Origin of the sequence: Jiangella aurantiaca (genome assembly GCF_004349105.1) — a bacterium.
Taxonomy (GTDB): Bacteria; Actinomycetota; Actinomycetes; order Jiangellales; family Jiangellaceae; genus Jiangella; species Jiangella aurantiaca.
Genome location: NZ_SMLB01000004.1, coordinates 169,301 through 225,539, shown reverse-complemented (window position 1 = coordinate 225,539; position 56,239 = coordinate 169,301). Strand labels below are relative to the sequence as shown.

The following is a 56,239-nucleotide window of genomic DNA, read 5'->3' as shown; positions in this document are numbered from 1 at the left end:
ATCGACCTCGAGGCGTGCAACGCCGGCGACGACCGCACTTGTCCGTTCACGCCGGGCGTGGGCCTGTCCGGGGTGCAGTTCTCCACCGATGCCGGGCGGACCTGGGTCCAGCCGACGTACACCGGCTACTCCGCGCGAGTGACGCCGAGCTGCCTGGGTCAGCCCGACCTCGCTCCCGGCCAGCCGCCGCCCACCGACACCGGGTGCGTACCGGACCCGGACGGCCCGATCGGCACGCTGCCGAACTACTTCGAGAACGGCATGGTCTCCAACGGTGACCCGGAGCTGGCGTTCGGGCCGGTGCCCGACGCCGACGGCGACTTCTCCTGGGCGAACGGCCAGCGGCTGTACTACACGAACATCGCTACCCCGTTCCCCGGCAACCCGGGCTTCCGTGGCGCCGCCGCGATCGCCATCTCGCGCACCGACGACATCGCCGGCGCGATCGCCGGTGACAACGACGCCTGGATGGACCCGGTCGTCGTCACCCGGCAGAGCTCGGCGCTGTTCAGCGACAAGGAGCAGGTCTGGGCGGACAACGCGGAATCGAGCCCGCACTTCGGCAACGCCTACGTCTGCAATGTCGGCTTCCGCGGGGCCGGCGGCGCCGAACCGGTACTGTTTGCCCGGTCCACTGACGGCGGCGACACCTGGCGCACCCGCCAGCTGACCCCGGCCACGAACAACCCGCAGACCGGTGGCCGCCAGGGCTGCGCGATCCGCACCGACAGCACCGGCGTGGTCTACGTCGTCTGGATCGGCACCGACGTCCGCACTCGCGAGGGCGTGTTCTTCCAGGCCCGCTCGTTCGACGGCGGCGCGAACTTCGAGCGGCCGCGGGTGATCGTGCGACCGATCGCCGGCATCGGCCAGTTCGACCCCGCCCAGGGCCGGTTCACCATCGACGGCATCGCCGGCGCGCGGACCAACTCCTTCCCGAGCATCGACATCGCCAACGGCGCTCCGTCCGGTGCCGACGCCACCGACCAGATCCTCATCACCTGGTCCGACGACCGCGCCGGCGTCAATCAGGAACGCGCCTTCGTCGTCAGCAGCACGAACGGCGGCGACACCTACTCGGCGCCGATGAACGCGAACGACGGCGCAGACCGGGCGAACTTCCCCGCCGTCGCGATCTCGCCGGACGGCACGGACGCCTGGCTGGTCTACAACGCCTGGCTCGACCCGTGGCGCACCGACACGACGTCGCCGCGGCGGATGCTCGGTGTCGTGCGGCACGCCGACGTCAACCCTGTCACCGGCGCGATCGGGGCGTGGACGACGGAGTTGCGCGGCGCCATCGGTGACGGGCGAGCCTCGTCGGCCAACGGGCTGACGTCGGAGTTCCTCGGCGACTACAACTACGCCGTGGCGACCCGCGACTACGGCTCGCTGGTCTGGAACGACATGCGCAACGGCACGGTCTGCCCAGCCATCAACGCCTACCGGCAGGCATTCGTGGAGGACGTCCTGGCCGGTACGGCCGAGCCCATCGTCGGCGACCGGCCGGCGGACCGGGCGTCGGCCGCGGAGCTGCCCAACGCCCATTCCGGCGCGTTGCGGCCGGGCCCGAACACCCAGTGCCCGCCGACGTTCGGCAACTCCGACATCTTCGGAGGCACGTTCAGCGACGAGTCCTGACCGCCGCCTGGGCTCCTTCCGCCGCCGGTACCGGCGGGCGGCGGGAGGAGTCAGCGCGTTTCCAGGACGGCGAGGTCGCGCTCGGCGTAGAGGCGGTGCTGGTACTCCTCGTTGAGCAGGATCAGCAGGCACTCGCGGACGGGGAAGCTGCGCGGCGGCGGCCAGCCGGGGCCGTCGGGCGCCGCGGTGTCGGCCGCCAGCGACTCCTCCGTCAGGCCGCCGAGCACCGTCCGGACGGTGGCCCGCCGGTCCCGCACCAGGTCGAGCACGGCGTCGAGGGACGGTCGGGCGTCGCGATCCCAGGGGACGCCGGGATACTCGGGCATCGTGTCCCAGGGCAGCGCCAGTGGGTGCCACGGCGCCGGCTCGCCGAGGATCGCCCGCCGCACCCACGAGTCGGTCACGAACACCAGGTGCCGCAGCGTCTCGACGAACGACCACTCGTCGTCCACCGACTCGTGCAGCAGCGCAGGGTCCAGCCGGCGGGCCCGCGCGACGGTCTCGTCCCAGCGCCGTTCCAGCAGGTCGTAGGCGGCGCGGAAGCCGGTGGCGTCGGCCGGGCGCATCTGGGCGCGGTCCGGGTCGCGGCGGTCCAGCTCGGCATCGACCAGCGGCGCGACGTCGACGCCGTTGAGCGTGAGACCGGTGATGTCGCCGCTGATGTCGGCGTCGCCCAGCTCCACGCCCCGCATCACCACCCGGTACAGGTTGACGTCGCGGAAGTGCGCCCCGGACAGGTCGACCCGGTGGAACCGGGAGCCGCTCAGGTTCTCGTCCTCGAACTCAGGCATCCCGGAAACCGTAGCGCCGGTTCCGGACGATGCGCGTCCGGAAAAGGTGCATGCTGGCAGGAGCACCACCTCGTGGGAGGAGTTCCCCATGCCCCGCACCGATCCTGCCGCCAGCTGGCCGCCCGGCCCGCCCGAGGTGCCGCCGCCGTTCCGCCCCGGCACGCCGTGGCAGCCCACGGGGCCGGCACCGTCGCCGCCCATCCTCCCCGGCTGGGAGGAGCGGCATCTGACCCCGTCCGACCGCGACATCGCGGACCGGCTGCTCGACGAGCGCATCGTGCACGCCGGTGGACGGCTGGACACGACGCTCGCCAACCGGACGACCGCGCAGCTGTTGCTGCTCGGACGGCACGACCCCCGGCCGGTCGAGCTGCACCTGTCCTGCCGCGACAGCGAGCTCGACGCGTCGCTCGCGCTGGCCGGCACCGTGAGCGTGCTCGCCGCGCCGGTGCACGTGGTCGTCCACGGGACGCTGCGCGGGCCCGCCATCGCGGTCCTCTGCGCCGCCCAGGACCGCGCCGCACACCGCGGCGCCACGCTGGTGCTGTCGCTGCCGCGCACCGAGGCGGCGGGCACGGCCGCACAGCTCGCCGTCGAGGCCGACCAGCACGAACGCCAGGTCGACCGGGTGTGCGAGCTGGTCGCCGGCACGACCGGGCGCGACGCCGACGCCGTCCGCGCGGACCTGCGCGCCGGGCGGGTGCTGTCGGCCGAAGACGCCTTCGCCCACGGCCTGCTGACCCGGCTGCTCTGACCGAGGATCAGAACACGCGCCGCCAGTGCCACGGCCGGTCGCCGGACCCTCCGCGCAGGCAGGCCAGCCGCCAGTGAGCCTCGGCCCGCGCCGCGTCGCTGCGGCCGGCGTGCTGCAGCATGTACGAGCAGGCGCGCAGCTCGCGGATGTCGCGCAGCGTCTCGTAGCCGGCCCAGCCGGTGACGTCGTGGCCGTAGGCGGCGCAGAAGTCGGCGTACTCGGCGGCGTCGAGCGTCCCGAACGATGTCATGCGCACCGCCGTGGACACCAGGTCCCACTCCGGCGGGCCGAAGGAGAACCGCTCGAGGTCCAGCAGCCAGACGGTGCCGCCGCCGTCGGCCACCACGTTGCCCGCCCACGCGTCGCCGTGCACGACGCCGGCGGCCAGGCCGCCCGGCAGCTCGGCGTGCCGGGCCTCGAGCTCGGCGAGGTACCCGAGCAGCCACGCGCGATCCGCCGCGGACACCGTCGGCGCCGCCGCGATCCGGTCGCGCACGCGCACGAACGGCGCCAGCTCCGGCAACGCGAACTCGCCCGGCGGGTCCAACACGTGCAGCCGCCGCAGCACGTCAGCCACCTGCCGGTCGGCGGCCTCCTGGTGCGGCGGCAGCGCCCGCCAGAACGTGACCGGGACGCCGTCGACGTCGACCGGCTGCTCGACTCCAGGAAGCGCGCGGACGGCGGGCAGCCCGGCCCGCTCCAGCCAGTGGGCGACGCGCACCTCGTTGCCGGCCGCGGCCGTCTGACCGGACCGGCCGACCCGGGCGATCACCTCGCCCGGGAGGCGGTAGACGGAGTTCTCGGCGCGGCGGATCAGCTCGGCCGGTGCCGGATCGAGTCCGGCGCGGCGGCAGGCGTGGTGCAGAACGCGGTGGGCGTGGTCGACCGTCACGACGCCAGTGCGGTGGTGAGCCGATGCCGCAGCTCGGCCACCTCGGGGACACCGGCGTGCCGGCCGGCGTAGGTGCGCAGTTCGGCGAGGTCCATCGCGGCCCGCCGCGAGTGCAGCCGCCCGGCGTCGGTGACGGCGGCCAGGCCGAGGCGGGCGGCCTCGTGGGGGTCGCCGACGGCCATGGTCAGCGACGCGAGCTTGGTCTGCGACATGGCGCGGGAGCGGACGTAGTCGGCGGTGTGGCCGTCGACGGCGGCCTGCAGGCGGTCCGCGGCCTCGGTGCGGTGACCCTGCACCGTCAGGTCGAACAGCGCGTGCCCGGTGTCGCCGGCGTGCTGGGCGGCGTCGTAGTACGCCATCCACGGCGGGTCGCCGGCCGGGGCGGTGTGCGCGAACGCCTCGTCGGCCTGGCCAACGGCGCGCAGGGTGTCCTGGTAGCGGCCGAGCTTGGCCAGCGCGCGGGCCCGGGCGGTGTGCAGCATGGCCTGCTCGGTGGCCGTCAGCCGGTCGGACCGGACCAGCGCCAGCTCCGTGTACGTCAGGCCGAGGTCGGGCTCGCCACGCCAGATCTCCTGCCGGGCCAGCGACGACAGCACCTTGGCGCGCAGGTGCCAGCTGCCGACCTCCTCGGAGCAGGCCAGCGCGAACTTGAAGATCTGCCGCGCGTCGTCGTACGCGCACGCGTCGAAGGCCATGTGCGCCGTGGCGTGGCCGAGCAGCCCGACCGCCTCGTGCAGCTCGACCCGCACTTCGGGCGTCGCCTGGGCGTTGAGCAACTGGCCGAACCAGCGCAGCTGGGCGTTCGCCGCCTCGCGCACCCCTGCGCCACCGTGGCTGTGCCCCCAGCTGACCAGCAGGTCGGCGGCGCCACGGACCTGCTCGATCTCGCTGCGGCCGACCCGCTTCGGCGCGTCGGTGGGCCGCAGCGGCGCCAGCAGGTCGAGCAGCGTGGACGGCGACGCCAGCAGGCCTCCGACTCCTACGAAGGCCGCGCGGAGGAACTCGTGCCGCTTCACGTCCGGCTCACCGCCCATCGGCTCGAGGGCGGTCGTGGGATGCGGTGGGTGCGCGTCGGCGAGACCCGGCTGGGGCGCGGCGAGCCGCACGACCGGTGCGGACTGCAGCCGGCGGGTGTTGACGAAGCCGAGGTCGCGGTCGGTCGCCGCTCCGAGGACGGAGCGCAGGGCCTCGCGGTAAGCGGCCTGGGGCCAGCGGATGATGCCGCGCTCGAGCTTGCCGATGTAGTTGTCGTCCAGCTCGTGCAGCCGGCCGGTGTGGTCGAAGAGGTAGGCGTTGACGCGGTCCGCCAGCTCCTGGCGGGACATCGCCGCATCCGGCACGTCGGCCGACGGCGTGCTCTCGCGGGCCAGTCGCAGGTGCTCGTTCGGTTCGCGCACGATGTCTCCACGTACGTGGGGAGGAACATAATCGCATTCTCGGCGTATTGCTGTCAGGTGCTCCGGAGAATCCCGAACCATCCCCACTCGCCTCCCCCGATGATCCCACCTCGATACCCTACTGATCACCCAATTCCGGCGAAATGATCGAAACACGAGTCATGGCCGGTGCCTTTCTCCCGATTCGACACCGATCATGGATGCCGTGACTTGAGGCGGGTTGCCGGGCAGACCACCCCGAACCCGGCAACCCGCCGCGACTTCCGGGGGACGCAGGGGATTCGGAAGGTTGAGGCCGATGCTGCACCGCGACACGGAGTACGTCCTGACCTGGAACGCCGCCGACCACGCCTGGGAAGCGCGCCCGATCCGGCGCGAGGGCCGGCGCATCGTGCCGCTCGCTCCCGACGGCTCGGCCGGACGGCTCCCGACGGTCTTCCCCGACGCGACTGCGGACTGAATGACGGCTCCGGCGATATCCGGGCGCGGGATGATTCGTCCGAATTGTTCCTCCAGTTCGAGCGCGGGCCGGCGAGGCCCGGAACAATCACATGGGTGAAATTCTTCGGGAAGCTGGGAATGGCCCGATGGTCCAGTCGGCCGTTCGGCTGATGCAGCAATAGGGCGTTCGGGTGTGCTGCCGGAGTTCGGCGGAATGATCCCGACCCGCACGACGGGGGATCACGGGGAATGGCCGGGGGATCCGGGCGAAGGCAGCGCCCGGGTCCCCCGGTCTCTGCGTTCGTGAGCGGACCCGGCGCTCCGCCCTCGGCGTGTTCACACACCCCTACGTGAACTGATCAACTCCAGCGCCGGGCCGCACTCCCCCGGGAGATCCCGTGCACCCCGTACGTCGCCGATCGTAGGCGCAAGATACGCCCGCAAGCCGACGCCCGGGCACGCCAGGCCTTCGTAGCGTGAAGCCACTCCGAACCGGAGTCGGTGAAGGACCGCCGGAGCGGCAACTCCGGCGGTCCGCCGAGAAGGACAGTCCAAGCCGCGGACCCCTCTCAACGAAGGATGGTAGATCATGTCCACCACAGCCCCCGCCCGTCCGAGCACCGGCGCATCCGCCCGCCGCGACCCGGTCGCCGTCGCCGCTGGGTGGCTCGCGGCGCACGGGATCCAGGCGCTTCAGGTCAGCCTCGGCATCGTGGTCCTGGCGTTCGGCGCACTGAAGTTCTTCCCCGGCGCGAGCCCGGCGGAGCCGCTGGTCATGCGGACCGTCGACACGCTGACGATGGGCCTCGTGAGCGGGCAGGCAGCGGTGACGCTGACCGCCGTCATCGAGACGTTCATCGGGCTCACGCTGGTCACCGGCGTGTTCCTGCGCACCGGCCTGGTGGTGCTGGCCGGCGCGCTGGTCGGGATGATGTCGCCGCTGGTCCTCTTCTTCGGCGACATGTTCCCGGACGGCACGCCGACGCTCGAGGCACAGTACGTGTTCAAGGACATCATCCTGGCCGCGGCCGTCCTGGTGATCGGCGCCAAGGCGCTCGGTGCACGGCTGGAGCCGAGCGCACGCTGACCACCGTCACCCCCCACGACCGGCGAGAGCGCCGGGCTCGACCCCCGCGAGCCCGGCGCTCTCGCTGCCCCGTTCACCCCCGCCGGTGGGTCACTTCCCCGCGACGGCGTCCGGCTCGCGCTCGCCGTCGGCCGCTCCCGGCGACGACGGCGACTCCGCCGGCTCGGCGCCGGGGTCGGGGCCGGCCGGCGCCGACGTGCCGACGAGGAACGCGCCCGTCGCCAGCATCCTGAACACCATGGCTCTACGGTCCCAGCCGGGGGACGCCCGCACATCGGTCCTGGAGCCGAGCCGTCGCCTACGTCCCAGGACGTAGGGGCTCTCCCGTAAGGGGGACCCGGAGCGGACTCAGAGTCGCATCGCCCTTGTGGGACTTGCCGCGGCCTGGGACCTCGCGGTCGGCTTCGAGCTAGATCGCCCCGTGGACGACCTCGCCGCCGAGAACCGTCGCCACGACCGGGATGGCCGCGATGGCCGACGGCTCGACGGAGCGCGGGTCGGCGCCGAGCACCACCAGGTCGGCGAGCTTCCCCGCGGCGAGGCTGCCGGCGACGTCCTCGACGCGGCAGGCGTAGGAGCTGCCGGTGGTGTAGGCGGCCAGCGCCTCGTCGACGGCGACCGCCTCGTCCGGTCCGACGGGGGCGCCGCCGGAGCTGGTCCGCTCGACCATGAACTGGATGGCCCGCAGCGGCGCACCGTCGGCCACCGGGCGGTCGGAGCTGCCGGCGAGCGGGATGCCGTGGTCGAGGAACGACCGGCCCCGGTACATCCAGCCGCTGCGCTCCGGCCCCACGATCGACGAGTAGTCGTCGCCGAAGGCGTGCAGGAAGGTCGGCTGCACGACGGCGGTCAACCCGGCCGCCGCCAGCCGCGGCAGCTGCTCGGGCCGGACCAGCCCGCAGTGCTCGACCCGGTGCCGGGCGCCGGGCCGAGGGTGCGCCGCCTGGGCCGCGGCGACGACCGCGATGGCCTGGTCGACCGCGGCGTCGCCGATGGCGTGGATGGCCAGCTGCCAGCCGGCCCGGTGCGCGTCCAGGATCAGCGCCGCCAGCTCGTCGTCGCCGAAGGCGAGCTGGCCGTTGCCGCCGTCGGAGCCGTCCGGCGTCACATACGGCGAGGTGAGCGCCGCCGTGCGCGCCATCATGCCGCCGTCGAGCCACAGCTTCAGCGCACCGATCGACAGCATGTCGTCACCGAGGCCGGTGCGCAGGCCGAGGTCGATGGCGCGCGCGATGCCGTCGCCGGCCGCCGCGCCAGAGGGCCGCAGCATCGCCGCCGGCACCATCGCCTGGACCCGGATCGGCAGCCGGTCCTGCTCGCGGGCGACCTGGTACGCGGCCAGCTCGACCGGCGACGACCCGGCGAGGTCGGTGACGATGCCGGCCTCGGCGACGGTCGTGATGCCCTGCGCCAGGCACTCGCGACCGGCGATCTCGACGGCGGTGACGATCTCGTCCAGCGAGTGCGGCAGCCGGCGGGCGCGGGCGATCGCCATCGCGCCCTCCTCCAGCAGCCCGGTCGGCCGGCCGGTCGCGTCGCGGACGACGCCCGGCCCGGCCGCGGCCAGCTCGTCGTCGGTGACAGTGGCCAGCACGGCGTCGGAGACCAGGCAGGCGTGCCCGGAGGTGTGCCGGATGTAGAGCCGGCGGCCGGGCACAGCCGACTCGAGATCGTCGCGGGTCAAGTGGCCGCCGAGCGGGCGCTGGTCGTAGCCGGCGAGGTCGACCCAGCCGTCACCGGGGACGACCGCGGCGGCTCGGCGGACGGCGTCGAGAACGGCGTCGCGGGTGCGGCACTCCGACAGGTCGACCAGGCCGGCGGCCATGCCCGTCCATGCCAGATGGCCATGCGCGTCGACGAATCCCGGTAGCACGGTGGCGCCGCCGAGGTCGGCCGTGCGCCGCGCCCGCAGCCCGTCGACCTCCTCGTCCAGCCCGACGACGCGGCCGCGCCAGACGCCGAGCCGCGAGGCCGTCGGCCGGGTGGGGTCCATGGTCAGGATCCGGGCGCCGGTCACCAGCAGGTCGAGCTCCACCGCACCTCCACGTCGTCCGTCGTCGCGGGCACAGTCTGGCAGTTCGCCGACTGTTGCGTTACGGTCACAGCATCCGTACCAGTACAGTTTCGCCGACTGACGTCAGACCCTGCGGTCGGCTGACACCGCTTTGGAGCCGCGATGCACACCCCCCGGCACTTCCGCGCCGACTCGCCGGACCGCGAGGGACGGCTGGTCCGCGAGAACCCGTTCGGCCTGATCATCTGCGGCGACGCCGGCGCTGCCCCCATCGCCACGCATGTGCCGATGCTGCGCCGCCCCGGCCCGGACGGCCGTGCGCCGGCCGACGGCGAGCCGCTGCCCGGCACCGCGATCGTCGGGCACCTGGCGAAGGTCAACCCGCAGAGCGCCGCGCTGCGGACGGCGGGATCGGCGCTGGCGGTGTTCCTCGGCCCGGACGGCTACGTCTCGCCCACCTGGTACGACGGCGACCGGCCGAACGTCCCGACGTGGAACTACGCCGCGGTGCACGTGAGCGGGCCGGTCCGCGTCGTCGACGACCCCGATGAGGCGCTGGCGATCATCCTGGCCAGCGTCGACGCGACCGAGGCGTACGCCGGCACCGGCTGGGACCCCACGCCGTCGCTCGGCTACGTCGACCGGCTGCTGGCCGGCATCGTCGCGTTCGAGCTCACCGCCGCGGACGTCCGGAGCACGTTCAAGCTCAGCCAGAACAAGCCGGTCGACACGCAGAGCCGGGTGCAGGCGACGCTCGCCGCCAGCACGCACGGCCGGGACCGCGAGGTGGCCGCTCTCATGGCCGACGTCCTCGACCTCGGCGCCGCCGGCTGAGCCGCCCGCTGGCGGTGCGGCGAGCGCTCACGCCAGCCGCGTCCGCCGCGACCGGCCCAGCACGGCGGCGAGATCGGCGGCCAGCCGGTCCGCCTCGTCGGCCGTGAGCGTCGCGGTCGTGATGCGGACGAACGGCTCACCGTGCGTGCGGTGCGGCTCGCCGGCCCGTACCGCCCAGCCGCGACTCTGCAGCGCCTGCACGACGGCGACCTCGTGCGGCACCGGCACGCAGACGTTCAGCCCGGACCGGCCGCGGGCCGCGATCCTCCGCTCGGCGAGGCGGCTCAGCAACGCCTCGCGGCGGGCGCGGTAGACGTCGCCCGCGAGGCGCATCCCGGTGCGGACGTCGTCGTCGGACCAGAGCTGGACGACCAGGCGCTGCAGCAGGTGGCTGACCCAGCCGGCCCCGACCAGCTGCCGTTCGGCGACGCGGCGGGCGGTGCGCGGGTCGGCGAGTAGGAAGCCGGTGCGCAGGTCCGGCCCGAGCACCTTGCTGGTCGTCCGCACGATCGCCCACGACCGGCGGCCGATGCAGACGGAGACGTACCGGGCGCCGGCGATGAGCGACGCGTGGTCGTCCTCGACCACGAGGACGTCCGGGTAGTCGTCGAGAACGGCGCGCAGCTCGCGCGCACGGGCGGCGTCGACGGCGGCACCGGTGGGGTTCTGCGCCCGCGGGGTGACGACGAACGCGACCGGCCCGGTCGCCAGCGCGGCGGCGAGCGACGACGGCACCGGCCCGCCGTCGTCGACGGCGACGCCGACCGGCACCATGCCCATCGACCTGACGAGCTCGAGCACGCCAGGGTAGCCGGGGTCCTCGACGGCGACGCGGTCGTTGGGCCGGGCCCGGCTGGCCAGCACCCGCTCGACGCCGTCCATCGCCCCGCCGACGACGGCGACCGGCCCGGAGTTGGTGCGCAGCCAGCCCGGGAGGTCGCCGAACTGCTCCGTCGCGATCTCCGCCAGCTCCGGCAGCACCGCGGGCGCGCCGTACAGGAACGGCGGCAGCTCCAGCCGGCGCAGCGCCGCGCGGATGTCGGGCAGCAGCTCGGGGTCCGGGTTGCCGTCGCTGAGGTCGCGGACGCCGGGCCCGACCGGGCCGTACTGCTGCGCACGGCTGACCGGCCGGACGCCGACCCGCGTCACCCGGCCCGCCTCACTCGTGACGACGCCGCGTAGCCGCAGGTCGCGGTAGGCGGCGGACACCGTCGTCGGGCTGACGCCGAGGCGCGCCGCGAGGCCGCGGACCGACGGGAGCGGCTCGGACTCGGCCAGCCGGCCGGCCTCGATGGCCGCCTCGACGCTGTCCGCGATGGCCCGCGACGTGCGGCCGGCGATCACCTGCTCGGCTGCCATGTCGCAACTGTACTGGTACGGCTGCGGCCCTTCTTGCGGCGAACCGTCACTCCTCGCGGTGCGCCAGATCGGGCGCGAACGCCGGCAGGCAGACGGCGACGTACTCCGCACCGTCCGGTCCGGCGGTGTACCGGACCCGCTCGCCGGCCGCCGTGAACAGCGCCTGCCCCGCGGCCACCGTGGTGCTGCCGCCGTCGTGCTCGACAACGACGCTGCAGCTCAGCACAAGGGTGATCTCGTCGAACTCCGGTTCCTGGGCCGGCTCGTCCCAGCCGGGCGGCGCCTGCATCCGCGCCACCGAGACCGCGCCGTTCTGCGTCGCGACGCGGCCGACGTACTCGTCGATGACCTTGCCGCCGGGAACCGGGATCCGGGCCGGCGCGTCGATCAGTCTCACCATGACAGTCCTTTCGTTCCAGGCCACGCACGGCGGCCACGTGCCCCAGCCGTTCGCATCGCTCGGACCGAGGTAGACGCGTCAGCCGATGCGGTCGATGACCAGCGGCGGCAGGTCCGGCCGGCTGCCCGCCGGCGCGACGACGTAGCCGCCGTCGAGGGCCTCGAGCGCGCGGTCGAACCGGGCCGGCTCGTCCGTGTGCAGCGTCAGCAGCGGCTGACCGGCTCGCACGACGGCGCCAGGCTTGGCGTGCAGCTCGACCCCGGCGGCGGCCTGGACGTCCTCGTCCTTGCGGGCCCGGCCGGCGCCGAGCCGCCAGGCCGCGACGCCGACCTGGTAGGCGTCGAGCCACGCCAGCAGGCCGTCGGCCGGGGCGAGGACGGTGTGCGTCTCGCGTGCGGCCGGCAACGGCGCGGACGGGTCGCCGCCCTGCGCCGCGATCATCCGCCGCCACACGTCCATCGCCGACCCGTCCTTCAGCGCGTCGGCCGGGTCCTTCCCGGCGCTGATGCCCGCCGCGGCCAGCATCTCCCGCGCCAGCGTGACGGTGAGCTCGACGACGTCGTCCGGCCCGCCGCCGTCGAGCACCTCGACCGACTCGCGCACCTCCAGCGCGTTGCCGGCAGTGAGCCCGAGCGGCGTCTCCATGTTCGTGAGCAGCGCGACGGTGCGCACGCCGGCGTCGGTGCCGAGCGCGACCATCGTCTCGGCCAGCTCGCGCGCGGAGCCGACGTCCTTCATGAACGCGCCCGACCCGACCTTGACGTCGAGGACCAGCGCGCCGGTGCCTTCGGCGATCTTCTTGCTCATGATCGACGACGCGATGAGCGGGATCGCCTCGACGGTGCCCGTGACGTCGCGCAGCGCGTACAGCTTCTTGTCCGCCGGGGCGAGGTCGTCGCCGGCCGCGCAGACGACGGCGCCGGTGTCGCGCAGCACGCCGAGCATCTCGTCGGCCGACAGCGACGCCCGCCAGCCCGGGATCGACTCGAGCTTGTCCAGCGTGCCGCCGGTGTGGCCGAGGCCACGCCCGGACAGCTGCGGCACGGCGGCACCGCAGGCGGCGACCGTCGGCGCGAGCGGCAGCGTGATCTTGTCGCCGACGCCGCCCGTGGAGTGCTTGTCGGTGGTGGGACGGTCGACGGCGGACCAGTCCATGCGCCGGCCGGTGCGGATCATCGCATCGGTCCAGCGGGCGATCTCGCGCCGCGTCATGCCGTTGAGCAGGATCGCCATCGCCAGCGCCGACATCTGCTCGTCGGCGACGACGCCACGCGTGTACGCGTCGACGACCCAGTCGATCTGCCCGTCGGACAGCTCGCCGTGGTCGCGCTTGGTCCGGATGACGTCGACGGCGTCGAAGGGTTCGGGTGCTGCCATGTTGGGATCATCGCACCTCCGGTGCGACCGTAGGCTGGTGGGCATGATGGTGCGGCAGGCCTATCTCGACGCGGCCGCGACGGCGCTCGCGCTCCTCGGTGACCCCGCGGTCGCGGCGCGCTGGGACGAGCCCAGCGCGCTCGAGGCGTTCACCGTCAGCGGGCTGGCCGGGCACCTCGCCGGTCAGGTGCTCGCGGTGCCCGACGTGCTCGCCACGCCGCTGCCCGACGAGCCGCCGGCCGCGCTGCTCGATCACTACACCCGGTCCACGTGGATCGATGCGGGCCTCGACGCGGAGACCAACGTCGCGATCCGTGAGCGCGGCGACGCCGCGGCCGCCGCCGGCCCGGCCGCCCTGGTGGCGCGGACGGCGGACACACTGGCCGATCTCCGCGCCACGCTGTCCGCGGAGCCCGCCGGCCGGCTCGTGCACCTGACCGGCCGCTGGTCACTGACCCTCGACGACTACCTGACGACCCGGCTGCTGGAGATCGCCGTCCACGACGACGACCTCGCCGTCAGCGTCGGCGTCGACACCCCGCCATTGCCCGACGCCGTCCTGAACCCGGTGTTCGCCCTGCTGACGACGCTGTCGGTGCGCAAGCACGGCGCACAGGCTGTGCTGCGGGCCCTGTCCCGGGCCGAACGCGCGCCGTCGGACATCACCGCGATCTGACGTGCCGCGCCGACCGCGCCCCGGCCGGAAATGATCACGTTCACCACGAGAACTCGTGTCGCACTACGCCTGCAATCGTGGTGACGCTCGAGAAATCCTCGTGAAGCGGACGTGAGGCGCGGGTTCGCGGCCAAGAGAATGGGGAGGAGGGGACGGCCAGCGGTCGACCCCCACGGCGAACTGCCGCCGTCCGATCTCACGCGAGCCGGACGCCCAGCCGCTCCAAGACCGTGCCGATCGGGTTGCAGTAGGTGAGCCCTTGCCCGTTGGGACCACCTGTGTCGCTGCCGGCGAACAGCAGGCCGACCGCCTCGCGGGTGTCCGGCCGGTAGACCAGCGAGCCGCTGTCGCCGCCGGAGGAGAAGCCGGCCGAGCCGCCGCCGGTGACCTCGATCTGGTCGTCGAAGTCGAGGACGCCGGACGGGTACTGGACGCTGATGCCGTCGACCTCGATGGCGCTGACCCGGCCCCGCGTCACTCCAGTGGTGCGGCCGGCCTTCTCGACCTCGATGTCGTCGGTGACGGCGGCCCAGCCGGCCAGCGCCCCGGCGGGATACTCGGCCGACACCTCGACGCCGTCGTCGAGCCGGGCCGTCGCGGCGTCGACGAGGTTGGGCGCCACCGGGTCGAGCGCGACGACGCCGTTGAGGACGCCGATGCGGTCGCCGGCCGCCGTGCCGCCGTCGGCCACCCCGGGCTGGACGACGACATCGCCCAGCGCGCCGCGATCGGAGTCGGCAAGCACGTGGTTGTTCGACAGCACGAGCCTGGCGCCGGAGCCGTCCACGACGAACGCGCCGATGGTCCCCGCCGTCACGTCGAGGTGCGAGACCGACAGCCCCGGCCGCAGCGGCCGCTGCCGTTGCTGCAGCTCCGCGGCGTCCCACTGGTAAGCGCGGACGACGCCGACGTCGCGGACGTCGCACTCGTCGCCGGCCAGTTCGCGGCCGGCCTGGACGACGGCGTCGGCCAGCTCGGAGGAGCCGAAAGTGCGGACGGCGACCCCGTAGGTGGCGGGGCCGACGACGCAGACGCCGACGGCCACGCCGCCGGTGGGGGTGTGCGGACGGGGCGGGGCGGCGAGCGCCGCCGTCCGGCGGCGGAGTTGGGCCTTGATTTCACGCGCGGTCTGCAGCTCCATGGGCGACTCCCGGGGACGGTCGCGGGCGGACCCCGCCCGGCTGGGCGGGGATCCCACCCTACGGGCGGGGACCGACACACCGCCGCCCTAAGGACGCGACGGCAGCTCCTCCGGCCCGAACGCCTGCGGCAGCACCTGGTCCATCGTCTGGAGCCCGAGCGGCGTCTCGACCAACAGCGCCGCGCCGCCGTGCTCCCACAACAGCTGGCGGCAGCGGCCGCAAGGCATGGTCAGCCGCTGGTCCGTCCCGCCGACGCAGGTGAACGCGACCAGCCGGCCGCCACCGCCGGCGACCAGCGACGACACCAGCCCGCACTCCGCGCACAGCGTGACGCCGTACGCGGCGTTCTCGACGTTGCAGCCGGTGACGACGCGGCCGTCGTCGACCAACGCCGCCGCGCCGACCGGGAACCCGGAGTACGGCGCATAGGCGCGCGCGGCCACCTCGACGGCGGCCGCGCGCAACGCGGCCCAGTCGACGTCCGGGCCGCCGCCCGCGCCGCCGTCCGGCCCGCCGCCCGACCCGGTCACGACTTCACGTACGGCTCGCCGTCGGCGGCCGGCGCCCGGACCCGGCCGACCAGCCCGGCGACCGCGAAGATCGTCAGGATGTACGGCAGCATCAGCATGAACTCGCTGGGGATCGGCGTGCCGATGATGCCGAGCACGCTCTGCAGGTTGTTCGCGAACCCGAACAGCAGCGCCGCCCCGAGCGCGCCCAGCGGACTCCACCGGCCGAAGATCATCGCGGCCAGCGCGATGAAGCCCTGGCCGGCCGACATCTCCCGGCTGAACGCGCCGACGTTGCCGAGCGTGAAGAACGCGCCGCCGAGCCCAGCCACCGCCCCGCCCAGCAGGACGTTGCGGAACCGCACCGTGTTGACGCGGATGCCCAGCGTGTCGGCGGCCTTCGGGTGCTCGCCGACGGCGCGGACGCGCAGCCCCCAGCGGGTGCGGAACAGCGCGATGTGCACCAGGATCACCGTGACGTACATGGCGTAGACGATGATCGTCTGCTCGAACACCACCGGCCCGATCACCGGGATCTCGTTGAGCAGCGGGATCTCCACCCGCGGCAGCGTGCCCGGGCTGTTCCAGGTGCCCGCCTCGGGCGCCAGCAGCTGGCCGTACAGGAAGTTCGTCACGCCCAGCACCAACACGTTCAGCACGACGCCGACGATGATCTGGTTGACGATGTACTTGATCGCGAACACCGCCAGCACGAACGCCACCAGCAGTCCGGCCACGACGGCAGCGATCAGCCCGACGTAGAGGTTGCCGGTCAGCGTCGCGACGACGGCGGACAGGAATGCGCCGGCCAGCAGCTGGCCCTCGATGGCGATGTTGATGACGCCGGCCCGCTCGCACAGCACACCCGACAGCGCGCCGAACACCAGCGGCACCGACAGCGCCAGCGCGCCCTGCAGCAGCGACGTGAACGAGATCTGCTCGCCGGCCACCGCCCAGACGAGGAACGCCAGCACGAACGCGACAGCGAACAACACCGTCAGCCAGACCGGCACCGCCTGACCGGCGCGCACCAGCCAGGCCGCGTACGCCGCGATGACGACGCACACCAGCGACAGGCCGAGCGCGACCGGCCGCGACGACAGCGCCAGCGGGTCGATCTGCCAGGCGTCCGAGCCGGTCGAGATGCCGAACGTGCTGGTCTGGCCGGACTCGCCGAGGATGCCGAAGGTGATCAGCGCGACCAGCGCCAGGACGGCGAACGCGATGGGCGCCTTCCAGCTCGGCCGGACGGCGAGTTCGGCGCCGGCCGTCGGCGGCGCGGTCATCGTCTGCGCGCTCACGCGCCCCACCCCCTCTGCAGCCCGGCGACCGGCTGCCCGGCCGCGCGCACCTTCACCCGGAAGATCGCCCGGACCAGCGGCGGCGCCGCGATGAACAGCACGATCAGCGACTGGATGACCAGGATGATGTCGATCGGGGTCCCGGTGCCCGCCTGCATCGGCACACCTCCGGCGCGCAGCGCGCCGAACAGCAGGCCGGCGGCCACCGTCCCCCACGGGCTGGCCCGGCCGAGCAGCGCGACGGTGATCGCGTCGAAGCCGAGGCCGCCGGAGATGCCGGTCGTGAGGTACCGCTCGGTGCCGAGCACCTGCATGACGCCCGCGAGCCCGGCCAGCCCGCCGGCCAGCAGCATGACCCAGATGTACGTGCGGCTGACGGACATGCCGGCGGTGCGCGCGGCGGTCGGGTTGGCGCCGACGGCGCGGAACTCGAAGCCCATCGTGCTGCGCTCGAGCAGCCACCACACGCCGAAGGCGGCCAGGATGACCAACACGAACCCCAGGTGCAGCCGGGAGTCGTCGAAGAACCGCGGCAGCTGCGCGGACTCGTCGACGATCGGGCTGACGGGGTTGGCCGCGCCGGGCCGCTGGAACGCCGCCGTCGTCAGCAGGTAGGCGATGAGGAACCGCGCCACGTAGTTGAGCATGATCGTGACGATGACCTCGTGGGCGCCGGTGCGCGCCTTCAGCAGGCCGACGACCCCGCCCCAGACGGCGCCGCCCACGATGCCGGCCAGCACGCCGACGATCAGGTGCAGGCCGGTCGGCAGCTGCCAGCCGAAGCCGACATAGCCGGCCAGGATGGCGCCCAGGATGATCTGGCCCTCGGCGCCGATGTTGAACAGGCCGGCCCGGAAGGCCAGCGCCACGCCCAGGCCGGCGGCGATGAGCGGCGCGGCGTTGGTCGCGGTCTCCGCCAGCGGGCGCAGTGCCCGGCCGACGGTGTACTCGTTGATGTCGATGATCGACCCGGTGAACAGCGCGCTGTAGGCGTTGCTCACCGAGTTCCAGGCGGCCTCGAACGTGTCGCCGGGACGGGAGAAGAAGTAACCCGCGCGGTCCTGCACGTCGGGGTCGGACGCCGCGATCAGCACGGCGCCGATGAGCAGCGCCAGCACCACCGACAGGATCGTCACCAGGATGCTGCCGCTGGTCAGCTCCCGCATGAACCGCTGGAAGAACGTCTCCTCGGCGGGCGGCTTCGGCTGCTCCTCGGGCGCGGCCGCCGGGGGCTTGGTGTCGGTCACGGCTGTCCGTCCTTCGGGTCGCCGGCGATGTCCTCGCCGGCGTGCTCGACCTCCGTCGGGTGCGCCTCGGCCTCGGCCTGCGCCTCGTCCGGCGCGATACCGGCCATCATCAGGCCGAGCACGTCGCGGTCGGTGTCGCCGGGAACGATGCCGACGACGCGGCCGCGGTACATGACGGCGATGCGGTCGGCCAGCGCGCTGATCTCGTCGAGCTCGGTGGAGACGATGATGACCGGCGTGCCCTGGTCGCGCTCGCCCACGATGCGCTTGTGCACGAACTCGATGGAGCCGACGTCGAGGCCGCGGGTCGGCTGGGCGGCGATGAACAGCTTCAGCGGCCGGGAGAGCTCGCGCGCGACGACGACCTTCTGCTGGTTGCCGCCGGACAGCGTCCCTGCCGGGGCGTCGATGCTGCTGGTGCGGATGTCGAACTCCTCGACCCGCCGCTGGGCGTTGCGGGCCAGCTCCGGGCCGCGCAGCGACAGCCCGCGGGCGAACGGCGCCCGCTTGTAGAGGTCGAGGACGAGGTTCTCGGCGACGGAGAAACTGGAGACGATGCCGTCGACGGTGCGGTCCTCGGGCACGAACCCGACCCCGGCCTCCAGCACGTCGTCGACGCCGCGGCCGAGCAGCTCCTTGCCGCCGAGCCGGATCGACCCGGTGACGTGCTCCTGCACGCCGAGGATCGCCTCGACCAGCTCGGTCTGGCCGTTGCCCTGGACGCCGCCGACGGCGAGGATCTCGCCGCCGCGCACGTCGAAGGAGACGTGATCGACGACGGCGGCGCCGCGATCGTCGACCACGCTGAGGTCGGTGACGGAGAACACGACGTCGCCGGGCTCGGCCGGCGCCTTGTCGACGGTGAGGCTGACGGCGCGGCCGACCATCATCGAGGCCAGCTCGTTCTCCGACGCGTCCGGCGACGCCTCGCCGACGACGGTGCCGCGGCGGATGACGGTGATGCGGTCGGCGATGGCCTTGACCTCGCGCAGCTTGTGCGTAATGAACACGATCGACGTGCCGTCGGCCTTGAGCTGGCGCATGATCGCGATCAGCTCGTCGGTCTCCTGCGGCGTCAGCACCGCGGTCGGCTCGTCGAGGATGAGCACGTCAGCCTTGCGGACCAGCGCCTTGATGATCTCGACCCGCTGCTGGACGCCGACGGGGAGGTCCTCGACGTAGGCGTCGGGGTCGACGTTGAAGCCGTACCGCTCGGAGATCTCGCGGACGTCGCGCCGGGCGGCGTCCATGTCGAGCAGCCCGCCGGCGCCGACGTGCTCCTGGCCCAGCATGACGTTCTCGGCGACGGTGAACACGGGGACCAGCATGAAGTGCTGGTGGACCATGCCGATGCCGGCGGCCATGGCGTCGCCGGGGCCGGAGAAGGCGACCTTCTGGTCGTCGACGACGATCTGGCCGTCGTCGGGTTGGTACAGGCCGTACAGCACGTTCATCAGCGTGCTCTTGCCGGCGCCGTTCTCTCCGAGCAGGCAGTGGATCTCACCCGGCTCGACCACCAGGTCGATGGAATCGTTGGCCACCAGGCTGCCGAAGCGCTTGGTGATGCCGTGCAGTTCGAGCTTCAACGGCCGGACCACCCTCCTCGTGGTACGAGCGATGTGAGCACGACGGTACCCCGAACGGCCCCGGGGACGGACCGACGCCGACCGCGAGGTCCCAGGCGGTGGCGAGTCCGACGAGGGAAAAGTGAGTTGGCCGTTCGGGGTGGCCGTGCCGAGCTGTCAGGAGAACGCCGCGTCCGACTCGACGACGAGCTCGCCGGAGATGATCTGCTCCTGGATCTGCGCCAGCTCGTCCTTCGTCTCCTGGGAGATCTCGGCGTCGAAGTCGTGGAACGGCGCGATGCCGACGCCGCCGTTCTCCAGCGTGCCGACGAACGGCTCGTTGGTGAACGCGTCGTCCGCCGCCTCCTGCGTCGCCGCGAGGACGGCCTGGTCCATGCCCTTGAGGACCGAGGTCAGGATGACGTCGCCGTAGTCGGGCGCGGACTCGAAGCCGTCGGAGTCGGCCCACACGACCGCGACGTCGCCGGCCGCCTGCGCCGCGATGGCCGCGCTCTCGGCCAGCGGGCCGGCGACCGGGTGCAGGACGTCGGCGCCCTGGCTGATCAGGTTGTCGCTGATCTGCCGGGCGAGGCCGGTGTTGGCGAAGTCGCCGACGAACTGGCCCTCCTGGGTTGCCTTGTCCCAGCCGAGCACCTGGACCTGGGTGCCCTTCTGCTCGTTGTGGTACTGGACGCCGTCGTAGAAGCCGTCCATGAAGATGGTGACGGTCGGGATCTTCGCGCCGCCCCAGGTGCCGACGATGCCGGTCTTGGAGTAGGAGGCCGACGCGTAGCCGGCGAGGAACGCCGCCTCATGCGTGTTGAACACCAGCGGCTTGACGTTGTCGATCGGGGCCGGCGCGCCGGTTTCGTCGACGTACTGGAAGTCGACGATCGCGAACTGCTCCTCGGGGTTGGCCTCGGCCGCCTCGCGGGTGGCGTCGGCCAGCAGGAAGCCGACGGTGACGATGAGCCCGCAGTCGTCCTGCACCATCGCGTCGACGTTGGGGCCGTAGTCGGCGTCGGACTGCGACTCGGCGAATTTCGGCTCCGGGATGATGCCCTCTTCCTGGGCCAGCACGAGGCCGTTGTACGAGGTCTCGTTGAACGACTTGTCGTTGATGCCGCCCTGGTCGGAGACCATGCACGCGGTGAAGTCGCCGCCGCCGTCGCCGGTCGCCGTGCCGTCGCCGCCCTCTTCGTCCGGAGCCTCACCACAGGCCGCCACCGCGAGCGCGACCGCGCTCACCGCAGCGGCGAGCCGAAACCTCTTGTTCATCTGCCCCTCCAGGCCCCAGATGGTCGATCGGCCGTGCCACTCGTATCCGGTGGTGCCGAAATCGCTACGGATCCAAGCCGTAGGCTAACCGCCGATCTCGCCGATTGAACGCGCGCTGAGCAGCCGAGATACATCCGTGACCAAGTCGCTGTCGAACCGCCGCACAGCGAAGGCGCCCGGAACGTCGCTCCAGCCGACGCGTTTGGCGACGCGATCGACAGCCCGTCGGTGGCGATCACCTCGGCCCAGACGTCTGTGCCCACGACGTCGGCGCGGATGGTTTCGGTCATATCGGGCGGACCTGGGCTTGACCATCGGCGACGGACGCCGTCAGGAGTCCGTCTCACTCGCAGGGTTCGGGGTCGGCCTGCTCGGTGTCGGAGGCCAGCCAGGCGCCGTCGACCAGCGTCATCGTCAGCAGCAGCCGCTCGACTTCAGGCTGCGGTTCGGGCGTGCCGCCGGTGTACTGGACCCAGTCGCGCATGATCGTGCAGATGTCGACCTCGGCGGTGCTGTCGCCGACCGTGACGTCGCGCAGCTCGATCTCCGTCGGCTCGCCGACGATGACCCGCTGCTTCGAGACCGACTCGACGAGATAGTTGAGCAGCCGGCCCAGCTGCGGGTCGACAGCGGTACGCAGAATGCCGGACTCTTCGTCGCCGGCGCCGAACAGGATGGCGTCCCAGCTGGCCATGAACCGTCCGGCGGCCTGCAGCACCGCGCGCTCCTCGTCGGTGGCGCCGTCGGGCGGCTCGATCGGCAGCTCGCTGGGGAGCTCGATGACGCGTTCCTCGTCGGGCGGCAGGTACGGCGGGGTGAACGTGGCGCCGGGCTCCGGGGCGGGGCCGGAAGGGCCACCGTCGGGCGAATCGCCCCCACCCGGCGGCGGGGCGGACGCGGACGTCGTCACGGCGCCCGTGGACGGCTCGTCGGTGAGGCTCTCCGGCTCGTCGCCGGCCGATGAGCAGGACGCGGAGAGCAGGAACGCGAGCACGGTGGCGCCCGGCACCAGCGTGCGTCGGCTCATGAGGACCTCCGTCGACGTGCGGACGGCCACATCGTATGTTCCGCCCCTGACAGAGGGCTCAAATGCCGGTGGGCGGCTCGTACGTCCCCCAGACCTCGCGCAGCGCGTCGCAGACCTCACCGACGGTGGCCCGGGCGGCCAGCGCCTCGCGCATCGGGACCAGCACGTTGTCCGTCCCCGCGGCGGCCGTGCGCAGGGCGTCCAGCGCGCGAGCCACGGCGTCGCCGTCGCGCTCCTCGCGCAACCGCGCGAGCCGCTCCGCCTGCGCCTGCTCGATCGCGGGGTCGACCCGCAGCGGCTCGTACGGCTCCTCGTCGTTGCTGAGGAACCGGTTGACGCCGACGATCGTGCGCTCGCCGGCGTCGATCTGCTTGGCGACGTCGTACGCGGAGTGCTCGATCTGGTTCTTCTGGAAGCCGCGCTCGATCGCCGCGACGGCGCCGCCCATGTCCTCGACCTGCGTCATCAGCGCGACGGTGGCCGCCTCGAGCTCGTCGGTGAGGGACTCGACGGCGTACGAGCCGGCGAACGGGTCGACAGTGCGGGTGACGTCGGTCTCGTAGGCCAGCACCTGCTGCGTGCGCAGCGCCAGCCGAGCCGCCTTCTCCGTCGGCAGCGCGATGGCCTCGTCGTAGGAGTTCGTGTGCAGCGACTGGGTGCCGCCGAGCACCGCGGCCAGCGCCTGCACCGCCACCCGGACCAGGTTGACCTCGGGCTGCTGCGCCGTCAGCTGCACGCCGGCCGTCTGGGTGTGGAACCGCAGCATCTGCGACTTCGGGTTCGTCGCACCGAACTCGTCGCGCATGACCCGGGCCCAGATGCGCCGGGCGGCACGGAACTTCGCGACCTCCTCGAGGATCGTCGTCCGCGACACGAAGAAGAAGGACAGCCGTGGCGCGAACTCGTCGACGCCCAGCCCGGCCGACAGCGCCGCGCGCACATACTCGCGCGCGTTGGCCAGCGTGAACGCGACCTCCTGCACGGGCGTCGCGCCGGCCTCGGCCATGTGGTAGCCGGAGATCGAGATGCTGTTCCAGCGCGGCAGCTCGCGCCGGCAGTAGCCGAAGATGTCGCTGGTCAGCCGCAATGACGCCGCCGGCGGGTAGATGTAGGTGCCGCGGGCGATGTACTCCTTGAGCACGTCGTTCTGGATGGTGCCGGTCAGCCGGTCGCCGTCCACGCCCTGCTCGCGCCCCACCAGCTGGTAGAGCAGCAACAACAGCGCCGCCGGCGCGTTGATCGTCATCGACGTCGACACCTCGGCAAGCGGGATCCCGTCGAACAGCACGCGCATGTCCTCGATCGAGTCGATCGCCACGCCGACCTTGCCGACCTCGCCCGCCGCGACCGGCGCGTCGGAGTCGTACCCCATCTGCGTGGGCAGGTCGAAGGCGACGGACAGCCCGCCGGTGCCGGCCTCGACCAGCTGGTGATAACGGCGGTTCGACTCGGCGGCCGTGCCGAACCCGGCGTACTGCCGCATCGTCCACGGCCGGCCGGTGTACATGGTCGGGTAGACGCCGCGGGTGAACGGGTACTCGCCGGGCGCACCGAGCCGCTGCGCCGCCGGCCATCCGTCCAGCGCATCCGGACCGTAGACGGGCTCGATGGGCAGCCCGGACTCCGTGGTGCTCATGGTGCTGTCCACGGTAGTGACCCGGCGACGAGTGTGGGTGGTGACTTTCTGCACAACCTCGGCGCTCAGCCGAGCGGATGCACCGTCGTCTCGTCGTCGGCCTCGACCACGAGGAACCGCTCGCCCCGGCCGACCCGGCGGCCCAGCGGCAGCCGCTGCCGGCCGCGGTCGAGCGGGCCGGTGTAGACGTCTGTCTCGTGCACCCGGTAGAGCGGGTCCAGCCGGTGCAATGTGACGTCCAGGTGGGCGGGCCGGCGCAGCACCAGCACGATGCTGTTGTCGCCGGACTCGTAGGCGGCCGCGCCGACGATGCGGGTGTCGCGGTTGGGCGCCGTCACGACCTCGCGGATCTGCGCCACGATGATCGACGGGATCGGCGCGAGGCCGTCGACGACCCGCAGCATGGGGTTCTGCGCCTTCAGCGACGAGATCATCCGGTCGCGCTTCGGGCCGGTGACCGCCCGGCCCAGCGCCAGGATGTCGATGCTGGCGCCGTCGACGCCGTAGCGCACCCGTTCGGCATCGGTCTCCTCGCGGACCACCATGCCCGCCTCGCGTAACGCCCGGCCCAGTTCGTCGAGGACGCGTACCCGCTTCCCGACCAGCAACACGCGTGCAGGTGTTCCGATGTCAACCGTCACTCGCTACTCCCCAGTCGCCTGGCAGTACCGAGACACCCGAGCCCCGTCAGACCCGTGGGCGCACCCGTAGTATCGATCTTGCTGGCTGTCATCACTCAGCGTCACCATGCGTCTCTCATAGTGAGAACCTTGCGTCTCGAAGGGTCGGACACGGATCAGCCGACGCCATAGCGTCAACCGCCGTTCATGCGGCCATCCCCGTCGCGCCACCGGGCGCCCGCATGGTTGCGGGCATGAGGGTAGCGATCGTCGCTGAGTCGTTCCTCCCCCAGATCAACGGCGTCACGAACTCGGTATGCCGCGTCGCGGAGCATCTCACGCGACGTGGCCACACCGGCCTCGTGATCGCCCCCGGCGAGGGCGTGTCGGAGTACGACGGCCACCAGGTGCGACGGGTGCCGTCGTTCGCACTCCCGGGCAACGACGACAGCATCGTCGGGATCTCCACCCGGCGGCGCATCAGCCGGATCCTGCGCGACTTCGAGCCCGACGTGGTGCACCTGGCGGCACCGGTGTGGCTGGGCAAGGCCGGCATGAACGCGGCCACCCGGCTGGGGCTGCCGACGGTCGCCGTCTACCAGACAGACCTCGCCGGGTTCGCCCGCGGCTACCGGCTCTGGCGCACCATCGGCGACGACGCCATCTGGTCCTGGATGCGCCGCATCCACGAGCAGGCCGACCTCACGCTTGCGCCGTCGACGGCGAGCCTGCGGCAGCTGGCCGCGCACGGCTTCCCGCGGCTGGCCCGCTGGGGCCGCGGGGTCGACCTCGTCCGCTTCCACCCGGCCCACCGCGACGACGAGCTGCGCCGCGAGCTGGCACCGAACGGCGAGGTCATCGTCGGCTACGTCGGGCGGCTGGCGCCGGAGAAGCACGTCGCCTCGCTCACCGCGCTGGCCGGGCTGCCGGGCGTCCAGCTGGCCATCGTCGGCGGCGGGCCGAGCGAGCAGTCGCTGCGGGCCGCGCTGCCCGACGCCGCGTTCCTCGGCTTTCGCACCGGCCAGGCGCTCTCCAAGGCCTACGCCAGCCTCGACGTGTTCGTGCACACGGGCCCGGCCGAGACGTTCTGCCAGGCTGTCCAGGAGGCGCTGGCCTCCGGCGTCCCCGTCGTGGCGCCGAACGCCGGCGGCCCGACCGACCTCGTCGATCACGGCTGGTCCGGCTACCTCGTCGACACCGGCGACGGCGACCAGCTGCGGCACGCGGTGGGGCGGATCGCCGCCGACCCGGTCCGCCGGGTCCGGATGGCCGCCGCCGCCCGCGAGTCGGTGTACGGGCGGTCGTGGGAGGCGATCTGCGACCAGCTCCTCGAGCACTACGCGACGGCGATCGCACGCAAGCGGCTGGCGGCTCCCGCGGCGTAGCGGACCGCCGCACCGCTCAGCCCGGCTTGCGCGCGGCGAACGGATAGCCGAAGACCTCGTACCGGCGGGCGTTGCGCTCCCCCGGTGCACCACCGAAGGTGTCGACCGCCGGCCCGACTCGGATGTCGGCGAAGCCGGCGGTCGTCAGCAGGCCCCGCCAGTCGTCGACGGACAACCCGCCCGCGATGCAGTCGGTCCAGAGGTCGATCGAGCAGGCCGCCGCCGCTGGTACTGGCCGCCCGAGAGCGATGTCGGCGATCCGCAACCGGCCGCCCGGCCGCAGAATCCGGAAGGCCTCCGCCAGGGCCAGCGTCTTGTCGGCGACGAGATTGAACACGCCGTTGGAGATGACGACGTCCGCCCAGCCGTCGGCGACCGGCAATCCTTCGGCGAGCCCCTCGCGGAACTCGACCTGGCCGAACGCCATGAGGCGCGCGGTCTCGCGCGACTTGGCCAGCATGGCGGGCGTCATGTCCACGCCCACCACGTGGCCGTCGGCGCCGACGAGACAGGCGGCGACGAAGGTGTCGAAGCCGCCGCCTGAACCGATGTCGACGACGTGCTCGCCCTGACCGAGCGGCCCGAGCGAGAACGGGTTGGCCACACCGGCGAAGGACTCGACCGCGCGGTCGGGCAGCGACTCGACCAGTGCGGCGTCGTAGTCCAGGAGCCTGGCGAGCCGCCGGCCCGTGTGGAAGTGGAACCCGCCCGCCGGGTGCCGCGCCAACTCGGCGTACTTCTCCGTGACCGAGGCCCGGAGCTGTCCTGGATCGACGGTGAGCATCGTGCTCACGGCTGGTCCCCTTCCCTGTCAGTGTGCGCCCGGACGTGGCACCGCGACCCGCAGGGTGAGCACGGCGCCGACGACGAAGATCGCGACCGCCAGGTAGATGAGGCCGAGGTGCTCGATCGTGTCGAAGTCGTTGGGGTAGTGCGCGGGAAGGGCGATGCCGACGGCCAGCACCGCTGACGCCACAGCGGTCCACCACGCCCAGCGCTGCCCGCTTCCCACACCCACCCATGACAGTGCTGCCACCGCCACGCCCAGCGCGATCAGGAAGCCGGCGATCGCGATGTGCAGGTGCGAGATGTACTCGAACAGCTCCGGGCTGAACTCCTTGATCTGGTCACGCGTGACCGGAACCTCGTCGGTGGAGATGCCGAGTTCGAGGAACTGGTCGGAGAAGTTGAGGATGAAGAAGATCACCCCGTATCCGATGAACCCGAGCCCCGCCAGCGCCATCAGCCCCGACCCGACTCGTGCCTGGCGGTGAACTCCCGTCCGCATCGTTTCCGTCGCCATGACGACCTCCCCCTTCGTACTGATCCTTCGCTGGGGAGGACGTTCGGACGGCGCGGATATTGCGTGCCCGTCCCGCGCGGTTCAGGACTCCGGCTTGGCGGCGCGGACGATCAGCCCGACGGCCACGCGGTCGCGTCGTCCCTCGGGGATGACGCGCGCCATGAGCTCCAGCACCGCCGGAGTGAACAACGGATACAGCGCTACGTCGGCGAGGCCGAACGGGACCTGCTCGTTCATCTCGACGCCGACCAGTCCGGCGTGATCCAGCTTCTTCGCGAACACGCGCTCGGACAGGGCGCCGGAGATGCACCCGGCCCACGCGGCGTCACTGGTGAGCACCTCGGCCGGCAGGTCGTCCTCGACCGTCAGGTCGGCGACGCAGAGACGTCCACCCGGGACCAGCACGCGGACGATCTCCGCGAGGACGCGGCTCTTGCGGGGCGAGAGGTTGATGACCCCGTTCGACACGACGACGTCCACCGAGGCGTCGGGCAGCGGCATGTCTTCCATCAGACCGGTCGTGAACTCACACGACGCTCCGACGCCCGCCTCCTCCGCCGTTTCGCGGGCCCGGTCGCACATCTCCGCGAGCATGTCCAACCCGATGACCCGGCCGGCCGGACCGACGCGACGGGCCGCGAGGACTGTGTCGATGCCTCCGCCGCACCCCACGTCGAGCACGACGTCACCCGGCGACAGTCCGGCGTACCGGACGGGGTTCCCGACGCCGAGCGCCCAGTCGACCGCACGCTCGGGGATCGAGGACAACTCCTCATCCGAATAGAACCGCTGGGCCATGGCCCGTCCGGCCCCGGCGGGGATGGCACCGTAGGCGTCGCGGACCTTGGCCCGGATCTCCTCCTGGAACATCAGGTCGCCGTTCATCTCTCCATGGGCCCCACGGCTCAGTCGATGTGATCGAGGTCGTCGATGAACCGCGACAGCCGGTTCCGGACATCGTCGGGGACCCCGCCCTCGGCCGTCGTCCGCAGCAGCTGCCGCAGGCTCCGGGCGAACTCCAGCTCACCGCAGCACCGAACGCACCAGGCCAGATGCTCTTCGACCGCGCGCTGGTTCTCGTCAGACAGTCCCCGATCGAGGAACTCCCAGAGGTGCCGGACGGCCTCACCGCAGCTGATCATGCGCTCCACCTCGGACCCCCTCCCTCGCGTTCCCCGGCCCGGGCGCCGCCCTGATCAGGGAGGAGGCCGCACTCGGCGGCGTAGTTCCACATCTCCCGCTCGAACAGCCTCCGGCCGCGATGAAGTTGCGACAGGACCGTCCCGAGCGGCAGCTCGAGCATCCGGGCGATCTGCGCTGTCGCGAAGCCCTCGACGTAACGAAGGACGAGCGGCGCACGGTAGCGAGGTGGCAGCCGATCGAGAACCGTGTCCACGTCGTCATCGGTGAACGCACTCAGGAAGTCCAGGTGAAGACTGTCCGAGTAAGGGAACGGGTCCTCCTCGACGAGCGTCCGGTAGAGCGAGAACCGCTCGACGTCGTCGACCGGGAGCTCGCGAGGCGCGCGGAGGTCCTTGCGGACACGGTCACGCCAGACATTGGCGAGAATGACCCGCAGCCATCGGGCGCCGGCCTGGTGATCCCGGAGCGAACCGAACGCCTGGCAGGCCCGCAGCAGGGCCTCCTGCACGACGTCCTCGGCATCGTTGCGCCCCGCGAGCCGCCGGGCGAGCGCGTACAGTCCCGGCAGCTCGTCGCGGGCGAGCTGCTGGAGCGCCGCCGTGTCGCTCGCGGTGAGCACCATCGCTCTCCTCCCGTCGCCGGCCGTACTCCCTTCACCGACAGGACGAACCGGACTGCACCAGCATTGCACCGAACAGCAAGATCTTCGGTTTGTTAGGAGACCCTCAGTGAGGGATGTCACGGCCCGAACAATGCCCTGAACAGGTCAGACGTGAGATTGACCACGGACCTGACCCTTGCGGCGGAGCTAGCATGAGCGGCGGCCGAGCGCGGACGCCCGGCCGTCCCCCGTCGCAATCGGAAGGCAGCACGTTCGTGCCCAAGGCGCCTGCTGGCACGCTCTATCGCGGCCGTGAAGGCATGTGGTCGTGGGTGGCCCACCGGGTCACCGGAATCGGCATCTTCTTCTTCCTCTTCGCGCACATCCTCGACACCGCGCTCGTCCGGGTGTCGCCGGAGGCGTACAACGAGGTGATCGACACCTACAAGAACCCGATCGTCGGGCTCCTGGAGGTCGGGCTGGTGGCCGCCGTGGTGTTCCACGCGTTCAACGGCCTGCGCATCGTCCTCGTGGACTTCTGGTCGAAGGGGCCGCGCTACCAGAAGCACATGTTCGCCACCGTCCTGGTCCTCTGGGTGGTGCTGATGGTGCCGTTCACGATCCGCCACCTCTCCCACGTGTTCGGGGGCTGACGCGATGACGACGACGATTCCCGCCCCGCGGACACCGCGCCGGCTGCGCGGCCGCACCAACACCGAGCTGTACGCGTGGATGTTCATGCGCGCGTCCGGCGTGCTGCTGGTCATCCTGATCTTCACGCACCTGTTCGTGAACCTGATGACCGGCGACGGCATCAACGCGCTCGACTTCGGCTTCGTGGCCGGCAAGTGGGCCGACCCGGTCTGGCAGGTGTGGGACCTGATGATGCTGTGGCTGGCGATGCTGCACGGCACCAACGGGCTGCGCACGATCATCAACGACTACGCCGAGCGCGACCAGGTGCGGCTGTGGCTGAAGGTCGGGCTGTACACGGCCACCACCATCACCATCGTGCTCGGGACGCTGGTGATCTTCACGTTCGACCCGTGCCCGCCGGACGCGGCTGCCGACCTGTTGCCGTCGTTCTGCCCGGTGCCGTAGCGCTCAGCCGTAGAGAGGCGAGTTTCCATGCAGACCCATCAGTACGACGTGGTGATCGTCGGTGCCGGCGGCGCCGGGATGCGCGCGGCGCTCGAGGCCGGCCAGCGGGTCCGCACCGCCGTGCTGACCAAGCTCTATCCGACCCGGTCGCACACCGGCGCGGCCCAGGGCGGCATGTGCGCCGCGCTGGCCAACGTCGAGGAGGACAACTGGGAGTGGCACACCTTCGACACCGTCAAGGGCGGTGACTTCCTGGTCGACCAGGACGCCGCCGAGGTGATGGCGAAGGAGGCCATCGACGCCGTCCTCGACCTGGAGAAGATGGGACTGCCGTTCAACCGCACGCCCGACGGCCTGATCGACCAGCGCCGCTTCGGCGGGCACACCCGCAAGCACGGCGAGGCCGCCGTCCGCCGGTCCTGCTACGCCGCCGACCGCACCGGCCACATGATCCTGCAGACGCTCTACCAGCAGTGCATCAAGCGCGAGGTCGAGTTCTTCAACGAGTTCTACGTGCTGGATCTGCTGTTCACCGAGGTCGACGGCGTCCGGCGCACGGCCGGCGTGGTGGCGTACGAGCTGGCCACCGGCGAGATCCACGTGTTCCGCGCGAAGGCGGTCGTGTTCGCGACCGGCGGCGCCGGCAAGGTGTACAAGACCACGTCGAACGCGCACACGCTGACCGGCGACGGCATGGCCATCGCGCTCCGGCGCGGGCTGCCGCTGGAAGACATGGAGTTCTTCCAGTTCCACCCGACGGGCCTCGCCGGCCTGGGCATTCTGCTGTCCGAGGCGGCCCGCGGCGAGGGTGCGATCCTGCGCAACAGCGAGGGCGAGCGGTTCATGGAGCGCTACGCCCCGACGCTGAAGGACCTCGCGCCGCGCGACGTCGTCGCCCGGGCGATGGCCAACGAGGTCCGCGAGGGCCGCGGCGCCGGCCCGAACAAGGACTACGTGCTGCTCGACCTCACCCACCTCGAGCCGTCGCACATCGATGCCAAGCTGCCCGACATCACCGAGTTCGCCCGCACCTACCTGGGCGTCGAGCCGTACACCGAGCCGGTGCCGGTCTTCCCGACGGCGCACTACGCGATGGGCGGCATGCCGACGACCATCGACGCCGAGGTGCTTGCCGACAACACCCACGTCGTCCCCGGCCTGTACGCCGCCGGCGAGGTGGCCTGCGTGAGCGTCCACGGTGCGAACCGGCTGGGCACGAACTCGCTGCTGGACATCAACGTCTTCGGCCGGCGGGCCGGCATCGCGGCGGCGGAGTTCGCCGCGAAGGCGCCGCTGGTCGAGCTGCCGGACGCGCCGTCGGCGGACACCGAGGCGCTGCTGGAGGGGATCCGTGACCGCGCCGACGGCGAGCGGGTCGCCGTCCTGCGCCGCGAGCTGCAGGAGACGATGGACGCGAATGCCCAGGTGTTCCGTTCGGAGGCGACGCTGAAGCAGGCGCTCTCTGACATCCACGCGCTGAAGGCCCGCTACGCGAACGTGTCCGTGCAGGACAAGGGCCGCCGGTTCAACACCGACCTGCTCGAGGCGGTCGAGCTCGGCTTCCTGCTCGACCTCGCCGAGGTCATCGTCGTCGGCGCCCTGGAGCGCAAGGAGTCGCGCGGCGGCCACTTCCGCGAGGACTACCAGAACCGGGACGACGTCAACTACATGCGCCACACCATGGCGTACCGCTCCGATGAGGGCGACGTAGTCCGGCTGGACTTCAAGCCCGTCGTCGTCACCCGATACCAGCCGATGGAGCGCAAGTTCTGATGACTGCAGTTGCCGAGGCGCCGGTCGCCGGCGCAATCCCGTCCTTCCAGGTCACGCTGCGGCTGCGCCGGTTCAACCCGGAGACTGACACCGAGCCGCGCTGGGAGGACCACACGGTCACCATGCACGGCACCGACCGGGTGCTCGACGCGCTGCACAAGATCAAGTGGGAGATCGACGGGTCGCTGACGTTCCGGCGGTCGTGCGCGCACGGCATCTGCGGCTCTGACGCGATGCGCATCAACGGCCGCAACCGGCTGGCGTGTAAGACTCTCCTCAAGGATTTGGAACTCCACAAGCCGATCACCGTCGAGCCGATCAAGGGCCTCGCGGTGCTCAAGGACCTCGTGGTCGACATGGACCCGTTCTTCGAGGCCTACAAGTCTGTTCTTCCCTTTCTGATCACGAGCGGAAATGAGCCGTCGCGCGAGCGGCGTCAGTCGCCCGAGGACCGCGCCCGCTACGACGACACCACGAAGTGCATCATGTGCGCCGCGTGCACCACGTCGTGCCCCGTGTACTGGTCGGACGGCCAGTACTTCGGCCCGCAGGCGATCGTGGGAGCGCACCGGTTCATCTTCGACTCGCGTGACGAGGGCGCCGAGCAGCGCCTCGAGATCCTCAACGACCGCGACGGCGTGTGGCGCTGCCGCACGACGTTCAACTGCACAGATGCTTGTCCTCGAGGGATCGAAGTGACCAAGGCGATCCAGGAGGTCAAGCGCGCCCTCCTCTTCCGCCGCGTCTGAATTCTCCCACCGATTCCCCGTTGATCTTGGAGTAACCGGGGAGTTGCCGGGGGATTCGTCCGATTGATCCCCCGGTTACTCCAAGATCAACCCGGCTGGCGGCGTGCCGACCACCCACAGGGGCGGCCGGCCGGCGGAGTTGTCCACATTTCGCCGTTCCGGCCTGGCGGCGGGCCGTGCGTACGGCGACGGTGAACGCATGCCGCCGCTACGTCGACCGCCCGGGCCCACGCCGACTCCGGTACCCGCGCCATTGCGTGGGACGGCGTTCACGCTGGCGGCGGGCCGGGCCTGCGACGTCACGCCAGAGCAGCTGCGCCGGCGCACCTACGTCCGGGTGCACCGCTGCGTCTACGCCGAGCGCGGGTCGCCGCTGGATGGCGAGCGGGCCGTGCGGGCGTGGATGCTGGCATTGCCGGCCGATGCGGCGCTGTACGGCGCGACGGCTGCGGCGTGGTACGGACTGCCGGTGGAGCCGCCATCGTCGGTGCAGGTGATCGTGCCGCCGGGGACTGTTCCGCGACGGCGGCCGGGCCTGGAACCACACGAGGGCCTCGGCCCGGACGATGCCGCGATCCACCGCGGCCTGCGAGTCACGACGCCGGAGCGCACGTGGCTGGATCTGTCCCTGACGCTCGGCGACGTCGACCTCGTGGTTGTCGGCGACGCGATGGTGGGCCGCGGGCTGACGACGCCCGAACGACTCATCGAGACTGCCGACGCGGCTCGGCGGCGACGCGGGATCGTCCGGGCACGGTCGCTGGCCCGGCTGATCCGGAACCGAGTCGACTCGCCGCAGGAGACGCGGCTGCGGCTCACCCTCGTCGACCACGGGAGCCTGCCCGAGCCCGCGGTCAACCCCGACCTGCTCGACGATCACGGCGGCTGGATCGGCCGGCCGGACCTCGCGTATGAGGAGGCCAAGGTCGCCATCCAATACGAGGGCGACGTCCACCGGACGAACAGGAAACGCTGGCGAACCGACATCGCTCGCGACGAGGTGCTGCGCGACAACGGCTGGGAGGTCATCCGCGTGACGGCCGACGATCTCGCCCGTCCGTCGCAGCTGTGCGCCCGCGTCCGTCGCTCCCTCGACCGCCAGCGCCGCCGCTCTGCCTGATCCCACCGCCTTTCGCGCAGCGCCGCCTTTCCTGCCGCTACGTCCGCGTTGATCTTGGAGTAATCGGGGAATCAATCGGACGAATCGCCCGGCAACTCCCCGGTTACTCCAAGATCAACGTGGACGGTGAGGTCGGCGAGGCGCGCACGGCCGAGATCCTCGAAATCCCGGTCGCCGGCGGCGCGGGCGTTGGCGACGTGGTTGACCAGTTCGAGCAGCTCGGCGACGTGCTGTCACCCGTGATCGTCTGGCCCCTCGTCATCGCGCCGGCCGCCGCGAGCATCACCGCCGCCGTCGTCCTGTATCGGAACGGGCGGCGGCGGGTGGCGGAGCCGGCTCAGAGCTTCTCGACCGGGGCGTAGCGCAGCAGCAGCGTCTTCAGCCCGGACTCGCCGAAGTCGACGGTGGCCTGCGCGTGCTCACCCTGGCCGTTGGTCGCGACGACAGTGCCGAGGCCGAACGCGTCGTGGGTGACGCGGTCGCCGGGCGACAGCGAGATGACCGGCCGGTTGCCGGCGCCGCTGGACCGGCCACTGACCGGCTGCCGGCGCGGTGGCGGCGGCGTGTTCCACTTGACCTGGTCGGCCTCGGTGCGGCGCCAGTCGATCAGCTCGTCGGGGATCTCGGCGAGGAACCGCGATGCCGGGTTGTGCGCCGGCGATCCCCACGCGCTGCGCAGCAACGCCCGCGACAGGTACAGCCGCTCGCGCGCCCGGGTGATGCCCACGTAGGCGAGCCGGCGCTCCTCCTCGAGCTCTTGGGAGTTGCCGCCGAGCGAGCGCTGGTGCGGGAAGACGCCGTCCTCGAGGCCGGTGAGGAACACCACCGGGAATTCCAGGCCCTTGGCGGTGTGCAGCGTCATCAGCGTGACCATGCCGTCGTGGTCGTCGCCCTCGGGGATCTCGTCGGCGTCGGCGACCAGGCTGACCTGCTCGAGGAACCCGGACAGCGAGCCGTCGGAGTCTTCGCTCGCCTCGTACTCTCCGGCGACGGCGACCAGCTCGCGGAGGTTGTCGAGGCGGGTCTCGTCTTGCGGGTCGTCGGACTCGGACAGCTCCGCGACGTACCCGGTGCGGTCGAGCGTCGCCTCGAGGACGGCGGCCGGCCCGACGCCGTCGTCGACCAGCGCCCGCAGCTCGTCGGTCAGTTCGACGAACCCCTCGATGGCGTTGACCGAGCGGGTGGCGATGCCGGGCGCGTCGGCCGCGCGGCGCAGCGCCTGGAAGAACGTCGTCCGGTCGCGCTGGGCCAGCGCCTCGACCATGGCCTCGGCGCGGTCGCCGATGCCGCGCTTCGGGACGTTGAGGATGCGCCGCAGCGACACGGAGTCTTCGGGGTTGGCCAGGAACCGCAGGTACGCCAGCGCGTCGCGGATCTCGCGCCGCTCGTAGAACCGGGTGCCGCCGACGACGCGGTAGGGCAGGCCGACCCGGACGAAGATCTCCTCCAGCACGCGGGACTGGGCGTTGGTGCGGTAGAACACCGCGACGTCGCCGGTCCTGACCAGCCCCTCGTCGGTGAGCCGGTCGATCTCGTCGGCGACGAACTGCGCCTCGGCGTGCTCGTCGTCGGCCACGTATCCGACGATCTTGGCGCCGTCCCCGCTGTCGCTCCACAGCCGCTTCGGCTTGCGGCCGGGGTTGCGCGCGATGACGGCGTTGGCGGCGGACAGGATGGTCTGCGTCGAGCGGTAGTTCTGCTCCAGCAGGATCACCCGGGTGTCGGGGTAGTCCTCCTCGAACTGGAGGATGTTGCGGATGGTGGCGCCGCGGAACGCGTAGATGGACTGGTCGGCGTCGCCCACCACGCACAGCTCGGCCGGCGGCACCGCGGGCTCGTCCTCTCCGGAGATGACGCCGGTGCCGACCAGCTCGCGCACCAGCACGTACTGGGCATGGTTGGTGTCCTGGTACTCGTCGACCAGGATGTGCCGGAACCGCCGCCGGTAGTTCTCCGCGACGTCGGGGAACGCCTGCAGCAGGTGCACCGTCGTCATGATGAGGTCGTCGAAGTCGAACGCGTTGGCCTCGGCGAGCCGGCGCTGGTACAGCTCGTACGCCTCGGCCACCATCTTCTCGTGGTGGGTGTCGGCCCTGGCCAGCGCGGTCTCGTAGTCGATCAGCTCGTTCTTGAAGTTGCTGATGGCGTAGCTGAACTGGCGCGGCTGGTAGCGACGCGGGTCGAGGTCGAGCTCGCGGCACACCATGGCCATCAGCCGCTGGGAGTCGGCCTGGTCGTAGATGGAGAACGACGAGGTGTAGCCGAAGTGCTTGGCCTCGCGCCGCAGGATGCGCACGCACGCGGAGTGGAACGTGGACACCCACATGATGTCGGAGCGCTTCCCGACGAGGTCGGCGACGCGCTCCTTCATCTCGCCGGCGGCCTTGTTGGTGAACGTGATGGCGAGAATGGAGCCCGGGTGCGCGTTGCGCTCACCCAGCAGGTAGGCGATGCGCCGTGTCAGCACCCGCGTCTTGCCCGACCCCGCCCCGGCGACGATGAGCAGCGGCGACCCCTTGTGGGTCACGGCCTCGCGCTGCGGCCCATTGAGGCCGCCGAGCAGCGCTTCGGGGTCGCGAGACCGCCGCTTGACCGGCTTGTTCGGCTGGGCCGCCTCGGTCAGGGTGAGGTCGTCGAACAGGGCACTCATTGCCGGCGGGTCACACTCGCCTTCTCACTCGCTTGGCGCTGGCGCACCCAGCCTATGCCCGACCGCCGACACACTCCGCCCGAACACGCTTACGAACGCGGCTGCGATCGGCTGCCCACGCGCATGACCTCGCGCCGGACGGGAACCGTACAGGGTGGGAGCGGTATCGATGCCGGGCGACACCTTCACGCCGTATGGCCCCTCCCACGTGGCCGTACTGGTGGTCCTGGCCGCTCTGGCCTGGTGGCTGGTGCGGCGGGGACGCGCGGCCCGCGGCACCCGCGGGGCGGACCGGCTCAGCGCCGGGTTCGCGCTCGTCTTCCTGGCACTGACGCTGCCGCTGCAGGTGTACTTCAACCTGCCCGGCCGCTTCGACGTGGGCCTCTCGTTGCCGATACAGCTGTGCGACTTGGCCTGGCTGGCGGCGATCCACGCGCTCCTGACGCGCCGGCGGTGGTCGGCCGCGCTGACGTTCTACTGGGGCATCACCCTCAGCATCCAGCCGATCCTCACCCCGGATCTCGACGCTGAGTTCCCCGACCCCGCGTTCATCCTCTACTGGTCGATGCACGGCATGACCGTCGTCGCGGCGATCTTCCTGACGTGGGGGCTGGGGATCCGGCCCGGCTGGGACTCGTACCGAGTGGCGGTGACGGCGACGGCGGTGTGGGCGGTGACGGTGTTCACGTTCAACGTGGCGGCCGACACGAACTACGGCTTCCTCAACGCCAAGCCGGACTCGGCGTCGGTGCTCGACCTGTTCGGTCCTTGGCCCTGGTACGTGGTGGTCGAGACGGTGCTCATCGCCGCGGTGTGGGCCCTGATCACCTGGCCGTGGACACGGCGGACACCTGCTGGTCGAGCAGCGCGCGGTAGGCGTCCAGCTCCGCTTGGTTGGCCGCAATGAACCGGGCCTGGTAGTCGGCCTCGACGGCGGACCAGGCGGGGATCAGGCCGGTGGACTCCTTGCAGGCGACGTCGGCGACGGCGGTGGCGATCTCTTCGGGGCCGGCCGTCTCGGACGTCCACCAGCGCGGGTCGTCGTTGGCGTCCATGGGCGCGGCGTACCGATACCCCGCGTCGGCCATGCACGCCGACCAGGCCGCGAACGCGTCGAGCACCCGAGGATCGGCGAGTGCGGCGTGCCAGGCCTCGGACTGGACGGCGGAGACCAGGTCCTGGCCGGCCCGCAGCGCAGCCTCGTCGGCGACCGCCGTGGCGCGTGCCGCCGCGCCGATGCAGCCGCCCTCGGGGACGCCGTCGCGCGCGGCCGGGGCGCCGCCGGCCGTCACGCCGACCAGGACCGCCAGCTCGGCGTCGGTGTGCGCCTCGTAGAACTCGCGCCGCACGTCGACGGTGGACGGCGGGTGGTAGCCGTGCGTGGCGGCGATCTCGGGGTCGGCGACGGCGTACCGGCGGTCGTGGCGGCCGGCCGCGGCCGATGCCGACTCGGCGGCGGTGCCGAACGGCAGCGGGTCGACGGCCGCGGCGTCGAGGCCCAGCCTCGCGGCGCAGTCGCGTACGTGCGCCGCAGCGGCCCGGCCGAGCAGCTGGTCCTCGGCGGCGCTGAACGCGTACGCGTCGAGCGGCAGCGTCAGCCCCGCCGCCTGCGCCGGCCCGGCAGCCCGCGCCGGCACGGCCCCGGCCACCGCGGCTCCCCCGCCCGGCGACTCGACGGCGACGTCGGCGGGCGCGGCCGCGCACCCGGCTCCAGGCAGGGCGAGCAGGACGGCGGTACGGACGAGCACACGGGCGGTCATGCCACGGCCTTTCGCGGCCACCGGTCAGCCGCACACCAGGGGCTGCTGGTGGCACCAGTTGAACGATGCGTTGTCGTTGTACGTGTCGCCGAGATTCCGCGCGGACAACGGCGGCACGTCGTCAGCCGGGCCAGCATAACCGGAATTGAAGTAGACGCGCGCGGTGAAATAGCCATCGCGATTCGCCGCCGACGCGGCATTGTTCTTCACCGGGCTACCGGCGCCCGTGCCAGTGCCGAGGAAGCGGTACGGCGCGAAGTCGCTCACCCGGTAGCGGAAGTCGTGCAGCGCGCCGGCCTGCCCGGAGTTGTAGTAGAGGCACAGCTCCAAGCCTTGGCACGCGCCGTCGTGCTCGGCAGCGGACGCCGTCGGGGACGCGCCCGCGACCAGCACACTCGTCAGAATCGTCGCGGCCGCGGCGGCGGCCAGGCGCCGGATCGGCGTCACTCGCGGACCTCCCAGTCAGGCTCGGCTGCCGTCACCCTAACCGACGGCGACGCATCCGTGAACCGCCCCCTCCGGGCCGCCGGGATCAGTTCCAGAAGACGGCGATCACGACATTCGCCGCGGACAACCCGAACAGGGCGAAGAACAATCCGTCGGCGATGGTCGTGCGTTTCCGGTTCGCGAAGGCAAGCGCGGTGATGATCAGCACGATGACCAGTTTCACGCCGATCTTCGCGTTGTTGACATCCTTGTCGAGAGAATCGATCCCGGAGGCCATGCCGACCATCGCCACGCCGGTGACGAGCTGCGTCAGCGCGCCGTGCAGCATCGCCATGTTCACGACGCGGCCGTCCCGGGCGCTCAGCTGGACCATGATCCCGCCGAGCAGGCTGGCCAGGCCGAAGAAGTGCAGCACGAGCACCAGGTCGTAGACGAACTCCATGATCACCCTTCCTGCGTCGAGGCGGGAAGCAGCCTACTACGCCGTGTCGTACTCCGGTGCAGCAGGGCCACGATCAGGATCACCCCAGCGTCACCACGATCGCAGGCCTCGTCCACCTCGCTAGGCGTTCTCCCGCCCTACCAGCCATGCATTCCTGGTGGAGCGGGAAGACGCCTAGTGAAGTGACGCGAGAACGGTCGAACGCCGTGAACGGGCCGACCGCGGGCCGGGGATCTGCAGCATGTGTGCCGGGAGTCCGGCGGCACGCGGGCTCGTGCTGCTCCTGGAGAAGTCACATCGTCACGCGTCTGGCGCACACCTCGACCGTCGCAGAGCCGTACACCATGCAAATCCGGTCCCGGTGCGGTCATCGGAGCGAGTGAGGTGCTCCCCGGGCGAGTGTGGCCAGGCGATCGTCGTCGATCAGACCAGGCGGCGGTCGGTCGCCCACCGGGTCAGCTCGTACCGGTTGGACAGCTGCAGCTTGCGCAGCACCGCCGACACGTGCGTCTCGACCGTCTTGACCGAGATGAACAGCTCCTTGGCGATCTCTTTGTACGCGTAGCCGCGGGCGATCAGCCGCAGCACCTCGCGCTCGCGCTGGGTGAGGCGGTCGAGGTCGTCGTCGACGGACGGCGCCTCGGTGCCGGCGAAGGCGTCGAGCACGAACCCGGCCAGCCGGGGCGAGAAGACGGCGTCGCCGTCGGCCACCCGGCCGATGGCGGAGACGAGGTCGTCGCCGGTGATGGACTTGGTGACGTAGCCGCGGGCGCCGGCGCGGATGGTGCCGATGACGTCCTCGGCGGCGTCGGACACCGACAGCGCCAGGAACCGCACACTGGGCTCCTTCGGGTGCACCTGGCGGATCACCTCGGCGCCACCGCCGCCGGGAAGGTGCACGTCGAGCAGCACGACCTCGGGCTTGGTCCGGAGCACGACCGCGACCGCCTCGGCGGTGTCGGCCGCCTCGCCGACGACGTCGACGGACGGGGCCTGCGCGAGCTCGGCGCGGACGCCGGTGCGGAACATGGCGTGATCGTCGACGAGGACGACCGTCACCGGGCCGGCGTCGGCGGGCCTGGTCTCGTCTGCTTTGGTCTCGCTCACGAGCTTCTCCTCGTCGACAGTCGGACTTCCGTGCCTTCGCCGGGCGCGGACCGGATGGTGGCCTCGCCGCCGTGCCGCTCCATGCGCCCGATGACCGAGCGTCGCACACCGAGCCGGTCCTCGGGGACGGAGTCCGGGTCGAACCCGGCGCCCCGGTCGCGGACGAACACCTCGACGCCGTCGTCGCCGGCCTCGACGAAGATGTCGATCTTGTCAGCGCCCGAGTGCTTGGCGGCGTTGACGGTGGCCTCGCGGGCGGCCTTGAGGACGGCCCGGGCGACGTCGTCGATCTCGGCGTCGCCGACGGTGACCACCTCGACCGGCGTGCCGAACGCGTCCTCGACCTCGGCGGCCATCTTCGTCAGCGCGGCGGCCAGCGAGGACCCGTCGTCGACGAGGTCGCTGTAGAGCCAGGCGCGTAGGTCGCGCTCCTGGCTGCGGGCCAGCCGGACGACGGCGCGCGGGTCGTGTGCCTGCTTCTGGATCAGCGCCAGCGTCTGCAGCACGGAGTCGTGCAGGTGCGAGGCCATGTCGGCGCGCTCCTGCGACACGATGCGGGCGCGCCGCTCGCTCTCCAGGTTGCGCCACAGCTTCCACAGCCACGGGCCGGCGATCAGCCCGACGCCGACGAGGATGACCAGCACGCCGCCCAGCGCGTCCATCGTCGCGTCGAACTGGCCCTGGCCCACGAGGAACACGACCACACCGGCCACGACGACGCCCGCGCCGGCCACCACCCGCATGCCGGCGATCCAGCCGCCCTTGCCGGTCAGCGCGGCCAGCCACGGCAGCCGCGGCGAAATGGCCGACAGCCGGCTGCGCTCCTGCTCGTCGGCGGCCCGCCACACCAGCGTCAGGCCGGCGGCGGCCAGCAGCAGCGGGAAGAACACGGCTGGGCTGACACCGAGCGGGGTCTGTTGGACCAGCAGCCAGACCCCGGCGCCGAGCACCACCAGCGCGGCAAGCTGGCCGAGGTCGCCCGTGCGCTGCGACAGCGACCGGCGGCGGCGCTTGCCGGTGCGGGTAGCGGCGGCCAGGCCGGCCGGTGTGCGCGCCTCCTCGGCCTCGCGCGCGATCGTCTGGTCCAGCGGGGTGAAGATCCACAGCGCGAGGTAGAGCACGACGCCGAACCCGGATACCGCGCTGAGCAGGCTGAACGCGATGCGGACGGCGAGCGGCTGCACCTTGAACTGGGCGGCCAGCGCGACGGCGACACCGCCGACCATGCGGCCGTCGGAGTACCGGACGAACCGCGGCGGCGCGCCGGGATCGACGGCGGGGTCGGGTGTGCGGCCGCCCCGACCGGCCGGCGGCGGCTCGCCGGGCGGCAGCTCGCGCGGCCCGCGCTCGGTGGCCGCCGCGGCGTCCGTCTCCGGCTCGGGATCGGCGTCGACGGGGTCGGCGGGCGCCGCGGTCGTGTCGTCGACGGGGTCGCCGGTCTCACCGGGGCGCGCCGAACCACGCGCTGCCGGGCCGGCAGCACGTGGCGTCGGCACAGTGCTCATGACATCGATGGTCACACGCGCGAGCGCGCGCCGCCATGAGGGACGTCCCGGAGATCCGGGCTCGGGGGCCGTTCCGGGTCATCCCCGATGCATTCGGGGCCGCTACCTCGGCATCATCGATGGCATGAGTGATCTGCCTCCTGCCTCCCCCGCCACGGGCGCCGGGCCCAGCGTCTCGGACGAGTTCCGGTCGCTGCGCCGCAGCCGGTCGGACCGGGTCGTCGCCGGTGTGCTCGGCGGGCTGGGCCGGCGGCTCGGCATCGACCCCGTCGTGCTCCGCATCGCCACCGTCGTCCTGTCGATCTTCGGCGGCGTGGGCGTCCTGCTGTACGCGATCGGCTGGCTGGTGGTGCCGGCCGAGGACGAGGACCGCTCGATCCTCGACCAGGCGCTCGGCCGTGGTGAGAACCGCCGCACAGGCACCGTCCCGCTGGCGCTGCTGCTCGCCGGCGTCGGCCTCATCGCCGGCATCGGCATCATCGCCGGCACGTGGGACGGCGGCGTACTGCTGCTCCTGGCCGTCATGGGCGTGTACCTGCTGCTGCGCCGGCGCGCCGACGATGACGACCTGACCCGCGCCGACGCGCCGCAGGAGGCCGGGTTCGACTCCTACGTCTACGATCCCAGCGTCGCGCCGGCGGCCCCGGGCGGGACGGCCACCAGCGCCGCCACGAGCCCCGGCACGACCGGCGACGCGAGCGCCGCCGGCCCCACCGGCTCCAGCGCCACGGTCGCCGGTCCGTCCGGCCCGACCAGCGGCTGGCCGGAGGGCCCGGACTGGGGTCCGGCACCCCCGCCGCCGCCCCCGGCGCCCGAGTCGCCGCCAGCGCGGCCGGCCAAGCAGCGCTCGGCGCTCGGCCTGATCACGTTCTGCCTCGCGCTGGTCTCCGTCGGCGTGCTCGCCGTCAACGACGCGACCTGGGCGACCTACCCGCCGGGGATGTACGTCGCGGTCCCGCTGGGCATCGTCGCGGTCGGCCTGCTCGTCGGCGCCTGGTACGGGCGGTCGCGCGGCCTCATCGTGTTGGGCTTCCTGCTCTCGATCGCGCTGATCCCGGCCACCTGGCTGTCGCAGTGGAACTGGAGCGACGTCGGCGACGCCACCTACCGCTACACCACGGCGACCCAGGTGCCGACCAGGATGCAGGAGCACGGCGCCGGGTCCATCACCTACGACCTGTCCACGCTGACCCTCACCGACGACCAGACGGTGCACCTGGACGTCTCGCAGGGGGTCGGCGAGCTGACCGTCATCGTGCCGCCGGACGCCGACGTCACGGTCGAGCGGGCCACCGTCGGCGCCGGCGATCTCACCGTCTTCGAGGAGTCGCGCGACGGCGCTGGGCTGGAGTTCATCGGTGTCGCGAACAACGGCGCCGACGGCCCGGGCGGCGGCACGATCGTCATCGACGTCGAACTCGGCGCGGGTGACCTGGCGGTGACCCGATGAAGCGACACGACACCGACGTCGTCTCCCTCGTCTTCGGACTTCTCTTCCTTGGAGTGAGCGCCATGTGGCCGTTCGTGCACTACGACGTGCTGGGCCTGTCCGGCCTGGAGGTCGCCATTCCCGTGCTGCTGGTGTCGATCGGGCTGGCCGGGCTCATGGCGTCGCTCAGCAAACTCCGCCGGGAGCGCGACCCGAAGGCCTGATTTCTGGCCGCGACCGCGGTGTCGGGGTGGTCGGTGAACACGCCGTCCACCCCGGCACCGAAGAAGACCCCGAGCTCCCCCAGCGCGTCGCCGTGGCCGGCCGCCTCCCGGCCGCGGCGCCGGTCGGCCGGCAGGAACGAGTTCTCGTTCCGGAACGTCCAGGCGTGCACCGCCATCCCGAGGTCGTGCGCGTCGGAGATCAGCCGGCCGGGGTGCCCCAGCCGGCCCTCGGGGTCGCGCGGCACCACCAGCGACTTGTGCGCCCCGAGCACCGTCGCGTACGACGCCACCTCGCGCAGCCCGGTCGGGGTGAGCATGTCGACGAACCGGCGCCCGTCCTCGGCCCGCTCCCAGTCGAACGGCCGGCCGGTGATGTCGACCAGTTGCACCAGCGGCACCGAGGTCCGGGCGGCCAGCCGGCGCAGCACCGACGGCTCGTAGCACTGGACGACGACGGCGATCCCGGAGCGCTCCAGCCGGAACCCGCGCAGCGCCGCCATCAGCGCGTCCTCGGCCGACAGCCCGCGCTCGGCGAAGTAGGTCGGGTGCTTGAGCTCCGGATAGAGACCGACCGGACGGCCCCGGCGCCGGCCGCCCACCACCGCCAGCGTGATGATCTCGTCGAACGTCGGCACCCGCAGCCGCCCGTCGAAGGCCTGGTTGGCCGGGCGCAGTTGCGGGATCCGCTCGCGCGCGTACAGCGACTTGACCTCGTCGAGCGTGAAGTCGTCGACGAACCAGCCGGTCAGCTCGCGGCCGTCGACCAGCCCGCGGCGGCGCCGGTGCGCGAACTCCGGCCGTTCGGCGACGTCGGTGGACGCGGACAACTCGGCCTCGTGCCGGGCGACCAGCACGCCGTCGCGGGTGAGCTGCAGATCGATCTCGAGGAAGTCGGCACCGAGGTCGATGGCGAGCTGGTAGCTGGCCAGCGTGTGCTCCGGGCGATAGCCACACGCGCCACGGTGCGCGACGACGAGGGGCCGGTGGAGCGCGAACGTGTCCGACATGTGGTCAGGCTAGGGACCGACCATGTCAGGCCGACCACGCCGATTCGAACTGGGCGTGACGCGCTGCCCAACGCACACGCACAATCGGGCCTCGCACCTCATTCGGCGCGGATCACTCCCACTCGATGGTGCCCGGTGGCTTGCTGGTGACGTCGAGCACGACGCGGTTCACTTCGCGCACCTCGTTGGTGATGCGGGTGGAGATGCGCTCGATCACGTCGTACGGCAGCCGCGACCAGTCCGCCGTCATCGCGTCCTCGCTGGACACCGGCCGCAGCACGATGGGGTGGCCGTACGTGCGGCCGTCGCCCTGGACGCCGACCGATCGGACGTCGGCCAGCAGCACGACCGGGAACTGCCAGACGTCGCGGTCGAGGCCGGCCGCGGTCAGCTCCGCGCGGGCGATGGCGTCGGCCCGGCGCAGGATGGCCAGCCGCTCGGCGTCGACGGCGCCGACGATGCGGATGCCCAGGCCCGGACCCGGGAACGGCTGCCGCCAGACGATCTCCGCCGGCAGGCCGAGCTGCTCGCCGACCGCCCGGACCTCGTCCTTGAACAGCGTGCGCAGCGGCTCGATGAGGGTGAACTGCAGGTCGTCGGGCAGGCCGCCGACGTTGTGGTGGCTCTTGATGTTGGCCGTGCCCTCGCCGCCGCCGGACTCGACGACGTCGGGGTACAGCGTGCCCTGGACCAAGAATTCGACGGTGCCGGCCGCACCATCAAGGCCGGCCTGGGCGACGATGTCGCGCGCGGCATGCTCGAAGACCCGGATGAACTCGCGGCCGATGATCTTGCGCTTCTCTTCCGGGTCCTCGACGCCCTTGAGCTGGGTGAGGAAGCGGTCGGCGGCGTCGACGACGTGGAGGTCGACGCCCGTGGCGGCCACGTAGTCGCGCTCGACCTGCTCGGACTCGCCCTCGCGCATGAGCCCGTGATCGACGTAGACGCAGGTCAGCTGGTTGCCCACGGCCCGCTGGACGAGCGCGGCGGCCACCGCGGAGTCGACGCCGCCGGACAGCCCGCAGATGACCCGCTTGTCACCGACCTGCTCGCGCACCGCCGCGACCGTCTCCTCGACGATGTTGACCATGGTCCAGGTGGGCCGGGCGCCGGCGATCTCGTAGAGGAAGTGCTGCAGGACCGCCTGCCCGTGCTCGGAGTGCAGCACCTCCGGGTGCCACTGCACGCCGGCCAGGCCGCGCGCGGTGTCCTCGAACGCCGCGACCGGGGTGTCGGGCGTGCCGGCCAGCACCTCGAAGCCGGCCGGCGCCTCGGTGACGGAGTCGCCGTGGCTCATCCAGACCTTCGCGCCGGTCTCGACGCCCTGCAGCAGCACGCCGGGAACCCGGACGGCGAGGTCGGTGCGGCCGAACTCGGACTTCCCGGTGTGCGCGACGGTACCGCCGAGTGCCCGGGCCATGGCCTGGAAGCCGTAGCAGATGCCGAACACCGGCGTGCGCGCCTGGAACAGCGCCGGGTCGACGGACGGCGCGCCCTCGGCGTACACGCTGGACGGCCCGCCGGACAGGATGATCGCCTTGGGGTTCTTCGCCAGCATGTCCGCGACCGGCATGGTGTGCGGGACGATCTCGGAGTAGACCCGCGCCTCACGGACGCGCCGGGCGATCAGCTGGGCGTACTGGGCGCCGAAGTCGACGACGAGAACGGTGTCATGGGAGGTCTCGGCCACCTGACCGAGCGTAATGCAGACCTTGGCAGGACGCCGCACGTCCAGTAGGGTCACGTCTCGGTATTTACGGCCTAGCCCGTAACTTCCGACGTCCCGGAGGTTCACCGATGCGCCGCCCGCTCCTCGCCGTCCCGCTCGCCGCCACCCTCTCCGCCGTCCTCGTCACCGCCCTGACCAGCACGGCGGCACCCGCGGACGCCGAGTCGTCCGCCGTCGCCGCGCCGGTCTCGCTGGGCGCCCCGCTGAACGACGTCACCCTCGTCGGCGGCGCCGTGGCGACCACCCCGGACGGCGTGCCCACCGTCTACGGCGTCACCGTCGGCCAGCCGGTCCGGCTGTCCGCCGCCGACGCGCGCACCGGCGAGATCCTGCTGACGACGCCGCTGCCCGGCGCCAACTCCGCGACCGGCGTCGTCGCGCTCGAGAGCGGCGACGTCTATGTCAGCACCAATCCCAACGGGCGCCTCTACCGCCTGCCGTGGGGCGCGGACGCCGTCGAGGACCTCGGGCAGGTCGCCGCGGGCCAGACGTTCGGGTGGGACATCGTCGAGGGCCCCGACGGCCGCATCTACGGCGTGACCTTCCCCGGTGCGCGGCTCTACGCGTACGACCCGGACACCGGCGCGTTCCATGACTACGGCGCCGTCGCCGCGGACACCCAGCAGGCCCGGACCGTGGCGTCGTACGGCGGCAAGCTCTACGTCGGCACCATGACCCGCGCGCACCTGGTCGAGGTGGACCCGGCGACCGGCGCGAAGCGGGAGATCGCGCTGCCGCCCGCCTCGGACCCGGGGAACGAACTGACCTCGGTGTTCGACGTCAACGTCGTCGGCGACCGGATCTACGTGCGCATCGGTACCGACATCAAGTACGCGCCGCTCTACGAACTGGACCCGGCCACCGGGACCTGGGGCGCGTCGCTGGACACCGTCGCCGGCCTGGAGCTGCCGGCGGCCGGCCCGGACGGCGAGCTGTACGTCATGCGATCCAATACGCTGACCGCGTGGGACCCGGCCACCGGCGCCGCCGCCCCGACGTCGCTGCGCTACGAGGGCCGGGTCTACAACTACCGCGGCGTGGGCTGGGTGGACCTCGGCGACCCGGAGTGGCCCGGGTTGACGCTGACCGGCTTCTTCTGGCGCGGCGAGCTGTGGCGGTACAACCCGGCGACCGGCCGCGGCGAGGTGGTGCCGACGGCGGTCCCGGGCGAGCCGATCGAGATCCTCTCGCTCGAGGCGGCCACCGGCGGCGGCGTGTGGGCCGGCGGGTTCCTCAACGGGTTCGCCCACGTCGACGCCGAGACCGGGGCGTCCCGGTTCCGCCGGTTCGCACAGACGGAGCAGATCTACGACGACGGCGAGAACGTCTGGATCGGCGGGTACCCGGACGCGCGCGGCTACCGCTACGACCCGGACGCTCCGCTCAACGACCCCGACTACGCCCCCGGCCCTCCCGGCACGCCGGTCAACCCCGTCAAGCTGTGGGACTTCAAGCAGCACACGCAGAACCCGCAGGACCGGATCTTCGCGATGCTCCCGGTGGGCGACCTCGTGGTGGCCGCGACCGGGCCGAAGGGCTCGACGTTCGGCGGCTCGGTCGCGGTGGCCGACCGCACGACCGGGCAGACCCGCTTCCTCGACGACCTCTCGCCGGACCGGGCGCTGACCTCGCTGGCGGCGTCGTCCGACGGCCGGACGCTGTACGCCGGCACCTGGGTCTACGGCGGCACCGGCAGCCCGGAGCCGGTGCAGTCCGAGGGGACGGTGCTGGCGTTCGACCCGGCGAGCGGCGAGGTGAGCTGGCAGGTCTCGCCGGTGCCGGGCGCGCCGAGCTACGTGGCGACGACATTCGATGCGGCCGGGCGGCTGTGGACGCTGGCCGGGTCCGCCCTCGTCGAGCTCGACCCGGCCACGGGCGCCACGATGCGCACCGTCCAGCTCGGCGCGCCGCTGCCGCCGGGGCGCAAGACCTGGCCGCACCAGGCCGGCATCGTCGAGCCGGTGCCCGGCGCCGACGCCCTGTATGTGTCGGCCGGTCAGCGGCTGCACCGGGTGTACGGCGCCACGGGCGCCGCCGAGGACCTGGGCACGTTCGGGTACTCGCCGTTCACCGTGGTCGACGGCGGCGACCTCGCGATGGCGTCCGGGGCGGAGCTGTTCCGGTGGACGCCACCCGCGCCCGACGCCGCGCCGCCGGCCGTCACCGCCGGCATCGGCTACGTGGACGGCGACTGGCGGCCGTACCTCGAGCTGACCGCCGACGACGGCGCCGGCATCGGGGTGCACGAGATCGCCTACCGGCTCGACGGCGGGCCGTGGACCACATACTCCGAGCCGGTCCGGCTGCGGCCCGGGCGGCACACCGTCGAGATCCGGGCCGTCGACCGTGCCGGCAACGCGACGACTGTGACCGAGCACCTGGTGGCGCGGCCGGTCTTCGGCGGCTGACCGACGCCCTGGGAACGATCTCAGCCTGCGGGAAAACCAGGTGCGACACGACCTTCACAGTTCGTACTGTGGTTGGTCGTGCGCGATCTTCCCTACGCCGATCCCGGCACTCCGGACACCCGCTCCCGTACCAGGTTCCTGGCCTGGCTCGGGCGGGCGCAGCGGCGCACCCTCGTGGTCGGCGCGTTCTTCGGCATCGCCTGGATGGTCGCGCAGGCACTGATCCCGTGGGCCATCGGTCACGGCATCGACGGCATCGTCGACGACGACTCCGGCAGCACGGCACGGTGGGCGACGCTCGTCGCCGGGCTGGGGCTGCTGCAGGCGCTGGCCGGCGTCATGCGGCACCGGGCGTCGGTGGCCAACTGGCTGTACGCCGCGTTCCGGGTCATCCAGCTGGTCTCGCGGCACACGGCCCGCACCGGTCCGGCGGTGCCGAAGACCATGTCCACCGGCGAGGTCGTGGCCACGGTCTCCAGCGACTCCATGCACATCGGCCACATGATGGAGGTCTCGCCCCGGTTCGCCGGCGCGCTCGTGTCCTACGTCCTCGTCGCGCTCATCGTGCTGGACACGTCGGTCCCGCTCGGGCTCATGGTGCTCATCGGCGTGCCGCTGCTTGTCGTCGCGATGGGCCCGCTGATCCGCCCGCTGCAGGAACGACAGCGGCGCCAGCGCGAGGCGCTCGGCGACCTCACCGCGCTGGGTGCCGACACCGTGGCCGGCCTGCGGGTGTTGCGCGGCATCGGCGGCGAGAAGGTGTTCATCCGCCGCTACGCCGAGCGGTCCGAGACCGTACGCGCGGCCGGCGTCCGGCTGGCCGGCACGCAGGCGCTGCTCGACGCCGTCCTCGTGCTGCTGCCGGGCGTGTTCCTGGTGCTGCTGACGTGGGTGGGTGCGCGGCTGGTGCTGCGCGGCGACGTCGAACCGGGCGCGCTGGTCGCCCTGTACGGCTACGCGTTCTTCCTGCTCATGCCGGTCCGCACGGCCGGTGAGATGGCGTTCGTCGCCACCCGGGCCTGGGTGGCCGCGCGTCGCGTGCTCGCGGTGCTGGCCATCGAGCGCGAGGTGTCCGACGCCGCACCCGCCGCGGCCGCCGAGGCGCCGGTGCCAGTGCCATCGGGCGTGCTGGTTGACGAGGTCACCGGGCTCCGGGTCGAGCCGGGGACGCTGACCATGCTGGTGTCCGACGAGCCGGCGTTCACCGCGGCGCTGGCCGACCGGCTGGGCCGGCTTGCCCCCGGCAACGGCGTGCGACTCGGCGACGTGCCGCTCGACCAGCTGCCGGTCGCCGAAGTCCGCCGCCGCATCGTGGTGAGCGACCCCGAGCCGACGCTGTTCACCGGCTCGCTGCGCGGCGGGCTGGACCCGTACGGCCGGCACGACGACGCCGAGCTGATCGCGGCCATGGAGACGGCGTCGGCCGGCGACGTGCTCGAGACGCTGCGCGAAGGGCTGGACGCCACGGTCGAGGAGCGCGGCCGGTCGCTGTCCGGCGGGCAGCGGCAGCGGGTCGCGCTGGCCCGCGTGCTGGTGCGCGAGCCCGAGGTGCTAGTGCTGGTCGAGCCGACCAGCGCCGTCGACGCGCACACCGAGGCGGCCATCGCCGGCCGGCTGCGCGACGCCCGCGCCGGGAGCACCACCGTCGTCGTCACCGCCAGCCCGCTCCTGCTGGCCAAGGCCGACACCGTCGCCTGGTTCGACGACGGCGCGCTGGTCGCCACCGGCAGCCACGACGAGCTGATGAGCACCACCCCCGCCTACCGCCGCACCGTCACCCGAGAGGAGGACCCGGAATGAGCACGACGACGCCCCCGACCGGGCCGGCGCCCGCGGGCGCACTCCCCGTCGCGACCCCCGCCGAGGTCCGCCAGGAGGCCGGCCGGCTGTTCCGCCGGCACCGCACCACGCTGACCGTCGCGCTGGTCGTGCACGTGCTGGCGGCCGCCGCCGGACTGGCCGGGCCGTTCCTGCTCGGCCGCATGGTCGACGCCGTCACCGGCGACGGCTCGCAGACCCGGGTCGACGTCCTGGCGGCCGTGCTGGCCGGCTGCATCGTCGTCCAGGCGCTGCTGACCCGGGTCGCCATCCGGCGGTCGCTGGTGCTGGGCGAGCGGGTCTTCGCCGAACTGCGCGAGACGTTCATCACGCGGGTGCTCAGCCTGCCGCTGTCCACCGTCGAGCGGGCCGGCACCGGCGACCTCGTCGCCCGCACCACCGGCGACATCGACGCGCTGTCTCGGACGGTGCGGTTCGCGGTGCCGGAGATCCTGGTCGCTTTGGTCACGACGGTGCTGACGTTGGCGGCGGCCGTACTGGCCGGGCCGCTGGTGGCGGTGGGAGCCATCGTCGGCGCGCCGCTGCTGATCGCGGGCACCCGCTGGTACCTCAAGCGCGCACGAGCGGGCTACCTGTGGGAGCGGGCGGCGTACGCGACCATCAACGGCACCATCACCGAGACCGTCGACGGCGCCCGGACCATCGAGGCGCTCGGTCTCGGCGACGTCCGGGTCACGCGCTCCGACGACGACCTGCGCGAGGCGTTCGCGGCCGAGAAGCGGACGCTGTTCCTGCGCAGCGTGTGGTTCCCGACGGCGGAGATGGCCTACGTGCTGCCAGTGGTGGCGACGCTGGCCTGGGGCGCCTGGCTGGCGTCGGGCGGCCACGCGACGGCCGGCCAGGTGACCGCCGTCGTCCTTTACATGGTGCAGATCGTCGACCCCGTCGACCGTCTGGTGTCGTGGCTCGACGAGCTACAGGTCGGGCTGACATCGTTCGCCCGGGTGGTCGGCATCGCCAACGTGCCGCCGGACCGGTCGCCGAGTGGTGCGCTGCCCGCGGGCGAGGACATCCAGGCCGACGACATCCGCTACGCCTACGTCGAGGGGCAGGACGTCCTGCACGGGGTGTCGCTGGAGCTGGCGCACGGCGAGCGGCTGGCCATAGTCGGCCCGTCGGGCGCGGGCAAGTCGACGCTCGGGCGGCTGCTGGCCGGCATCCACCCGCCACGCACCGGCCGGGTCGACGTCGGCGGCGTGCCTCTGGTCGACCTCGACGTCGACCGGCTGCGCCGCGAGGTCGTGCTGGTCACCCAGGAGCACCACGTGTTCGTCGGCACGCTGCGCGACAACCTCGCGCTGGCGGCGCCGTCCGCGTCCGACGACGAGCTGCGCCGCGCGCTGGCCGCCGTCGACGCCCTGGAGGCGGCCGACGCGCTTCCCGACGGCCTCGACACCGTCGTCGGGTCCGGCGGTCATCCGGTGGGCCCGGCGTTCGCGCAGCAGATCGCGCTGGCCCGCATCGTCCTCGCCGACCCGCACACGCTGGTGCTCGACGAGGCGACGTCGCTGCTGGACCCCCGGGCGGCCCGGCACCTGGAGCGGTCACTGTCGGCGGTGCTGCACGGCCGGACGGTCATCGCGATCGCCCACCGCCTGCACACCGCCCACGACGCCGACCGGGTCGCCGTCGTCGAGGGCGGCCAGATCGCCGAGCTCGGCTCCCACGACGAGCTCGTCGCCGAGGGCGGCGCCTACGCCGCGCTCTGGGAGTCCTGGCACGGCGCCCCCGCCACCTCCGCAGACGCCAGCCGTTAGTGCCCGTGATCATGTTCCCTCCCGGCGTGTCAGCGACCGCGAGGGAACATGATCACGGGATCGGGCAGTCGGATCCGCAGCGCCGGGGCTGGCCGGCCCAGCCGCGGTCGTGCAGGACGCGTGCCTGCTCCTGAGCAACCCGGCACGGCTCGCCGAAGATCTCGCTGTGCCCGTAGCGCAGGGTCCACGCCCCGCTCACCGTGGCGGCGTTGTCGCGCCGGCGGTCCCGGAACCGGCCCTCGCCGTCGTGACCCAGCCGGCCGTCCAGCTCCACCCTGGTGTGATACGGCCCGTAGTCCACGTCGATCCAGATGACGCGGTCGCCGGCATGACGGCGTTGACGGCACCCTCGCGGCAGGTGATGCGCCCGCTCGACGGCGCGCAGGTGCTGCAGTTCAAGGGGCGACTGGGCGCCCTCGGCGACGTCGAGCAGCATCGACTCGGCCATCGCCCGCCAGCGGATCTTCTTTCGCCGCATCAAGGCAGCCGCGAGCCGCGGCGACGTGGTCAGCCGCTTCTGGACCGCCATCGTCACCACGGACTCGACGTCGCGGGCGCGAACCGCGACGTCGACCAGGTCGAGGACGGTGTCCTCGAGCCGCGTACGCGGCGGATTCGCTGTCGGATGCCGGGTGAGCGGGAGCCGGTGCGCGTAGTGCACGACGACGCCGTCGGCATGTGCACGCACCCGCCTGCTGACTGGTGCGGTGACATGGATGCGATCGTCGATGCGGCCGGTCAGTCCGTCGAGCTCCGCCGCGGTCGCGTGGCTCGCCACCGCCTCCGGCGTCACCCAGAGGATGGCGGCCCAGATGTGTGCGGCCCGGTCCAGCGGTCCGCTGAAGGTGGCGTAGACGCCCGGGTACGGCCGCTGCCAGCGGCCGGCCGCGACCCAGCGCCGAGCGACGCGGTAATCGAGGCCCAGGCTGCGGAGCTGCGCGGCACAGACTAGACCCAGCTGCCGATCGAGCAGCTCACGCAGGCCCGGGGTGTCGTACTGCGGCGGCACGTCCATGAGCACGATCGTCCGCCGGCGAGCACCCGGCCGCGAGGGGCACGCGGCGATCTGTGGACAACACGACCCCGGTCCCCATGATCATGTTCCCTCGCGGTCGCTGACACGCCGCCAGCGAACATGATCATGGTCAGGCGCGGCCTGTGCGGCGCAGGACGCGCAGCGACTTCGTGAACAGGTCCGTGAACGTGTCGTAGGACATGCCGTTCAGCGGGGCGAGGTTGTGCGCCCGCTGGACGGCGATGGCCTGCGGCTCGGTGTAGCGCAGGATGCCCTCGCGCCCGTGCCGGCGGCCGAGGCCGGAGGCGCCCATGCCGCCGATCGGGAGGTCGTGGCTGCCCCAGGCCGCGGTGTAGCCCTCGTTGACGTTGACGATGCCGGAGCGCAGCCGGCGGGCGACGTCGACGCCACGGCGCAGGTTCGACGTCCAGACGCTGGCGTTGAGCCCGAACGGGGTGTCGTTGGCCAGCTCGACCGCCTCGTCGTCGGAGCCGACGGGGTAGACGGACACGACCGGGCCGAACGTCTCTAGGTCGGCCGCGAGCATGCCCGGCCGGACGCTGTCGAGCACCGTCGGCTCGTGGAACCAGGGACCGAGGTCGGGCCGGGCCTGCCCGCCGGTGAGCACCCGGGCACCCTTCGCGACGGCGTCGTCGATGTGGGCGCGGACCTTGTCGAGCTGTGCCTGCGACATCAGCGAGCCCATGTCGCAGGAGTAGTCGAACGCCGCGCCGACCCGCATCGACTCGACCCGCCCGAGGAACCGTTCGAGGAACGGCTCGCGCACCGACGCCGCGACGTACAGCCGCTCCATCGACATGCAGAGCTGGCCGGCGTTGGAGAAGCAGGCCCGGACGGCGGCCTCGGCGGCGCGGTCGAGGTCGGCGTCGTCGAGGACCAGCATCGGGTTCTTGCCGCCCAGCTCCAGCGACGCGCCGACCAGCCGCTCGCCCAGCCGCGCCGCGATGACGCGGCCGGTCGCGGTGGAGCCGGTGAACGACACGTAGTCGGCGTGCTCGACGATCGCGCCGCCGATGACCGGCCCGTCACCGGAGACGATCTGCCACAGCGCCTCCGGCAGCCCCGCCTCGATCGCGATCGACCGCGCCAGCAGCGCCGTCAGCATGGCCTGCGAGTCGGGCTTGTGCACGACGGCGTTGCCGGCGACGAACGCGGGCAGGCAGTCGGAGATGGCCAACGTCAGCGGGTAGTTCCACGGCGAGATGACCCCGACGACGCCCTTGGGGCGGTGGCCCTCGATGGCGCGGGTCAGCCCGGGCGCCAGGCCGAGCCGGCGGCGTTCGCGCAGCACCCGCGGGCCGCGGACGGACACGTACCGGGCGGCGAGCGCGACGTCGGCGACCTCCTCGAACGCGTCGCGCCGGGCTTTGCCGGCCTCGGCCTGGACGAGATCGGCGATCTCGGCGCGGCGGTCGAGCACGAGGTCGTGGATGTGGCCGATGATGCGGGCCCGCTCGGCGATCGGCCGGGCCGCCCACCAGTGCGCGGCGTCGCGGGACGCGGCGAACGCCGCCGCGACGTCGTCGGTGGTGGACAGCGGCACCTCGGCCAGCGGGGTGCCGCTGAACGGCGCGACGGTGGCGACCCGCTCGGCCCGCGGCCGGGCGACGACGCGGTCGGTCAGGCGGTCCAGGAGGGCGCGGTCGACGACGGCGTCGACGCTGACTGTGCTGCTCATCGAGGCCAGCCTACGGCGTCGCCCCAGACACCGCGGTGATCAGAACGCGCTGGTAGAGATCTCGAGCCCGAACGGCTCCGGCAGCGTGATCGCCTTGCCGAATCGGACCGTACTCGTCTCGCTGTACGCACCATCGACCGGGGAGGAGAACAGCGACACCGTCGGGCCGTCGTCGTCGAACCGATCGATCAGCAGGTAGAGCGGCACACCTGCATGGGCATAGCCCCACTTCTTGGCCTTGCGATCGTGGTCGGCGTTGCGCATCGACGTGACTTCGACGGCCAGCAACAGGAGCTCAGCCGGAACGTACTCGGCATCGCGTGGCAGCCTGTCGAGGAGGATGACGCAGAGGTCCGGGACGTACGCTCCTCGCGCCGTCGGCACCGTGACACCCAGCGTCTGGAAGACACCGAATGTGTCGGGGCAACGGCGGATCAAGGCCTTGTTCACCACGTCCAGGATGACGTTGTGCGGTACACCTGGTCGTGGTGCCACAACCATCTCACCGTCGACGATCTCCGCTCGCCAGCCTTCGGGAGTATCGATCGACAGCCAGGCGTGCAGCAACTCGTCCCAGCTGACCTCGCGATCTGCTGTCACCGTCATGGCGCCACCTCCCAACCCAACTGTAGTGGCAACCACTACACCAGCGCGGAGTCCATCAACGCAGGACGGTGACCTCGACCCGCTGGAACTCCTTGACCTCGGTGTAGCCGGTGGTCGCCATGGCGCGCCGCAGGGCGCCGACGATGTTCATGGAGCCGTCGGCGAGGTACGACGGGCCGCCCAGGATCTCGGCCAGCGGCCCGATGGTGCCGACGTGCACCCGCTCGCCGCGCGGGAGGTCGGCGTGGTGCGCCTCGGAGCCCCAGTGCCAGCCGCGGCCGGGCGCCTCGGTGGCCCGGGCCAGCGGCGAGCCGACCATGACGGCGTCGGCGCCGCAGGCGATGGCCTTGGCGATGTCGCCGGACCGGCCGATGGAGCCGTCGGCGATGACGTGCACGTACCGGCCGCCGGACTCGTCGAGGTAGTCGCGCCGGGCGGCCGCGACGTCGGCCACCGCCGTCGCCATGGGCACGGTGACGCCCAGGACCGAGCGGGTGGTGTGCGACGAACCGCCGCCGAAGCCCACCAGCACGCCGGCCGCGCCGGTGCGCATGAGGTGCAGCGCCGCCTGGTACGTGGCGCAGCCGCCGACGATGACCGGGACGTCGAGCTCGTAGATGAACTGCTTGAGGTTCAGCGGCTCGGCCCGGCCGGAGACGTGCTCGGCGGACACCGTCGTGCCGCGGATGACCATGATGTCGACTCCTGCGTCGATGACGGCCCGGTGATGGCGCTTCACCCGGGGCGGCGACAGCGCGCCGGCCACCGTCACGCCGGCGTCGCGGATCTCGCGCAGGCGGTCGGCGACGAGGTCCTCACGCACCGGGGCGGCGTAGATCTCCTGCAGCCGGTTGAGCGCCTTGCCCTCCTCGAGCCCGGCGATCTCCTCGAGCAGCGGCTCGGGGTCGTCGTACCGCGTCCACAGGCCCTCGAGGTCGAGCACGCCCAGCCCGCCGGCCCGCCCGAGCGCGATGGCCGTGGCCGGCGACATGACGGAGTCCATCGGCGCGGCGAGCAGCGGGATCTCGAACCGGTAGGCGTCGATCTGCCAGTGGGTGGACACCTCTTCGGGGTCGCGAGTGCGCCGCGAGGGCACGATCGCCACGTCGTCGAAGGCATATGCTTGGCGGCCGCGCTTGCCGCGGCCGATCTCGATCTCCGCCACCCGCAGAGGATATCGGAGCCGGTAGGCCCGCCGTGCCGGCGACCTACCGCCGCGACGAGTAGTTCGGCGCCTCGACCGTCATCTGGATGTCGTGCGGGTGCGACTCCTTGAGCCCGGCCGACGTGATGCGGACGAACCGGCCGCGCTCCTGCAGCTCCGTGATGGTGCGCGCGCCGGTGTAGAACATCGACTGCCGCAGCCCGCCGACCAGCTGGTGGGTGACGCTGCCCAGCGGCCCGCGGAACGGAACCTGACCCTCGACGCCCTCGGGGATGAGCTGGTCGTCG

General features: G+C 72.2%; 53 protein-coding genes (2 of these 53 cut by a window edge). 18 read left to right on the top strand and 35 right to left on the bottom strand.

Translation table 11 applies throughout. From position 1 onward, the window contains the following. Positions 1 to 1,641, top strand: the 3' portion of a protein-coding gene (locus E1262_RS04865) for a sialidase family protein (RefSeq protein ID WP_132101883.1). It extends 216 nt beyond the left edge of the window; only the last 1,641 of its 1,857 coding nucleotides appear in the window; its start codon lies off the left edge, out of view; its stop codon occupies positions 1,639 to 1,641. Positions 1,642 to 1,691: 50 nt separating this feature from the next. On the opposite strand, the gene E1262_RS04860 is transcribed toward E1262_RS04865, so the two are convergent. Continuing rightward, positions 1,692 to 2,432 carry a DinB family protein gene (locus E1262_RS04860; protein WP_132101882.1) on the bottom strand — a complete coding sequence of 247 codons (741 nt, stop codon included), beginning with the start codon at positions 2,430 to 2,432 and terminating at the stop codon, positions 1,692 to 1,694. 88 nt (positions 2,433 to 2,520) lie between these two features. On the opposite strand from E1262_RS04860, the gene E1262_RS04855 reads away from it, so the two are divergent. Then, positions 2,521 to 3,186, top strand: a complete 666-nt coding sequence (locus E1262_RS04855; protein WP_132101881.1) for an ATP-dependent Clp protease proteolytic subunit — start codon at positions 2,521 to 2,523, stop codon at positions 3,184 to 3,186. 7 nt (positions 3,187 to 3,193) lie between these two features. On the opposite strand, the gene E1262_RS04850 is transcribed toward E1262_RS04855, so the two are convergent. After that, on the bottom strand, positions 3,194 to 4,078 hold the full coding sequence (locus tag E1262_RS04850) for a phosphotransferase enzyme family protein (RefSeq protein WP_132101880.1): 885 nt from the start codon (positions 4,076 to 4,078) through the stop codon (positions 3,194 to 3,196). After that, positions 4,075 to 5,475 (bottom strand): NsdA family TPR-like regulatory protein, encoded by a 1,401-nt coding sequence (locus E1262_RS04845; protein ID WP_203453541.1) that lies wholly within the window; start codon positions 5,473 to 5,475, stop codon positions 4,075 to 4,077. Before E1262_RS04845 ends, E1262_RS04850 begins: the two co-directional genes overlap by 4 nt. Positions 5,476 to 5,773: 298 nt before the next feature. Between E1262_RS04845 and E1262_RS30180 the strand changes: the two genes are divergently transcribed. Both E1262_RS30180 and E1262_RS04840 read left to right on the top strand, forming a co-directional pair. After that, positions 5,774 to 5,935, top strand: coding sequence for a hypothetical protein (locus tag E1262_RS30180; RefSeq protein WP_162605773.1), 162 nt, complete (start codon positions 5,774 to 5,776; stop codon positions 5,933 to 5,935). Between the two features lie 570 nt (positions 5,936 to 6,505). Then, entirely contained in the window at positions 6,506 to 7,003 is a 498-nt protein-coding gene (locus E1262_RS04840) for a DoxX family protein (RefSeq protein ID WP_132101879.1), read from the top strand. A gap of 90 nt (positions 7,004 to 7,093) precedes the next feature. On the opposite strand, the gene E1262_RS30175 is transcribed toward E1262_RS04840, so the two are convergent. Beyond that, a complete protein-coding gene (locus E1262_RS30175; RefSeq protein WP_162605772.1) occupies positions 7,094 to 7,243 on the bottom strand; it encodes a hypothetical protein in 150 nt (49 codons plus the stop codon). 169 nt (positions 7,244 to 7,412) lie between these two features. After that, complete coding sequence (locus E1262_RS04835) at positions 7,413 to 8,996, bottom strand: amidohydrolase (protein ID WP_132101946.1); 1,584 nt, start codon at positions 8,994 to 8,996, stop codon at positions 7,413 to 7,415. 183 nt (positions 8,997 to 9,179) lie between these two features. Here E1262_RS04835 and E1262_RS04830 point away from each other — a divergent pair, with 183 nt between their 5' ends. Further along, entirely contained in the window at positions 9,180 to 9,851 is a 672-nt protein-coding gene (locus E1262_RS04830) for an FMN-binding negative transcriptional regulator (RefSeq protein ID WP_132101878.1), read from the top strand. Positions 9,852 to 9,878: 27 nt separating this feature from the next. Here the strand turns inward: E1262_RS04830 and E1262_RS04825 are convergent, their stop codons facing one another. From E1262_RS04825 to E1262_RS04815, 3 genes are all read right to left on the bottom strand, one after another. Next, positions 9,879 to 11,210, bottom strand: a complete 1,332-nt coding sequence (locus tag E1262_RS04825) for an aminotransferase class I/II-fold pyridoxal phosphate-dependent enzyme (protein ID WP_132101877.1) — start codon at positions 11,208 to 11,210, stop codon at positions 9,879 to 9,881. 46 nt (positions 11,211 to 11,256) lie between these two features. Continuing rightward, positions 11,257 to 11,610 carry a cupin domain-containing protein gene (locus E1262_RS04820; RefSeq protein ID WP_132101876.1) on the bottom strand — a complete coding sequence of 118 codons (354 nt, stop codon included), beginning with the start codon at positions 11,608 to 11,610 and terminating at the stop codon, positions 11,257 to 11,259. A gap of 78 nt (positions 11,611 to 11,688) precedes the next feature. Next, a complete protein-coding gene (locus E1262_RS04815; protein ID WP_132101875.1) occupies positions 11,689 to 12,987 on the bottom strand; it encodes a thymidine phosphorylase in 1,299 nt (432 codons plus the stop codon). A gap of 43 nt (positions 12,988 to 13,030) precedes the next feature. On the opposite strand from E1262_RS04815, the gene E1262_RS04810 reads away from it, so the two are divergent. Continuing rightward, on the top strand, positions 13,031 to 13,663 hold the full coding sequence (locus E1262_RS04810; protein ID WP_132101874.1) for a maleylpyruvate isomerase N-terminal domain-containing protein: 633 nt from the start codon (positions 13,031 to 13,033) through the stop codon (positions 13,661 to 13,663). 196 nt (positions 13,664 to 13,859) lie between these two features. Here E1262_RS04810 and E1262_RS04805 read toward each other — a convergent pair whose 3' ends face one another. The 9 genes from E1262_RS04805 to E1262_RS04765 form a co-directional block, all read right to left on the bottom strand. Further along, positions 13,860 to 14,804: a hypothetical protein gene (locus E1262_RS04805; RefSeq protein ID WP_132101873.1), complete on the bottom strand. Its 945-nt coding sequence runs from the start codon at positions 14,802 to 14,804 to the stop codon at positions 13,860 to 13,862. An 87-nt stretch (positions 14,805 to 14,891) separates the two neighbouring features. After that, the gene (locus tag E1262_RS04800; protein WP_132101872.1) at positions 14,892 to 15,335 is read right to left on the bottom strand and encodes a cytidine deaminase; all 444 of its coding nucleotides are present in this window, start codon (positions 15,333 to 15,335) and stop codon (positions 14,892 to 14,894) included. After that, on the bottom strand, positions 15,332 to 16,600 hold the full coding sequence (locus tag E1262_RS04795; RefSeq protein WP_132101944.1) for an ABC transporter permease: 1,269 nt from the start codon (positions 16,598 to 16,600) through the stop codon (positions 15,332 to 15,334). Before E1262_RS04795 ends, E1262_RS04800 begins: the two co-directional genes overlap by 4 nt. An 11-nt stretch (positions 16,601 to 16,611) precedes the next feature. After that, positions 16,612 to 17,862, bottom strand: a complete 1,251-nt coding sequence (locus tag E1262_RS04790; RefSeq protein WP_203453538.1) for an ABC transporter permease — start codon at positions 17,860 to 17,862, stop codon at positions 16,612 to 16,614. Next, on the bottom strand, positions 17,859 to 19,448 hold the full coding sequence (locus tag E1262_RS04785) for an ABC transporter ATP-binding protein (RefSeq protein ID WP_132101871.1): 1,590 nt from the start codon (positions 19,446 to 19,448) through the stop codon (positions 17,859 to 17,861). Before E1262_RS04785 ends, E1262_RS04790 begins: the two co-directional genes overlap by 4 nt. Positions 19,449 to 19,604: 156 nt before the next feature. Continuing rightward, on the bottom strand, positions 19,605 to 20,705 hold the full coding sequence (locus E1262_RS04780) for a BMP family lipoprotein (RefSeq protein WP_132101870.1): 1,101 nt from the start codon (positions 20,703 to 20,705) through the stop codon (positions 19,605 to 19,607). Between the two features lie 343 nt (positions 20,706 to 21,048). After that, positions 21,049 to 21,732 carry a hypothetical protein gene (locus tag E1262_RS04775; RefSeq protein ID WP_132101869.1) on the bottom strand — a complete coding sequence of 228 codons (684 nt, stop codon included), beginning with the start codon at positions 21,730 to 21,732 and terminating at the stop codon, positions 21,049 to 21,051. Positions 21,733 to 21,790: 58 nt separating this feature from the next. Further along, positions 21,791 to 23,368 carry an acyl-CoA mutase large subunit family protein gene (locus E1262_RS04770; RefSeq protein WP_132101868.1) on the bottom strand — a complete coding sequence of 526 codons (1,578 nt, stop codon included), beginning with the start codon at positions 23,366 to 23,368 and terminating at the stop codon, positions 21,791 to 21,793. Positions 23,369 to 23,433: 65 nt separating this feature from the next. After that, positions 23,434 to 24,009, bottom strand: a complete 576-nt coding sequence (locus E1262_RS04765; RefSeq protein ID WP_132101867.1) for a hypothetical protein — start codon at positions 24,007 to 24,009, stop codon at positions 23,434 to 23,436. Positions 24,010 to 24,242: 233 nt separating this feature from the next. Here E1262_RS04765 and E1262_RS04760 point away from each other — a divergent pair, with 233 nt between their 5' ends. After that, positions 24,243 to 25,373, top strand: coding sequence for a glycosyltransferase family 4 protein (locus tag E1262_RS04760; protein WP_132101866.1), 1,131 nt, complete (start codon positions 24,243 to 24,245; stop codon positions 25,371 to 25,373). 16 nt (positions 25,374 to 25,389) lie between these two features. Here the strand turns inward: E1262_RS04760 and E1262_RS04755 are convergent, their stop codons facing one another. From E1262_RS04755 to E1262_RS04735, 5 genes are all read right to left on the bottom strand, one after another. Further along, positions 25,390 to 26,166 carry a methyltransferase domain-containing protein gene (locus tag E1262_RS04755; protein ID WP_132101865.1) on the bottom strand — a complete coding sequence of 259 codons (777 nt, stop codon included), beginning with the start codon at positions 26,164 to 26,166 and terminating at the stop codon, positions 25,390 to 25,392. Between the two features lie 18 nt (positions 26,167 to 26,184). Beyond that, the gene (locus E1262_RS04750; protein ID WP_132101864.1) at positions 26,185 to 26,676 is read right to left on the bottom strand and encodes a hypothetical protein; all 492 of its coding nucleotides are present in this window, start codon (positions 26,674 to 26,676) and stop codon (positions 26,185 to 26,187) included. 81 nt (positions 26,677 to 26,757) lie between these two features. Beyond that, positions 26,758 to 27,561: a methyltransferase domain-containing protein gene (locus E1262_RS04745; RefSeq protein WP_132101863.1), complete on the bottom strand. Its 804-nt coding sequence runs from the start codon at positions 27,559 to 27,561 to the stop codon at positions 26,758 to 26,760. 20 nt (positions 27,562 to 27,581) lie between these two features. After that, complete coding sequence (locus tag E1262_RS04740) at positions 27,582 to 27,818, bottom strand: anti-sigma factor family protein (RefSeq protein ID WP_132101862.1); 237 nt, start codon at positions 27,816 to 27,818, stop codon at positions 27,582 to 27,584. Further along, the gene (locus tag E1262_RS04735) at positions 27,815 to 28,441 is read right to left on the bottom strand and encodes an RNA polymerase sigma factor (protein WP_132101861.1); all 627 of its coding nucleotides are present in this window, start codon (positions 28,439 to 28,441) and stop codon (positions 27,815 to 27,817) included. The genes E1262_RS04740 and E1262_RS04735 overlap by 4 nt, the downstream gene beginning before the upstream one ends. A 254-nt stretch (positions 28,442 to 28,695) precedes the next feature. Between E1262_RS04735 and sdhC the strand changes: the two genes are divergently transcribed. The 6 genes from sdhC (at position 28,696) to E1262_RS04705 (ending at position 33,525) form a co-directional block, all read left to right on the top strand. Further along, entirely contained in the window at positions 28,696 to 29,073 is a 378-nt protein-coding gene (gene sdhC, locus E1262_RS04730; RefSeq protein ID WP_132101943.1) for a succinate dehydrogenase, cytochrome b556 subunit, read from the top strand. Positions 29,074 to 29,077: 4 nt separating this feature from the next. Beyond that, positions 29,078 to 29,521, top strand: a complete 444-nt coding sequence (locus tag E1262_RS04725; protein WP_132101860.1) for a succinate dehydrogenase hydrophobic membrane anchor subunit — start codon at positions 29,078 to 29,080, stop codon at positions 29,519 to 29,521. A 27-nt stretch (positions 29,522 to 29,548) separates the two neighbouring features. After that, positions 29,549 to 31,294: a succinate dehydrogenase flavoprotein subunit gene (gene sdhA / locus E1262_RS04720; RefSeq protein WP_132101859.1), complete on the top strand. Its 1,746-nt coding sequence runs from the start codon at positions 29,549 to 29,551 to the stop codon at positions 31,292 to 31,294. Beyond that, positions 31,294 to 32,043, top strand: a complete 750-nt coding sequence (locus tag E1262_RS04715; protein ID WP_132101858.1) for a succinate dehydrogenase iron-sulfur subunit — start codon at positions 31,294 to 31,296, stop codon at positions 32,041 to 32,043. The genes sdhA and E1262_RS04715 overlap by 1 nt, the downstream gene beginning before the upstream one ends. Before the next feature lie 199 nt (positions 32,044 to 32,242). After that, positions 32,243 to 33,163, top strand: coding sequence for a type IV toxin-antitoxin system AbiEi family antitoxin (locus tag E1262_RS04710; protein WP_132101857.1), 921 nt, complete (start codon positions 32,243 to 32,245; stop codon positions 33,161 to 33,163). A 119-nt stretch (positions 33,164 to 33,282) separates the two neighbouring features. Beyond that, positions 33,283 to 33,525, top strand: a complete 243-nt coding sequence (locus tag E1262_RS04705) for a hypothetical protein (protein WP_132101856.1) — start codon at positions 33,283 to 33,285, stop codon at positions 33,523 to 33,525. Here the strand turns inward: E1262_RS04705 and pcrA are convergent. Further along, entirely contained in the window at positions 33,501 to 35,813 is a 2,313-nt protein-coding gene (gene pcrA / locus E1262_RS04700) for a DNA helicase PcrA (RefSeq protein ID WP_132101855.1), read from the bottom strand. The genes E1262_RS04705 and pcrA overlap by 25 nt on opposite strands. 169 nt (positions 35,814 to 35,982) lie before the next feature. On the opposite strand from pcrA, the gene E1262_RS04695 reads away from it, so the two are divergent. Continuing rightward, on the top strand, positions 35,983 to 36,720 hold the full coding sequence (locus E1262_RS04695; protein ID WP_132101854.1) for a YwaF family protein: 738 nt from the start codon (positions 35,983 to 35,985) through the stop codon (positions 36,718 to 36,720). Here E1262_RS04695 and E1262_RS04690 read toward each other — a convergent pair. The 5 genes from E1262_RS04690 to E1262_RS04670 all read right to left on the bottom strand — a co-directional run bounded on the left by E1262_RS04690 (position 36,638) and on the right by E1262_RS04670 (position 41,074). Further along, positions 36,638 to 37,573 carry a hypothetical protein gene (locus E1262_RS04690; RefSeq protein ID WP_132101853.1) on the bottom strand — a complete coding sequence of 312 codons (936 nt, stop codon included), beginning with the start codon at positions 37,571 to 37,573 and terminating at the stop codon, positions 36,638 to 36,640. The genes E1262_RS04695 and E1262_RS04690 overlap by 83 nt on opposite strands. A 24-nt stretch (positions 37,574 to 37,597) precedes the next feature. Then, positions 37,598 to 38,020, bottom strand: a complete 423-nt coding sequence (locus E1262_RS04685) for a peptidase inhibitor family I36 protein (protein WP_203453536.1) — start codon at positions 38,018 to 38,020, stop codon at positions 37,598 to 37,600. A gap of 85 nt (positions 38,021 to 38,105) precedes the next feature. Then, complete coding sequence (locus tag E1262_RS04680; protein WP_132101851.1) at positions 38,106 to 38,462, bottom strand: hypothetical protein; 357 nt, start codon at positions 38,460 to 38,462, stop codon at positions 38,106 to 38,108. 423 nt (positions 38,463 to 38,885) lie between these two features. Further along, a complete protein-coding gene (locus E1262_RS04675) occupies positions 38,886 to 39,569 on the bottom strand; it encodes a LuxR C-terminal-related transcriptional regulator (protein ID WP_275261619.1) in 684 nt (227 codons plus the stop codon). Beyond that, positions 39,566 to 41,074 (bottom strand): ATP-binding protein, encoded by a 1,509-nt coding sequence (locus E1262_RS04670; protein ID WP_132101850.1) that lies wholly within the window; start codon positions 41,072 to 41,074, stop codon positions 39,566 to 39,568. The genes E1262_RS04675 and E1262_RS04670 overlap by 4 nt, the downstream gene beginning before the upstream one ends. 124 nt (positions 41,075 to 41,198) lie before the next feature. On the opposite strand from E1262_RS04670, the gene E1262_RS04665 reads away from it, so the two are divergent. Next, a complete protein-coding gene (locus tag E1262_RS04665) occupies positions 41,199 to 42,524 on the top strand; it encodes a PspC domain-containing protein (RefSeq protein WP_162605771.1) in 1,326 nt (441 codons plus the stop codon). A 79-nt stretch (positions 42,525 to 42,603) separates the two neighbouring features. Here the strand turns inward: E1262_RS04665 and E1262_RS04660 are convergent, their stop codons facing one another. Further along, the gene (locus E1262_RS04660; RefSeq protein ID WP_132101848.1) at positions 42,604 to 43,734 is read right to left on the bottom strand and encodes a glycerophosphodiester phosphodiesterase family protein; all 1,131 of its coding nucleotides are present in this window, start codon (positions 43,732 to 43,734) and stop codon (positions 42,604 to 42,606) included. Between the two features lie 112 nt (positions 43,735 to 43,846). Further along, the gene (gene guaA, locus E1262_RS04655) at positions 43,847 to 45,424 is read right to left on the bottom strand and encodes a glutamine-hydrolyzing GMP synthase (RefSeq protein ID WP_203453535.1); all 1,578 of its coding nucleotides are present in this window, start codon (positions 45,422 to 45,424) and stop codon (positions 43,847 to 43,849) included. Between the two features lie 107 nt (positions 45,425 to 45,531). Between guaA and E1262_RS04650 the strand changes: the two genes are divergently transcribed. From E1262_RS04650 to E1262_RS04640, 3 genes are all read left to right on the top strand, one after another. Next, positions 45,532 to 47,871 (top strand): OmpL47-type beta-barrel domain-containing protein, encoded by a 2,340-nt coding sequence (locus E1262_RS04650; RefSeq protein ID WP_132101847.1) that lies wholly within the window; start codon positions 45,532 to 45,534, stop codon positions 47,869 to 47,871. Positions 47,872 to 47,949: 78 nt separating this feature from the next. After that, positions 47,950 to 49,671, top strand: a complete 1,722-nt coding sequence (locus E1262_RS04645) for an ABC transporter ATP-binding protein (protein ID WP_132101846.1) — start codon at positions 47,950 to 47,952, stop codon at positions 49,669 to 49,671. After that, positions 49,668 to 51,467 (top strand): ABC transporter ATP-binding protein, encoded by a 1,800-nt coding sequence (locus E1262_RS04640; RefSeq protein ID WP_132101845.1) that lies wholly within the window; start codon positions 49,668 to 49,670, stop codon positions 51,465 to 51,467. Before E1262_RS04645 ends, E1262_RS04640 begins: the two co-directional genes overlap by 4 nt. Before the next feature lie 52 nt (positions 51,468 to 51,519). On the opposite strand, the gene E1262_RS04635 is transcribed toward E1262_RS04640, so the two are convergent. The 5 genes from E1262_RS04635 to guaB all read right to left on the bottom strand — a co-directional run. Continuing rightward, positions 51,520 to 52,482 carry a type IV toxin-antitoxin system AbiEi family antitoxin domain-containing protein gene (locus E1262_RS04635; RefSeq protein ID WP_203453534.1) on the bottom strand — a complete coding sequence of 321 codons (963 nt, stop codon included), beginning with the start codon at positions 52,480 to 52,482 and terminating at the stop codon, positions 51,520 to 51,522. 130 nt (positions 52,483 to 52,612) lie between these two features. Continuing rightward, the gene (locus E1262_RS04630) at positions 52,613 to 54,181 is read right to left on the bottom strand and encodes a succinic semialdehyde dehydrogenase (RefSeq protein ID WP_132101844.1); all 1,569 of its coding nucleotides are present in this window, start codon (positions 54,179 to 54,181) and stop codon (positions 52,613 to 52,615) included. 39 nt (positions 54,182 to 54,220) lie between these two features. Next, on the bottom strand, positions 54,221 to 54,787 hold the full coding sequence (locus E1262_RS04625; protein ID WP_132101843.1) for a Uma2 family endonuclease: 567 nt from the start codon (positions 54,785 to 54,787) through the stop codon (positions 54,221 to 54,223). A 55-nt stretch (positions 54,788 to 54,842) separates the two neighbouring features. After that, positions 54,843 to 55,952: a GuaB3 family IMP dehydrogenase-related protein gene (locus E1262_RS04620; protein WP_132101842.1), complete on the bottom strand. Its 1,110-nt coding sequence runs from the start codon at positions 55,950 to 55,952 to the stop codon at positions 54,843 to 54,845. 43 nt (positions 55,953 to 55,995) lie between these two features. Further along, positions 55,996 to 56,239 carry the 3' end of an IMP dehydrogenase gene (gene guaB / locus E1262_RS04615; protein WP_203453533.1) on the bottom strand. It continues 1,271 nt past the right edge of the window, so 244 of the gene's 1,515 nt are visible here — the last part of the coding sequence; the start codon falls outside the window, past its right edge; it ends in the stop codon at positions 55,996 to 55,998.

What these genes read in the sequence shown, in the direction of transcription:
- E1262_RS04775 (WP_132101869.1), bottom strand. Translation starts at nt 21,732, where the DNA reads ATGAGCCGACGCACGCTGGTGCCGGGCGCCACCGTGCTCGCGTTCCTG.
- E1262_RS04860 (WP_132101882.1), bottom strand. Translation starts at nt 2,432, where the DNA reads ATGCCTGAGTTCGAGGACGAGAACCTGAGCGGCTCCCGGTTCCACCGG.
- E1262_RS04715 (WP_132101858.1), top strand. Translation starts at nt 31,294, where the DNA reads ATGACTGCAGTTGCCGAGGCGCCGGTCGCCGGCGCAATCCCGTCCTTC.
- E1262_RS04795 (WP_132101944.1), bottom strand. Translation starts at nt 16,600, where the DNA reads ATGACCGCGCCGCCGACGGCCGGCGCCGAACTCGCCGTCCGGCCGAGC.
- E1262_RS04840 (WP_132101879.1), top strand. Translation starts at nt 6,506, where the DNA reads ATGTCCACCACAGCCCCCGCCCGTCCGAGCACCGGCGCATCCGCCCGC.
- E1262_RS30180 (WP_162605773.1), top strand. Translation starts at nt 5,774, where the DNA reads ATGCTGCACCGCGACACGGAGTACGTCCTGACCTGGAACGCCGCCGAC.
- E1262_RS04695 (WP_132101854.1), top strand. Translation starts at nt 35,983, where the DNA reads ATGCCGGGCGACACCTTCACGCCGTATGGCCCCTCCCACGTGGCCGTA.
- E1262_RS04630 (WP_132101844.1), bottom strand. Translation starts at nt 54,181, where the DNA reads ATGAGCAGCACAGTCAGCGTCGACGCCGTCGTCGACCGCGCCCTCCTG.
- sdhA (WP_132101859.1), top strand. Translation starts at nt 29,549, where the DNA reads ATGCAGACCCATCAGTACGACGTGGTGATCGTCGGTGCCGGCGGCGCC.
- E1262_RS04735 (WP_132101861.1), bottom strand. Translation starts at nt 28,441, where the DNA reads ATGGTGCTCACCGCGAGCGACACGGCGGCGCTCCAGCAGCTCGCCCGC.
- E1262_RS04780 (WP_132101870.1), bottom strand. Translation starts at nt 20,705, where the DNA reads ATGAACAAGAGGTTTCGGCTCGCCGCTGCGGTGAGCGCGGTCGCGCTC.
- E1262_RS04625 (WP_132101843.1), bottom strand. Translation starts at nt 54,787, where the DNA reads ATGACGGTGACAGCAGATCGCGAGGTCAGCTGGGACGAGTTGCTGCAC.
- E1262_RS04830 (WP_132101878.1), top strand. Translation starts at nt 9,180, where the DNA reads ATGCACACCCCCCGGCACTTCCGCGCCGACTCGCCGGACCGCGAGGGA.
- E1262_RS04740 (WP_132101862.1), bottom strand. Translation starts at nt 27,818, where the DNA reads ATGATCAGCTGCGGTGAGGCCGTCCGGCACCTCTGGGAGTTCCTCGAT.
- E1262_RS04650 (WP_132101847.1), top strand. Translation starts at nt 45,532, where the DNA reads ATGCGCCGCCCGCTCCTCGCCGTCCCGCTCGCCGCCACCCTCTCCGCC.
- pcrA (WP_132101855.1), bottom strand. Translation starts at nt 35,813, where the DNA reads ATGAGTGCCCTGTTCGACGACCTCACCCTGACCGAGGCGGCCCAGCCG.
- E1262_RS04660 (WP_132101848.1), bottom strand. Translation starts at nt 43,734, where the DNA reads ATGTCGGACACGTTCGCGCTCCACCGGCCCCTCGTCGTCGCGCACCGT.
- E1262_RS04725 (WP_132101860.1), top strand. Translation starts at nt 29,078, where the DNA reads ATGACGACGACGATTCCCGCCCCGCGGACACCGCGCCGGCTGCGCGGC.
- E1262_RS04635 (WP_203453534.1), bottom strand. Translation starts at nt 52,482, where the DNA reads ATGGACGTGCCGCCGCAGTACGACACCCCGGGCCTGCGTGAGCTGCTC.
- E1262_RS04820 (WP_132101876.1), bottom strand. Translation starts at nt 11,610, where the DNA reads ATGGTGAGACTGATCGACGCGCCGGCCCGGATCCCGGTTCCCGGCGGC.
- E1262_RS04640 (WP_132101845.1), top strand. Translation starts at nt 49,668, where the DNA reads ATGAGCACGACGACGCCCCCGACCGGGCCGGCGCCCGCGGGCGCACTC.
- E1262_RS04760 (WP_132101866.1), top strand. Translation starts at nt 24,243, where the DNA reads ATGAGGGTAGCGATCGTCGCTGAGTCGTTCCTCCCCCAGATCAACGGC.
- E1262_RS04855 (WP_132101881.1), top strand. Translation starts at nt 2,521, where the DNA reads ATGCCCCGCACCGATCCTGCCGCCAGCTGGCCGCCCGGCCCGCCCGAG.
- E1262_RS30175 (WP_162605772.1), bottom strand. Translation starts at nt 7,243, where the DNA reads ATGGTGTTCAGGATGCTGGCGACGGGCGCGTTCCTCGTCGGCACGTCG.
- E1262_RS04770 (WP_132101868.1), bottom strand. Translation starts at nt 23,368, where the DNA reads ATGAGCACCACGGAGTCCGGGCTGCCCATCGAGCCCGTCTACGGTCCG.
- E1262_RS04710 (WP_132101857.1), top strand. Translation starts at nt 32,243, where the DNA reads ATGCCGCCGCTACGTCGACCGCCCGGGCCCACGCCGACTCCGGTACCC.
- E1262_RS04815 (WP_132101875.1), bottom strand. Translation starts at nt 12,987, where the DNA reads ATGGCAGCACCCGAACCCTTCGACGCCGTCGACGTCATCCGGACCAAG.
- E1262_RS04690 (WP_132101853.1), bottom strand. Translation starts at nt 37,573, where the DNA reads ATGACCGCCCGTGTGCTCGTCCGTACCGCCGTCCTGCTCGCCCTGCCT.
- E1262_RS04745 (WP_132101863.1), bottom strand. Translation starts at nt 27,561, where the DNA reads ATGAACGGCGACCTGATGTTCCAGGAGGAGATCCGGGCCAAGGTCCGC.
- E1262_RS04810 (WP_132101874.1), top strand. Translation starts at nt 13,031, where the DNA reads ATGATGGTGCGGCAGGCCTATCTCGACGCGGCCGCGACGGCGCTCGCG.
- E1262_RS04680 (WP_132101851.1), bottom strand. Translation starts at nt 38,462, where the DNA reads ATGGAGTTCGTCTACGACCTGGTGCTCGTGCTGCACTTCTTCGGCCTG.
- E1262_RS04825 (WP_132101877.1), bottom strand. Translation starts at nt 11,210, where the DNA reads ATGGCAGCCGAGCAGGTGATCGCCGGCCGCACGTCGCGGGCCATCGCG.
- E1262_RS04805 (WP_132101873.1), bottom strand. Translation starts at nt 14,804, where the DNA reads ATGGAGCTGCAGACCGCGCGTGAAATCAAGGCCCAACTCCGCCGCCGG.
- E1262_RS04750 (WP_132101864.1), bottom strand. Translation starts at nt 26,676, where the DNA reads ATGGCGACGGAAACGATGCGGACGGGAGTTCACCGCCAGGCACGAGTC.
- E1262_RS04835 (WP_132101946.1), bottom strand. Translation starts at nt 8,996, where the DNA reads ATGGACCCCACCCGGCCGACGGCCTCGCGGCTCGGCGTCTGGCGCGGC.
- E1262_RS04665 (WP_162605771.1), top strand. Translation starts at nt 41,199, where the DNA reads ATGAGTGATCTGCCTCCTGCCTCCCCCGCCACGGGCGCCGGGCCCAGC.
- E1262_RS04670 (WP_132101850.1), bottom strand. Translation starts at nt 41,074, where the DNA reads ATGAGCACTGTGCCGACGCCACGTGCTGCCGGCCCGGCAGCGCGTGGT.